Annotated in this window: 54 protein-coding genes and 1 pseudogene (1 of these 55 cut by a window edge); 32 read left to right on the forward strand and 23 right to left on the reverse strand. The window is 67.9% G+C overall.

What is annotated here, in order from left to right; all coding sequences use genetic code 11:
• Positions 1-51: 51 nt before the first annotated feature.
• From MA875_RS16785 to MA875_RS16810, 6 genes are all read right to left on the reverse strand, one after another.
• The gene (locus tag MA875_RS16785; RefSeq protein ID WP_248243400.1) at positions 52-699 is read right to left on the reverse strand and encodes a multicopper oxidase domain-containing protein; all 648 of its coding nucleotides are present in this window, start codon (positions 697-699) and stop codon (positions 52-54) included.
• A complete protein-coding gene (locus MA875_RS16790) occupies positions 692-3,313 on the reverse strand; it encodes a heavy metal translocating P-type ATPase (protein WP_248243401.1) in 2,622 nt (873 codons plus the stop codon). Before MA875_RS16790 ends, MA875_RS16785 begins: the two co-directional genes overlap by 8 nt.
• Positions 3,310-5,763 (reverse strand): phosphoketolase family protein, encoded by a 2,454-nt coding sequence (locus MA875_RS16795; protein ID WP_248243402.1) that lies wholly within the window; start codon positions 5,761-5,763, stop codon positions 3,310-3,312. Before MA875_RS16795 ends, MA875_RS16790 begins: the two co-directional genes overlap by 4 nt.
• A 58-nt stretch (positions 5,764-5,821) precedes the next feature.
• Positions 5,822-6,682, reverse strand: a complete 861-nt coding sequence (locus MA875_RS16800; protein ID WP_045247080.1) for a F510_1955 family glycosylhydrolase — start codon at positions 6,680-6,682, stop codon at positions 5,822-5,824.
• A gap of 117 nt (positions 6,683-6,799) precedes the next feature.
• The gene (locus MA875_RS16805) at positions 6,800-7,414 is read right to left on the reverse strand and encodes a DUF305 domain-containing protein (protein WP_045247081.1); all 615 of its coding nucleotides are present in this window, start codon (positions 7,412-7,414) and stop codon (positions 6,800-6,802) included.
• Between the two features lie 99 nt (positions 7,415-7,513).
• A complete protein-coding gene (locus MA875_RS16810) occupies positions 7,514-7,984 on the reverse strand; it encodes a DUF6153 family protein (protein WP_248243403.1) in 471 nt (156 codons plus the stop codon).
• A 151-nt stretch (positions 7,985-8,135) separates the two neighbouring features.
• Between MA875_RS16810 and MA875_RS16815 the strand changes: the two genes are divergently transcribed.
• From MA875_RS16815 to MA875_RS17645, 9 genes and pseudogenes are all read left to right on the forward strand, one after another.
• Complete coding sequence (locus MA875_RS16815; RefSeq protein ID WP_248243404.1) at positions 8,136-8,600, forward strand: DUF6153 family protein; 465 nt, start codon at positions 8,136-8,138, stop codon at positions 8,598-8,600.
• A gap of 415 nt (positions 8,601-9,015) precedes the next feature.
• The gene (locus tag MA875_RS16820; protein ID WP_248243405.1) at positions 9,016-9,687 is read left to right on the forward strand and encodes a M23 family metallopeptidase; all 672 of its coding nucleotides are present in this window, start codon (positions 9,016-9,018) and stop codon (positions 9,685-9,687) included.
• Positions 9,687-10,571, forward strand: coding sequence for a prolipoprotein diacylglyceryl transferase (lgt, locus tag MA875_RS16825; RefSeq protein WP_248243406.1), 885 nt, complete (start codon positions 9,687-9,689; stop codon positions 10,569-10,571). Before MA875_RS16820 ends, lgt begins: the two co-directional genes overlap by 1 nt.
• Positions 10,549-12,195, forward strand: a complete 1,647-nt coding sequence (resB, locus tag MA875_RS16830; RefSeq protein WP_248243407.1) for a cytochrome c biogenesis protein ResB — start codon at positions 10,549-10,551, stop codon at positions 12,193-12,195. The genes lgt and resB overlap by 23 nt, the downstream gene beginning before the upstream one ends.
• Positions 12,179-13,177, forward strand: a pseudogene (gene ccsB, locus MA875_RS16840) (c-type cytochrome biogenesis protein CcsB). The gene resB and the pseudogene ccsB overlap by 17 nt, the downstream one beginning before the upstream one ends.
• Before the next feature lie 27 nt (positions 13,178-13,204).
• Complete coding sequence (locus MA875_RS16845; protein ID WP_005049588.1) at positions 13,205-13,480, forward strand: hypothetical protein; 276 nt, start codon at positions 13,205-13,207, stop codon at positions 13,478-13,480.
• Between the two features lie 19 nt (positions 13,481-13,499).
• Complete coding sequence (locus MA875_RS16850; RefSeq protein ID WP_248243408.1) at positions 13,500-14,129, forward strand: TlpA family protein disulfide reductase; 630 nt, start codon at positions 13,500-13,502, stop codon at positions 14,127-14,129.
• A complete protein-coding gene (locus MA875_RS16855; protein ID WP_248243409.1) occupies positions 14,129-14,857 on the forward strand; it encodes a cytochrome c biogenesis CcdA family protein in 729 nt (242 codons plus the stop codon). The genes MA875_RS16850 and MA875_RS16855 overlap by 1 nt, the downstream gene beginning before the upstream one ends.
• Positions 14,858-14,976: 119 nt before the next feature.
• The gene (locus MA875_RS17645; RefSeq protein ID WP_282449254.1) at positions 14,977-16,470 is read left to right on the forward strand and encodes a hypothetical protein; all 1,494 of its coding nucleotides are present in this window, start codon (positions 14,977-14,979) and stop codon (positions 16,468-16,470) included.
• Between the two features lie 182 nt (positions 16,471-16,652).
• On the opposite strand, the gene MA875_RS16865 is transcribed toward MA875_RS17645, so the two are convergent.
• Positions 16,653-18,569: a multicopper oxidase domain-containing protein gene (locus tag MA875_RS16865; RefSeq protein ID WP_248243410.1), complete on the reverse strand. Its 1,917-nt coding sequence runs from the start codon at positions 18,567-18,569 to the stop codon at positions 16,653-16,655.
• A 33-nt stretch (positions 18,570-18,602) separates the two neighbouring features.
• Between MA875_RS16865 and MA875_RS16870 the strand changes: the two genes are divergently transcribed.
• The 4 genes from MA875_RS16870 to lnt all read left to right on the forward strand — a co-directional run bounded on the left by MA875_RS16870 (position 18,603) and on the right by lnt (position 22,268).
• Positions 18,603-18,776 carry a hypothetical protein gene (locus MA875_RS16870; protein ID WP_248243411.1) on the forward strand — a complete coding sequence of 58 codons (174 nt, stop codon included), beginning with the start codon at positions 18,603-18,605 and terminating at the stop codon, positions 18,774-18,776.
• Between the two features lie 153 nt (positions 18,777-18,929).
• Positions 18,930-19,376 (forward strand): hypothetical protein, encoded by a 447-nt coding sequence (locus tag MA875_RS16875; protein ID WP_248243412.1) that lies wholly within the window; start codon positions 18,930-18,932, stop codon positions 19,374-19,376.
• Between the two features lie 268 nt (positions 19,377-19,644).
• On the forward strand, positions 19,645-20,664 hold the full coding sequence (locus tag MA875_RS16880; protein WP_045245675.1) for a flavin-containing monooxygenase: 1,020 nt from the start codon (positions 19,645-19,647) through the stop codon (positions 20,662-20,664).
• Positions 20,661-22,268 (forward strand): apolipoprotein N-acyltransferase, encoded by a 1,608-nt coding sequence (gene lnt / locus MA875_RS16885; protein ID WP_248243413.1) that lies wholly within the window; start codon positions 20,661-20,663, stop codon positions 22,266-22,268. The genes MA875_RS16880 and lnt overlap by 4 nt, the downstream gene beginning before the upstream one ends.
• A 28-nt stretch (positions 22,269-22,296) precedes the next feature.
• Here lnt and MA875_RS16890 read toward each other — a convergent pair whose 3' ends face one another.
• From MA875_RS16890 to MA875_RS16915, 6 genes are all read right to left on the reverse strand, one after another.
• Positions 22,297-22,785: an alpha/beta hydrolase gene (locus MA875_RS16890; protein WP_248243414.1), complete on the reverse strand. Its 489-nt coding sequence runs from the start codon at positions 22,783-22,785 to the stop codon at positions 22,297-22,299.
• 405 nt (positions 22,786-23,190) lie between these two features.
• On the reverse strand, positions 23,191-23,808 hold the full coding sequence (locus MA875_RS16895) for a hypothetical protein (RefSeq protein WP_036286071.1): 618 nt from the start codon (positions 23,806-23,808) through the stop codon (positions 23,191-23,193).
• Between the two features lie 30 nt (positions 23,809-23,838).
• Positions 23,839-24,117 (reverse strand): YHS domain-containing protein, encoded by a 279-nt coding sequence (locus MA875_RS16900; RefSeq protein ID WP_005049577.1) that lies wholly within the window; start codon positions 24,115-24,117, stop codon positions 23,839-23,841.
• A 25-nt stretch (positions 24,118-24,142) separates the two neighbouring features.
• On the reverse strand, positions 24,143-26,434 hold the full coding sequence (locus MA875_RS16905; protein ID WP_056518818.1) for a heavy metal translocating P-type ATPase: 2,292 nt from the start codon (positions 26,432-26,434) through the stop codon (positions 24,143-24,145).
• On the reverse strand, positions 26,431-26,784 hold the full coding sequence (locus MA875_RS16910) for a heavy-metal-associated domain-containing protein (RefSeq protein WP_248243415.1): 354 nt from the start codon (positions 26,782-26,784) through the stop codon (positions 26,431-26,433). The genes MA875_RS16905 and MA875_RS16910 overlap by 4 nt, the downstream gene beginning before the upstream one ends.
• 49 nt (positions 26,785-26,833) lie before the next feature.
• Positions 26,834-27,118 (reverse strand): metal-sensitive transcriptional regulator, encoded by a 285-nt coding sequence (locus tag MA875_RS16915; protein WP_045246014.1) that lies wholly within the window; start codon positions 27,116-27,118, stop codon positions 26,834-26,836.
• A 60-nt stretch (positions 27,119-27,178) separates the two neighbouring features.
• On the opposite strand from MA875_RS16915, the gene MA875_RS16920 reads away from it, so the two are divergent.
• The 6 genes from MA875_RS16920 to MA875_RS16945 all read left to right on the forward strand — a co-directional run bounded on the left by MA875_RS16920 (position 27,179) and on the right by MA875_RS16945 (position 31,304).
• Positions 27,179-27,766, forward strand: coding sequence for an AAA family ATPase (locus MA875_RS16920; RefSeq protein WP_248243416.1), 588 nt, complete (start codon positions 27,179-27,181; stop codon positions 27,764-27,766).
• Complete coding sequence (locus tag MA875_RS16925) at positions 27,766-29,421, forward strand: ABC1 kinase family protein (protein WP_056207406.1); 1,656 nt, start codon at positions 27,766-27,768, stop codon at positions 29,419-29,421. The genes MA875_RS16920 and MA875_RS16925 overlap by 1 nt, the downstream gene beginning before the upstream one ends.
• An 80-nt stretch (positions 29,422-29,501) precedes the next feature.
• A complete protein-coding gene (locus MA875_RS16930; RefSeq protein ID WP_248243417.1) occupies positions 29,502-29,648 on the forward strand; it encodes a hypothetical protein in 147 nt (48 codons plus the stop codon).
• Between the two features lie 5 nt (positions 29,649-29,653).
• Positions 29,654-30,145 carry a hypothetical protein gene (locus tag MA875_RS16935; protein WP_248243418.1) on the forward strand — a complete coding sequence of 164 codons (492 nt, stop codon included), beginning with the start codon at positions 29,654-29,656 and terminating at the stop codon, positions 30,143-30,145.
• On the forward strand, positions 30,142-30,399 hold the full coding sequence (locus MA875_RS16940) for a DUF2933 domain-containing protein (protein WP_056518825.1): 258 nt from the start codon (positions 30,142-30,144) through the stop codon (positions 30,397-30,399). Before MA875_RS16935 ends, MA875_RS16940 begins: the two co-directional genes overlap by 4 nt.
• On the forward strand, positions 30,396-31,304 hold the full coding sequence (locus MA875_RS16945) for a DMT family transporter (protein ID WP_248243419.1): 909 nt from the start codon (positions 30,396-30,398) through the stop codon (positions 31,302-31,304). The genes MA875_RS16940 and MA875_RS16945 overlap by 4 nt, the downstream gene beginning before the upstream one ends.
• Before the next feature lie 411 nt (positions 31,305-31,715).
• On the opposite strand, the gene MA875_RS16950 is transcribed toward MA875_RS16945, so the two are convergent.
• Positions 31,716-32,522 carry a hypothetical protein gene (locus tag MA875_RS16950; protein WP_248243420.1) on the reverse strand — a complete coding sequence of 269 codons (807 nt, stop codon included), beginning with the start codon at positions 32,520-32,522 and terminating at the stop codon, positions 31,716-31,718.
• 217 nt (positions 32,523-32,739) lie between these two features.
• Positions 32,740-33,549, reverse strand: coding sequence for a hypothetical protein (locus MA875_RS16955; RefSeq protein ID WP_248243421.1), 810 nt, complete (start codon positions 33,547-33,549; stop codon positions 32,740-32,742).
• Positions 33,550-33,678: 129 nt separating this feature from the next.
• Here MA875_RS16955 and MA875_RS16960 point away from each other — a divergent pair, with 129 nt between their 5' ends.
• From MA875_RS16960 to MA875_RS17885, 3 genes are all read left to right on the forward strand, one after another.
• Positions 33,679-34,107: a hypothetical protein gene (locus MA875_RS16960; RefSeq protein ID WP_248243422.1), complete on the forward strand. Its 429-nt coding sequence runs from the start codon at positions 33,679-33,681 to the stop codon at positions 34,105-34,107.
• The gene (locus MA875_RS16965; RefSeq protein WP_248243423.1) at positions 34,107-35,309 is read left to right on the forward strand and encodes a hypothetical protein; all 1,203 of its coding nucleotides are present in this window, start codon (positions 34,107-34,109) and stop codon (positions 35,307-35,309) included. Before MA875_RS16960 ends, MA875_RS16965 begins: the two co-directional genes overlap by 1 nt.
• Before the next feature lie 79 nt (positions 35,310-35,388).
• Positions 35,389-35,673: a helix-turn-helix domain-containing protein gene (locus MA875_RS17885; protein WP_248243424.1), complete on the forward strand. Its 285-nt coding sequence runs from the start codon at positions 35,389-35,391 to the stop codon at positions 35,671-35,673.
• Here the strand turns inward: MA875_RS17885 and MA875_RS16975 are convergent.
• From MA875_RS16975 to MA875_RS16990, 4 genes are read right to left on the reverse strand one after another with little or no spacing between them, the layout of a single operon-like run.
• A complete protein-coding gene (locus MA875_RS16975) occupies positions 35,627-38,020 on the reverse strand; it encodes a TniQ family protein (protein WP_308221548.1) in 2,394 nt (797 codons plus the stop codon). The genes MA875_RS17885 and MA875_RS16975 overlap by 47 nt on opposite strands.
• Before the next feature lie 40 nt (positions 38,021-38,060).
• A complete protein-coding gene (locus MA875_RS16980) occupies positions 38,061-39,182 on the reverse strand; it encodes an AAA family ATPase (protein ID WP_248243426.1) in 1,122 nt (373 codons plus the stop codon).
• Positions 39,179-41,296, reverse strand: coding sequence for a TnsB C-terminal domain-containing protein (locus MA875_RS16985; protein WP_248243427.1), 2,118 nt, complete (start codon positions 41,294-41,296; stop codon positions 39,179-39,181). Before MA875_RS16985 ends, MA875_RS16980 begins: the two co-directional genes overlap by 4 nt.
• The gene (locus tag MA875_RS16990) at positions 41,293-42,015 is read right to left on the reverse strand and encodes a TnsA-like heteromeric transposase endonuclease subunit (protein ID WP_248243428.1); all 723 of its coding nucleotides are present in this window, start codon (positions 42,013-42,015) and stop codon (positions 41,293-41,295) included. Before MA875_RS16990 ends, MA875_RS16985 begins: the two co-directional genes overlap by 4 nt.
• Positions 42,016-42,264: 249 nt before the next feature.
• Here MA875_RS16990 and MA875_RS16995 point away from each other — a divergent pair, with 249 nt between their 5' ends.
• The 10 genes from MA875_RS16995 to MA875_RS17040 all read left to right on the forward strand — a co-directional run bounded on the left by MA875_RS16995 (position 42,265) and on the right by MA875_RS17040 (position 55,184).
• Positions 42,265-42,618 (forward strand): MarR family transcriptional regulator, encoded by a 354-nt coding sequence (locus MA875_RS16995; RefSeq protein ID WP_248243429.1) that lies wholly within the window; start codon positions 42,265-42,267, stop codon positions 42,616-42,618.
• A 56-nt stretch (positions 42,619-42,674) separates the two neighbouring features.
• On the forward strand, positions 42,675-43,070 hold the full coding sequence (locus MA875_RS17000) for a hypothetical protein (protein ID WP_248243430.1): 396 nt from the start codon (positions 42,675-42,677) through the stop codon (positions 43,068-43,070).
• 28 nt (positions 43,071-43,098) lie between these two features.
• Positions 43,099-43,503 (forward strand): hypothetical protein, encoded by a 405-nt coding sequence (locus MA875_RS17005; RefSeq protein WP_248243431.1) that lies wholly within the window; start codon positions 43,099-43,101, stop codon positions 43,501-43,503.
• A 109-nt stretch (positions 43,504-43,612) separates the two neighbouring features.
• Complete coding sequence (locus tag MA875_RS17010) at positions 43,613-44,317, forward strand: hypothetical protein (RefSeq protein WP_248243432.1); 705 nt, start codon at positions 43,613-43,615, stop codon at positions 44,315-44,317.
• 48 nt (positions 44,318-44,365) lie between these two features.
• Positions 44,366-44,548 (forward strand): helix-turn-helix domain-containing protein, encoded by a 183-nt coding sequence (locus tag MA875_RS17015; protein ID WP_248243433.1) that lies wholly within the window; start codon positions 44,366-44,368, stop codon positions 44,546-44,548.
• Between the two features lie 74 nt (positions 44,549-44,622).
• Positions 44,623-48,111 (forward strand): helicase-related protein, encoded by a 3,489-nt coding sequence (locus MA875_RS17020; RefSeq protein WP_248243434.1) that lies wholly within the window; start codon positions 44,623-44,625, stop codon positions 48,109-48,111.
• The gene (locus MA875_RS17025) at positions 48,108-48,773 is read left to right on the forward strand and encodes a DUF1156 domain-containing protein (protein WP_248243435.1); all 666 of its coding nucleotides are present in this window, start codon (positions 48,108-48,110) and stop codon (positions 48,771-48,773) included. Before MA875_RS17020 ends, MA875_RS17025 begins: the two co-directional genes overlap by 4 nt.
• A gap of 273 nt (positions 48,774-49,046) precedes the next feature.
• Positions 49,047-50,792, forward strand: coding sequence for a DUF1156 domain-containing protein (locus MA875_RS17030; RefSeq protein WP_248243436.1), 1,746 nt, complete (start codon positions 49,047-49,049; stop codon positions 50,790-50,792).
• A gap of 2 nt (positions 50,793-50,794) precedes the next feature.
• Positions 50,795-54,175 (forward strand): DUF499 family protein, encoded by a 3,381-nt coding sequence (locus tag MA875_RS17035; RefSeq protein WP_282449258.1) that lies wholly within the window; start codon positions 50,795-50,797, stop codon positions 54,173-54,175.
• A gap of 1 nt (position 54,176) precedes the next feature.
• A complete protein-coding gene (locus MA875_RS17040; protein ID WP_248243438.1) occupies positions 54,177-55,184 on the forward strand; it encodes a hypothetical protein in 1,008 nt (335 codons plus the stop codon).
• Positions 55,185-55,431: 247 nt separating this feature from the next.
• Here MA875_RS17040 and MA875_RS17045 read toward each other — a convergent pair whose 3' ends face one another.
• The 4 genes in view from MA875_RS17045 to MA875_RS17060 are tightly spaced (at most 2 nt apart) and all read right to left on the reverse strand, a layout consistent with a single transcriptional unit that may run on beyond the window.
• The gene (locus MA875_RS17045; RefSeq protein ID WP_082802998.1) at positions 55,432-55,812 is read right to left on the reverse strand and encodes a VOC family protein; all 381 of its coding nucleotides are present in this window, start codon (positions 55,810-55,812) and stop codon (positions 55,432-55,434) included.
• 2 nt (positions 55,813-55,814) lie between these two features.
• Positions 55,815-56,219, reverse strand: coding sequence for a DUF1801 domain-containing protein (locus tag MA875_RS17050; protein WP_062637438.1), 405 nt, complete (start codon positions 56,217-56,219; stop codon positions 55,815-55,817).
• Positions 56,219-56,674 (reverse strand): SRPBCC family protein, encoded by a 456-nt coding sequence (locus MA875_RS17055; protein ID WP_054687628.1) that lies wholly within the window; start codon positions 56,672-56,674, stop codon positions 56,219-56,221. The genes MA875_RS17050 and MA875_RS17055 overlap by 1 nt, the downstream gene beginning before the upstream one ends.
• A protein-coding gene (locus tag MA875_RS17060; RefSeq protein WP_228164526.1) for an AraC family transcriptional regulator crosses the window boundary here: on the reverse strand, positions 56,671-57,220 show its 3' portion. 68 nt of this gene lie beyond the right edge of the window; the window shows 550 of its 618 coding nt (coding positions 69-618); the start codon falls outside the window, past its right edge; its stop codon occupies positions 56,671-56,673. Before MA875_RS17060 ends, MA875_RS17055 begins: the two co-directional genes overlap by 4 nt.

The raw sequence follows: 57,220 nt of genomic DNA on the forward strand, positions 1-57,220 counted from the left end.
CAACCACGTCCGACCACACGAAGCGATCGCTTGGAACCGGCCCGCCGACGTCTACGCCGGCACCGCCGACCCCACCACCCCCAACTTCGAAATCGAAGAAACCCTGCCAACTACTTGACGCGGGACACATTCGTCGTCCCACGTCACCTTCTCGTCCGGGTCATCGATGATGAGCGCACCGTAGAGGCCGTGGTCCAGTTGCGGGCCGACGTGGGGGTGGAACCAGTAGGTGCCCGGATGCGGGGTGACGAACTCGTATGCGAACTGTCCGCCCGGGGCGATGGGGGCTTGGGTTACCGGAGGGACCCCATCCATGTCGTTGCGGAGGGCGAGTCCGTGCCAGTGTACGGAGGTGTCCGCGTCGAGCTGGTTGCGGACGGTCGCTTTCAGCGTGTCGCCTGCGGTGAGCCGGATTACCGGGGCGGGGATACCTCCGAACGCCCAGGTGGCGGCGGAGGTACCGGCCAGGTCGAGCGTGGTGGGGGCGGCGGTGAGGTCGACGGTGGTGACTCGGCCGGTGCCGCCGCGGTTCTTCTCCGTGCCGGACACCGCTGCGCCGGTGGGTGTCACCCATTGCGGCGCGGGGGTGCAGGAGGCGAGCACGGCTGCCGCGACGGCGCCCAGTCCGAGTCCGAGCACACCTCGTCGGGTCAGCAGCATCGGGGAGGACGGTGTGGGAGAGAGCGGACGGTCAGGCATGTTCGGGCTTCTTCTGCATGGTCGTCGCAGCGGGCGCCTGGGCGGGCAGGCGGAGCCGCTTGAGGAGGAGGGCGTTGACGGCGACGATCACGGAGGAACCGGACATCGACAGGGCGGCGATCTCCGGGGACAGCATGATCCCGAACGCCGGGTAGAACACGCCAGCGGCGATGGGGAGGGCGGCGGCGTTGTATCCGATGGCCCAGCCCAGGTTCTGCCGCATCTTTCGCAGTGTGCCCTTGCCGATCTTGAGTGCGATCGCAACATCGAGCGGGTCCGAGCGCATCAGGACCACGTCGGCGGTCTCGATGGCGACGTCGGTGCCGGCGCCGATCGCGATGCCGAGGTCGGCCTGGGCGAGGGCGGGGGCGTCGTTGACGCCGTCGCCGACCATCGCGACCTTCTTGCCCGTCTTCTGCAGCTCGGCGACCTTCGCGGACTTGTCCTCGGGGAGCACATCCGCGATCACGGTGTCGATGCCGAGGAGAGCGGCGATCCGGTCGGCGGTGGGCTTGTTGTCCCCGGTGAGCATTGCGACCTCGACGCCCTGCTCGTGGAGAGCGTCGATCGCGGTCTTTGCGGTGTCCCGGGGTGCGTCGGCGAGACCGATGATCCCGGCGACTTGCCCGTCCACGGCGAACAGGATCGCGGTGCGGCCGGACCCAGCCAGGTCCTGCTGAGCGGCCTGCACCCCGCTGATGTCGATCCCCTCCCCGGTGAGAAGGCGCGGGTTGCCGAGGACGACCTGTCGACCGTCGACGGTGGCGATCGCGCCCTGCCCGGTGACGTTTCGGAACGCGGTCGCGGTGCGACGGGGGATGTCGCGGGCGTCGGCGTAATTCACGATCGCTTTCGCCAGAGGATGCTCGGATTCCCGCTCCAACGCGACCGCGAGGGAGAGAGTCTCGAGGTCGTCGCCGCCGACGGGGATGTAGTCGGTGACCTCCGGCTCCCCCTTGGTGAGGGTGCCGGTCTTGTCGAACACGACCGTGTCGATGTGGGCGGCGGTTTCGATCCCGGAGGCGTTCTTGAACAACACGCCCCGTTTCGCGCCGAGCCCGGTGCCGACCATGATCGCCGTCGGGGTGGCGAGGCCGAGCGCGTCGGGGCAGGTGATGACGACGACGGTGATAGCGAACAGGATCGCCATCGGCAGTTCGGCCCCGGCAAGAAACCACACCAGGAAGGTGAGGGTGCCGCCGATCAGGGCGACCAGGACGAGCCAGAACGCTGCCCGGTCGGCGAGGCGCTGCCCGGGGGCTTTCGAGTTCTGCGCCTCCTGCACGAGCTTCACGATCTGCGCCAACGCCGTGTCCGAGCCGACTTTGGTGGCTGTGACGCGGAGGGTGCCGACGGTGTTCACGGTCGCTCCGATCACCTCCGACCCGGGCGCTTTGTCCACCGGCATGGACTCGCCGGTAACCATCGACTCGTCCACCTCGGACTCTCCGGATTCCACGACACCGTCGGTGGGGATCTTCGCCCCCGGCCGCACCAGCATCAGATCCCCCGGGACGACCTCGCTGGTGGGGATCTCGACCTCCTGCCCGTCACGGATCACGACCGCCTGCGAGGGTGCGAGCTCCAGGAGGGTGCGGATGGCGTCGTTCGCGCCGCCGCGGGCGCGCATCTCCACCCAATGCCCCAGCAGCACGAAGGTGGCAAGCACCGTGGCGGCTTCGTAGAACACTTCACCGCCGCCGGTGAGGGTGACCGCGAGGGAGTACAGCCAGCCGGCGCCGACACCGACCGCGACGAGCACCATCATGTCGAGGGTCTTCGCGCGCAGCGCCCGGTAGGCGCCGTCGAAGAAGATCCACGCCGAGTAGAAGATCACCGGCAGCGACAGGATCAGCATGAACACGTCATCGCGCAGCCCGAACGGTGCCGGCACCTCGAATCCGATCACCTCCCGCCCGATCGGAGACCACAGGGTGATCGGGATCGACAGGATCAGCGCGACCAGGAACCGGTTGCGCATGTCGCGGATCATCGCGTCCATCGACATCCCGCCGTGATGCCCACCGTGGCCCATCATCTCCTGCGCACTGTGACCCGACGCTGCACCATGATCGTGCCCACCCGCGGCCGCGGTGTGACCGGCGTGCTCGACGTGGTGACCGGCATGCTCACCGTCATCCGCCGTCGCCGACGGGGCGTGCGTGTGGTCGTGGCCAGCGGCGTGATCGTGGACGGGGTCGTCGTGATAGCCCGCAGGACCCTTATGGCCCGCGTGGCTGGCGTGACCCGTGGCATCCGTGTGGCCCTCGTGCGCGTCGTGACTCGCGTGCGGTTCTTGTGCGCCCTCAGCTGCGGGGCCGTGGTGGGCGCTGTGGTCGTGCGCACCCTCGTCGTGCGGGTCGTGCGCGGGGTCGCAGATATGGTCGGGGACGGACTGGCCGGCGCAGTGATACCCGCAGTCGATGACCCACTGCTGCAGGTGCGCGACCGAGGTGGTCTCGGGGTCGTAGGTGACGGTCGCGGTCTGCGAGACCGGGTTCGCGTCCACGGCGATCACCCCGGGTTGGCGGCTCAGGTGGGCTTCGGTGACGTTCTTGGAGGTCGCGCGGATCATGCCGCTGACCTGCAGGGTCACGGTTCTGGTGTCACTCATTTCGGTTCCTTCCCGATGGTGGGGTCGGTGGTGTCGGGGTGGGGCCAGTGCCAGTCGGCGACGGCGGGGATGTCGGTGCCGTGCTCACGGGTGTGGGCGCGGGCATGCAGGCGGGCGTCCTGCAGCTCCTGCCGCAGCTCCGCGTGGCGGGCGGCGAGGCCCGGGACGTGGTCGAGGACGTCGATCGCCAGCCGGTACCGGTCGAGGTCGTTGAGCATGACCATGTCGAACGGGGTCGTGGTGGTGCCGCGCTCCTGGAAGCCGTGCACGTGCAGGTTCTGGTGCCCGGCGCGCTTGTAGGTGAGTCGGTGGATCAGCCACGGGTAGCCGTGGTAGGCGAAGATCACCGGCTTGTCGGGAGTGAAGATCGCATCGAACTCCCGGTCCGGGAGACCGTGCGGGTGCTGGTCCTCGGATTGCAGCCGGGTCAGGTCGACCACGTTCACCACCCGCACTCTCAGGTCGGGGATGTGCTCGCGCAGCAGCGCCGCCGCGGCGAGGGTCTCGAGGGTGGGGACGTCGCCGGCGGCGGCGAGCACCACATCCGGCTCGGTGCCTGCGGTTTCGGTGCCCGCCCACGGCAGGATCCCGAGCCCGCGGGTGCAGTGCTCGATCGCCTCGTCCATCGTCAGCCACTGCGGGGCGGGCTGCTTCCCGGCGACGACGACGTTGATGTACCCGGCCGAGCGCAGGCAGTGGTCGTAGGTGGACAGCAGCGTGTTCGCGTCGAACGGCAGGTAGACGCGGACGATGTCGGGGCTCTTGTTCAGGGCGAGGTCGATGAACCCGGGGTCCTGGTGAGAGAACCCGTTGTGGTCCTGCCGCCAGACGTGGCTGGAGAGCAGGTAGTTGAAGCTCGGGATCGGGTCCCGCCACGACACCTCCCGGGCCGCTTCGAGCCATTTGGCGTGCTGGTTGAACATCGAGTCGACGATGTGGGTGAACGCCTCGTAGCAGTTGAACAGCCCATGCCGGCCGGTAAGGACGTAGCCCTCGAGCCAGCCCTGGCACTGGTGCTCGCTGAGCACCTCCATCACCCGCCCAGTCGGGGCCAGGTGCTCGTCGACGGGCTCCACGGCCGCGTTCCACTGCTTGCCGGTGGCCTGGTAGACGGGTGGGGCGAGTCGGTTGGAGGCGGTCTCGTCCGGGCCGAAGATGCGGAAGTTGTCCGGGTTGTCCCGGATCACCCCCGCCAGCCACTCGCCCAGCACGCGGGTCGCTTCGCCGGTCGACGCCCCGCGCGCGGCGGGGTCGACCGGGTGGGCGTGCTTGTGGAAGTCCGGGAGCCGCAGCGGGACGGTGAGTTGTCCGCCGTTGCCGGCCGGGTTCGCGCTCATCCGCCGATCCCCGTCCGGGGCGATCGCGACCGTGGCCGGGCGGGGGGCGCCGGTCACGTCGAACAGCTCGTGCGGGCGGTAGGACGCCAGCCAGTCCTCGAGGATCCGCAGGTGCTCGGGATTGTCGCGGACCTCGGCGAGCGGCACCTGGTGTGCCCGCCAGGTGCCCTCCACCGGCAGACCGTCGATGATCTTCGGGCAGGTCCACCCCTTCGGGCTGCGCAGCACGATCGCCGGCCACGCCGGCCGCCCCTCCAGCGTCCCGGCCGCCGCGGCGGCCTTGATGTCCGCGATCTCATCCAGCACCGCATCCAGCACCGCCGCGAACGTCGCGTGGGACTCACGCGGGGTTTCGCCATCGAAGCCGACAGTGACGACGTGGGGGTGATGACCGTAGCCGCGCAGCAGCGCGACAAGCTCCTCCTCGGGGATGCGCGACAGCACGGTCGGGTTGGCGATCTTGTACCCGTTCAGATGCAGGATCGGCAGCACCACCCCGTCATGGGCGGGGTTGAGGAACTTGTTGCCGTGCCACGCGGTCGCCAGCGGCCCGGTCTCTGCCTCCCCGTCACCGATCACGCAGGCGACCAGCAGGTCGGGGTTGTCGAACGCGGCCCCGTAGGCGTGCACCAGGGAGTAGCCCAGCTCCCCGCCCTCGTTGATCGACCCCGGCGTCTCGGGGGACGCGTGCGAGGGGATCCCGCCCGGGAAGGAGAACTGCCGGAACAACGCCCGCAGCCCCTCTTCGGTGCGGTCGATGCCCGGGTAGCGTTCAGTGTAGGTGCCGTCCAGGTAGGCGTTGGCGACCATGCCGGGTCCGCCGTGCCCGGGCCCGGTCACGTACAGGGTGTTCAGGTCGCGGTCGCGGATGGCGCGGTTCAGGTGGGCGTAGAGGAAGTTCAGGCCCGGGGTGGTGCCCCAATGCCCCAGCAGCCGCGGCTTGATGTCGTCCCGGATCAGGCGGTGGCGCAGCAGCGGGTTACCCTGCAGGTAGATCTGCCCGATGCTCAGATAGTTCGCCGCCCGCCACCACGCATCCACCGCCGCCAACTGCTCGGCGGTGGCATCAGTGGTGCGGTGCGCCCACGCGGGGGGTGCCGGTGTGGGGGTCATGGTCGGTCTCCCTCCGATCCGCGGCCGCTCGGGTCGCGCCAGGTGCGAATGACGGTGGTCATGGTGTTGCCGCCGGGATGAGAACGGTGGCGGTGGTGTCGCGGATCCAGACCACGCCGCGGTCATCGACCAGGACGATCGCACCGTCCCCGGTGACCCCGAGGGCTTGGACGGTTCCCGTGGTGGTGCCGACGTCCTCCCAACCGGTGCCGACCAGACGTCGCAACATCCCGTCGGTGTCCACTCCGACCACCCCACCGGTTGGGTCGGTCTCCACCAGGTACAGCACTGGCGCGTCCGGCGCCGGGGTGAAGGTGGCGCCACCGTCAGTGCTGTGCTGCAGCCCGTCCTGGGTGGCGGCGTACAGGGTGCCGTCGGTCGCGGCGGCCAGGTCGACGGCGGGCAGCTCGGCACCGTCCGCCCAACTCTGCCCGCCGTCGCTGCTGGTGCGCAGCAGCGGGCGGGAGGATCCGATCCCGTACAGGGTGCCGTCGCCGGTGACGGTGAGGACGTGGAAGTCCTCTTCCCCGGTGAACGCGACCGGTTCCCACGAGGCGCCAGCGTCGAGGCTGCGGATGATGCCGAGGTTGGGGGCGCCAAGTTCCGCCGGGGTGGACGGGCCGGGGTGCCCGGACGCGTAGAGGGTGTCACCGGTAGCGGTCAGTCCCATCGCGTCCAGGTCGATGCCACCGACCGGGCCGGTGACGGTGCCGTCCTCGCCCAGCGTGTACAGGCCGGTGTGGGTGCCCAGCAGCACGGTGCCGTCACCGTCGTCGACGATGCCGTGCACATGCCCGAACCCGGCCGCGGTGCTCGCGGGTGCATCGGGCTCCGCAGGGGTGGTGCTGCAGCCCGTGAGCAGCAGCGCGACGGTGACGGTGGCCGTGATCGCCAGTCTGCGGGTGGTGGGAGAGATCATGAACGGAGGGCCTTTCCGTGCGGGTACGCCGGATACCGGTGACCGCACAGGGGTCGAGGGTGGGGCCTCGGACGGGACCGGCATCGGGAGCGCGGGTCCCGTCCGAGGGGTACCGGGTCAGAGGCTGGCGAGGATGTCCTGCATCGTGGTGATCTCGGCGGTCTGCCCGTCGATGATCTGCTGCGCGAGGGCGGCCACGTCCGTGTTCTGTCCGTCGGTGAGCACCGACTGCGCCATCGTCACGGCGCCCTGGTGGTGAGCGATCATGCCGTTCAGGAACAGGCGGGTCGCCTCGACCCCGGTCGCGGCATCCAGAGCGGCCATGTCGTCCTCCGACATCATCCCGCCGCCCATGTCCATGCCGTCCATCCCGGACATGGAGTCGTCGTACGGGACGCCCCACTCCTGAAGCCAGCCCTTCATGGTCTGGATCTCCGGGTCCTGTGCGGCCTTGATTTGCTCGGCGAGGGAGACGACCCGCTCGTCGATGCCGTCTTTCGCGAGGATCTGATCGGCCATCTCGATGGCCTGCTGGTGGTGCGGGATCATCATGGTCACGAACATCTCGTCCGCGGCGTTGAACGCGGCGGCGGACTGGGAGGGGGCGGTGCTGGTCATCCCCCCGGGTCCGTGGTCCATGCCGGGCATGGTGCCGTCGGTGGGGGCGCAACCGGCGAGCACAAGCACGGTGGCCAGGGCGCCGGCGGTCAGCGTGAGAGTACGAAAACGCATCAGGAGTGTCCTTATCTAGTCAGTCGGTGAGGGTCTGATCAGTGCCCGGGAGGGCTGAGCGCAGCATCCCCGGCAAGGGTCGCCGGGGTTCAGGCGGAATCAGGTGCGACTGATGGACAGGACAAGCAGTGAAGGCGGGCGGGGATGCGGCAATCCGGCCAGCAGAGTCCGGGTATGGGAGCGCGAGCGGTCTACGGCGTATGTGAGAAGGGCACGGAACGTCGGGGCGAGCAGGACGATCACCGCGGCCAGCAGCGCCAGCACACACACCATCATCAGCAACGGATGATCCGGCATCCCCGCAGGGCTGCCGCACCCGTCCTGGCAATGCCCCCCAGCGCCCTCCGCCGCAGCTGCGGTCATCGGCGTATCGTCGGCGGCGGCTGGTGCGGAGCCGACCTGGCTGTGCGTGCTCATCGCGCTGGTCTCTGATGCCAGGGCGGGCTGGTGGGAACCGGTCAGGACGTGCATGGACAGCAGCCCGGTGATGATCGCCAGGGCGATCGGAGCGGCCAGCAGGAACCGGCGCACCCCGGGGGTCAGACGCGCGTGCGAGCGAATCACGTTCACGACCGACCTCCTTCCCGTCCAGGGTAGCGGTGCCCTGCCCCCGCGACACGGTCAGAACACCACGCACGGGAACGGGCCCTACCACTCAGCATATACCCATCCGGGGTATCCAGGATGGGTATCGCTTCGGGGATGGCTACCCGCCCGGGGTATGCTGGGCGTGATCGAGGAAGGGGCGTCGACGGTGAACCAGGTGGTGGCGCGACGGCGGGCACTCGGGTCCCGGCGTGCCCTGTGGTTCTACCTGTCCGCGGTGGCCGCGATCATCGCAGGGCTGCTCGCGATGCACTCGCTGAGTCTGGAAGAGGACCAGGCGGGCACTGTCGTGTCCGCCTCCGCAGTCGTTGCGGCCCCCGATGCCGCCGCTGATGTCCTGGTCAGCGGGGTGGTGACGCCCTCGTGCGATGAGACGGTCTGCGGGACGTCTCATGCTGTCGCTGCCGTGACGTGTCTGCTCGCGTTGCTGACCCTGCTCATCCTGGTGCTCCCGGCCCGGGACGGGTGGATGTCGCTGCTGGCATGGCTGCGATCCCTCCCCGGCAGGTCGGCCACGTTCACGTCCAGGTCGACCCTTCTGCGGCCCTCCCTGATCGTTTTGTCGATCAGCCGCACCTGATCAACACGCCGCACGCGCCCGCCCTCTGAGCCACCGCTGGCGTGACCGTGTGATGTCGCCCGACGGCCACGATGTGCGCCCCGTAGGTAAGCGCGCCGCGCCTGCGGCAGCACCGCGTGTGACCCGAGCCAGGATTCTCGCCGCGGAAGCGGCACACTCCCGGCCGCGATTCCCGGTTGGACCGTGTGACGGCGGTGGCGACCGTGCGCACCTTCATCGTCCCCCTCCTTCAGGAAAGACTTGTATGCCCGAACCCGCCCTCCCTTCCCCGACGACCGGTATCGGAACGCGCCGCGCGGCGAGAGCCGCCCTCTCTTCCCCGCCCGTCCCGACGCGACGCGATCGACGCCGGCGGCCCACCCGTGCCGCCCGGACACCTCGACACACGCCTCGCAGCACGCTCACCCACCGTCGGATGCTCGCCGGCACCGTGATGCTCACGGTCGCTTCCCTCGGCGCACTGCCATTGCTGATCCCGTTGGCGCCAGAGCCGGCATTCGCCGCCGAACCGCCCCGCACCCCGGTACGCGCCCAGTCGTTCACCACCCCCGACACCGTCACCGGGACGGTGATCGCTCGAGGGGAATACACGGTGGCGGTGACCGCCCCTGCCGGGACCGAGTCGTACGCGCACACCGCGGACACGTTCACCAATGACCCGGCGTCGGCGGTGCAGTGGCCGTTCACGGTGGGGGTGCCGATCAGCAGCACGTTCGGGTACCGCACCCGGCCGTGCCCGTCGTGTTCCAGCGATCATGCCGGCCTGGATATGACCCCGGGCATCGGCACCCCGATCCAGGCGATGGCCGACGGGGTGGTCACCACTGCGACGGAGCAGGGCGGCGCGTACGGGGTGTATGTGGTGATCCGGCACGAGATCGACGGGCAAGTCGTGGAGAGTGTCTACGCGCACATGCGGGAAGGGTCCCTCGCCCTCGCCCCGGGGCAGACCGTGCGGGTGGGGCAACTGGTCGGCCGGGTCGGGAACACTGGACGCAGCACCGGCGCGCACCTGCATTTCGAGGTGCGCGTCGGCGGGGAGCCGGTCGATCCGCTGGTGTGGATCCCCGCGAACAGGAGACCCTGATGCGCGCCATCGTGGTTCCGGCGCTGATCCCGAGCCCGGGGATCAGCTTCGTGCAGGTCGGGCCGTTCCAGATCCGGTTCTACGCGCTGGCGATCCTGGCCGGGATCGTGCTGGCGGTGCTGATCACCGGCCGTCGACTGCGGGCGGTCGGGCATCCGGCCGGGGTCGTGGTGGATGTGGCGATGTGGGCGGTGCCGTTCGGGATCCTCGGCGCCCGCATCTACCATGTGCTCACCCATCCGGGCGACTACTTCTTTCCCGGCGCGGACCTGTGGCGGGTGCTCTACATCTGGGAGGGCGGGATCGCGATCTTCGGTGCGATCCTGGGCGGGCTGGTCGGGATCGTGATCGGCACCCGTCGCGCCGGGATCCCGGTGCTGCTGTTCCTGGACGCGCTCGCCCCGGGGATGCTGGTCGCCCAGGCAGTGGGGCGGCTGGGGAACTACTTCAACCAGGAACTGTTCGGCCCACCCACCACCTTGCCGTGGGGGTTGCAGATCGACCCCTCAGCCCCCGCGATCCCGCCGGGGACCCCGGCGGGGACCCTGTTTCATCCGCTGTTCCTGTACGAGCTGCTGTGGAACCTGGCCGGTGCCGCCGTGATCGTGCTGCTCGAGCATCACCGTCGCCGGCACGGCCGGATCACGTTGGGCGCCGGGCGGAGTCTGGGCGTGTACCTGCTGTGGTACGGGGCGGGGCGGGCGGTGCTGGAGTCCATCCGGCTGGATCCCACCGAGCTGCTCGCCGGCGGGCTGAAAGCGAACGTGCTCACCGCCCTGGTGGCCGCCGTACTGGGGGTCGGGCTGCTCGCCCACGCCTCCTGGCGCGCCCGCCGCCGCGCACCCGTCCGGGGGAGGGGGGATGCGCGTGTCGATCCGCAGTGAGCAGGCCTCGCAGCTGCCCACCGATCACGTCGACCGGCCGGTGGACGAGCCCACGAATCCGCGCCTGAGCGTGTCGGGGTGGGCGCGGTGGGCGTGGCGGCAGCTGACCAGCATGCGCACCGCCCTGGTGTTGTTGCTGCTGCTCGCGGTGGCCGCGATCCCCGGGTCGTTGATCCCGCAACGCTCCTCCGACCCGAACGGGGTGATCCAGTTCGACAAGACCAACCCGGGCTGGATGTGGGCGGTGGACCTGCTGCAGCTGCACGACGTGTTCGGGTCGGTGTGGTTCTCCGCGATCTACCTGCTGCTGTTCGCCTCGCTGATCGGCTGCGTCATCCCCCGCATCCGCCACCACCTGACCGCGCTGCTCGCCCCACCCCCAGCCACCCCCCGCAACCTGTCCCGCCTGCCCGCCCACACCCGCCGCCTCCTCCCCGACACACCCCCCGGTGCGGTCCTGGACGCGGCCGAGAAGGCCCTGCGCCGGCAGCAGTACCGCACCCGCCGGGTCCGCGGCGACGACGGACGGGACTCGGTCGCAGCCGAACGCGGCTACCTCCGGGAGACCGGGAACCTGCTGTTCCACGTGGCGCTGCTGGCGGTGCTGGTCGTGGTCGGCGTCGGCGGCGGGTTCCGGTTCACCGGGCAGCGGGTGCTGGTCGAGGGGCAGACCTTCGCGTCCACCCGGATCGCGTACGACTCGTTCACCGCCGGCCGGTTCATCACCGACACGCAGATCCCGACGTTCTCCCTCACCCTCGACCGGTTCCGCGTCGACTACGTCCTGGACAACGTCAACGCGCTCGGCATGCCGAAGACCTTCGACGCACAGGTCACCACCACCACAGGCGACACCCGGCAGGCCTCCAGCATCCGGGTCAACGAGCCACTGCCGGTGGCCGGCACCGACATCTACCTGCTCGGCAACGGGTACGCCCCCACCATCACCGTCCGAAACCCGGCCGGGAAGACCGTGTTCCGTGACACGGTCCCGTTCCTGCCGCAGGACGCGAATTTGACCAGCCTGGGCATCGTGAAAGTCCCCGACGGGCTGACAGAGCAGGTCGGCCTGGTCGGGATGCTGTACCCCACCCGCGCCACCACCGCCTCTGGGGCGTTCGCGTCCAGCTACCCGGACCTGCTGGACCCAGTCGTCACCTTCAACGTGTACGTCGGCGACCTGGGCCTGAACACCGGGGTCCCGGTGTCGGTGTACGCACTGGACACCAGCACCCTCACCCAGATCGCCGGGCGCGGCACCCCCACCCCCGCCCTGCAGCTGGTCCCCGGCACCCCGGTTCCGCTGCCGGACGGGCTGGGCACGATCGAGCTCGGCCCGATCCCCCGGTTCGCGTCGCTGGAGATCGCCGCCGACCCCACCCAAACCCCCACTCTGATCGCCGCGGTCGCCGCGATGGCCGGGCTGGCCCTGTCCCTGTTCGTGCCCCGCCGCCGCCTTTGGGTCCGCGCAACCACCGGCCGGGACGGCGGCACGGTGCTGGAGGTCGCCGGGCTAGCCCGCGGCGACGACCCCCGCCTGCAACCCACCGTCGACACCCTCGCCACCCGCCTCACCCCTTCCCTCGCACCCCTTCGAGGAGGCTCTGATGACCCCGTTCCTTGACGCCCTGTCCCTGCTGCTGGTGTACTCCGCGATCGCGATCTACGCCGCCGCATTCGTCGCCTACACCCTTCACCTCGCCCGCCGCGCCAGCACCCCTGCCGTCCCGGTCACCGCCCGGGTGCCAGTCACCGCCGGCGCCACCAGCACCACCGACCCGGACCTGGCAGGCACACCCAACGGCCCCGCCCCCGACACCGCACCCGGTGCCGCCGCTGCCCCGGGGGGCGGACGGGTGGCGGGGAAGGCGGCGCGGGTCGGGTTCGCGTTGACCGTGCTGGGCTGGGTGTTCCATCTTGCCGGGGTGGTGCTGCGCGGGGTCGCCGCGGACCGGGTGCCGTGGGCGAACATGTTCGAGTTCTCCCTCACCGGCACCGCCCTGATCATCGCCACCTTCCTGGCCGTGTCGCTGCGGGTGCGGCTGGCGTACCTGGGCAGCGCCGTGCTCGGGCTGACCGTGCTGCTGCTCGGCGTCGCGACGGTCAGCTTCTACGTCCCCGTCGTCCCCCTGATGCCCGCCCTGCAATCCGGGTGGCTGGTCATCCACGTGCTGGTCGCACTGCTGGCGACCGCGTTCTTCGGGCTCGCGTTCCTCGTCTCCCTCACCTACCTGCTCACCACCCGCCGCCGCGGCCGCCCCTCCCGGCTCACCCGGCTGCGTGACAGTCTGCCCGGGCCGGAGGATCTGGACCGGCTCGCATACCGGCTGACGATCGTCGGGTTCATCCTGTGAACCTTCACCCTGATCGCCGGGGCGATCTGGGCCGGCCGCGCCTGGGGCAGGTTCTGGGTGTGGGACGTGAAAGAGGTGTGGACGTTCATCATCTGGGTGCTCTACGCCGGATACCTGCACGCCACCGCCACCCGCGGCTGGGCCGGCACCCGCGCCGCCTGGCTGTGCATCGTCGGCTTCGCCGCCGTGCTGTTCAACTTCGGCGTCGTCAACGTCTTCTTCACCGGGCTGCACTCCTACTCCGGACTGTGACCCGCCCCCTGCGAAAGGACCCCGCTCATGACCCGCACCACCCCCCGACCCGCCCCAGCTGAGGACCCACAACGCGCCTGGCGGCGACACCGACTGCTCGTCCGGGTCGGCCAGGCCCTGATGGCCGCCGGCGCGATCGTCGCGATCATCCACTGGCTCGCGCACCTGGAAGTGTTCGGCCCCGGCCAGCCCTCCGGCTGGCTCGACCTGGTCGCCGGGTACCCGACCGGGGCGCTGCTGCTGATCACCGGCGCCATCCTCGCCGGCCGCCGCCGCCCCACCAGCAAGAGCACGAACACCTGACCGACCGGAGTGATCCCGCATGCGCACCCCCACCGCCCTGACACGCCCACCCCGCCGCACGGTCACCGCCGCCGCGGTCGCCGTGTTCGGCGTGCTCGTCCTGCTCCTGGCCGGGTGCACCGCCCAGACGCCCGGCCTGTTGTCCTCCTCCCCGTCCCCGGGGTATCTGTCCGCGGACGAGACCGTGCGGGAGATCCCCGCCGACCGGCGCGACGACCCGGTCGCCTTCACCGGCACCACCGACACCGGGAAGCAGGCGGATTCCACCGCGTGGGCGGGCTCAGTCGTTGTGGTGAACTTCTGGTACGCCGCCTGCCCGCCCTGCCGTGCCGAAGCGCCCGACCTGGAAGCCCTCGCCCAGACCTACCAGCCCGACGGTGTCGTGTTCATCGGCGTCAACGTGCGCGACAGCGCCGACACCGCCGCCGCGTTCGAGAACCAGTTCGGCATCACCTACCCGTCGATCCTGGACGCCACCACCGGCACCGTGCAAGCCGCGTTCGCCGGGAAAGCCGCCCCCGGCGCCGTGCCCACCACCATCGTCCTGGACCGCACCGGTCGGATGGCCGCCCGCATCATCGGGCAGCTCCCTACCCGCACCACCCTCGCCTCCCTCATCGACACCGTCCTCGCCGAGACGAGCCCCTGATGGGGGAGATCATCACCGCCGGCAGCATCTGGGCCGCCCTCCCCCTCGCCCTCCTCGCCGGGCTGGTGTCCTTCGCCTCCCCCTGCGTGCTCCCCCTCGTGCCCGGCTACCTCGGCTACCTCACCGGCACCACCACCACCGCGGGGGTCTCCCGGTGGCGGGCGCTGGCCGGGACCGGGCTGTTCACCCTCGGCTTCTCCGTCCTGTTCATCGGCTACGGGGCCGCGTTCGGCGCCCTGGGGGCCTGGCTCATCCGCTGGCAAGATCTCCTCACCCGCATCCTCGGGATCGTGGTCCTGCTGATGGGGCTCGTGTTCCTCGGCGTGTTCCGGCTCTTCCAACACACCGCGAAACCCGCCATCCACCCACCCAGCGGGCTGGCCGGAGCTCCCCTGCTCGGCATCGCGTTCGGGCTCGGCTGGACCCCGTGCCTGGGCCCCACCCTCGCCGCGATCTCCGCCCTCAGCCTCACCACCGGCAACCCCGCCCGCGGCGCCCTCCTCGCCGTCACCTACTGCCTGGGCCTGGGGCTGCCCTTCATCGCCGCCGCCGCCGGCCTGAACTGGGCCACCGGAAGCATCACATTCCTGCGCCGCCACATCCGCACCATCAACATCACCGGCGCGGTCCTCATGATCGCCACCGGCATCGCGATGATCAGCGGAGCCTGGACACTCCTCACCTCCAGCATCCAGAACCTCATCGGAGCCACCGTGCTCCCCCTCTAACACACCTCTAACACCCCGCTGCCGCCGGGAGCGGGGCCATGGCGTTAGCCGCCTGGCAGGGCCGGACCGGCTCCCTGCCGCATCACAGAAAGGACAGACCATGCGACCACACGGCAGCCGTGACCGCGCCCCCCATCCCGTCCGAGCCGGACCCGGCCCGCGGTTCCCCGGCGCTGGGGGCCGGGGGCGTCTGGGTCGCCGCCGCCGCCGCGGCCGCCGGGGTCGGGTCGGCGTATTGGGACGACTCCTGGCACACCACCCTCGGCCGGGACAGCACCTTCATCCCTCCCCACCTGCTGCTGTATGCGTCGATCCTCACCGTCGGGGTCGTGATCGCCGGCTGGGGGTGGCGGCGGCTGGCCGCGACACGATCCATGGCCGCCGTGTTCCGCACTCCCGGGTTCGCCCTCGCGGTCGCTGCGGCGGTCGCGACCGCGGCGGCCGCGCCCGCCGACGCGTTCTGGCACACCGCGTTCGGGCGTGACGCGGTGCTCTGGTCGCCCCCGCACCTGCTGTCGGTGATCGGCACCCTGTGCGTGCTGATCGGCCTGCTCACCGGCACCGACCGGCACGTGCCCGCCCCGCCGCGGATCGCCCTGGCCGCAGGCGTGCTGGGGGCGGCGCTGATCATCGTGATGGAATACGACACCGACGTGCCCCAGTTCACCGAGACCCTGTACCTGCCGCTGCTGCTGGCGACCACGCTCGGCGCGGCATGGGTGATCACCACCCTGGTCCCCGGCCGCACCCGCCTTGTCCTCGTCGTCGCCGTGTACCTGGTGTTCCGGGTGGTGCTGTGGGTGCTGCTCACCACCTCTGGGTGGCTCGCCCCCGACCTGCCGGTCGCGGTGGCCGGGCTCTTCCTGCTGGCCCTGCCCGTCCCCCGGTGGCGGTGGCCGGTGGCCGCCCTCGCCGTGACCACCCTGCAATTGCTGGCCTCCGGGACCGGGATCAGCAGCGTCCCACCCACCCCCGTCGCCTGGTCCGCCGTCGGCACCACCACGGTGATCATCGTCAGCATGATCGCCCTCACCGTGCGGCCGGGGACTCGCCTCCGATCCGGGGCCGCGGCCGCGGCCCTCACCCTTCTGCTGGTCGCCCTCGCCCCGCCCCCACCCGCGCAGGCGCACGACCCCGGCCAGGGCACCGCCTACGGCACCGCACAGAGGACCGTCACCGGCGACGGCACCGGGCAGCTGACCGTCACCATCACCGGCATCCGCCTCACCGACGACACCGGCCTCACCCCGTCCCGTCTGGTCGCCCGCCGCGCCGGAGAGGACCTCACCGCGCCGCTGCGCGCACAACCCGGCACCCCGCCTCCCGGTACCTTCACCGGGGAACTGGCACTGCCGTCACCGGGGCTGTGGTTCGTGTACGCCCAGTTCGCCACCGGCGAACGCACCCTCGAGGTGTGGGTGCCCGTCGATCAGCAGCTCACCGGCCCGCAGAGCCAGCAGCGCAACCTCTACCAGCCCGTCACCGCCCTCACCCCGTCACCGGGGCAGATCCTCCTCGGCGCCGTGCTCCTCGCCGTCTCGACGGCACTCACGGTCGCCGCGGCCGTCACCGTCGCCCGCCGCCGACGCGTCCTCCTTCCCGCCACCACCTGACCACGGCGAGGTCACCGCGTCTCGTCGCGGGCCGGCGGGCGACCTCGGCCCCGGCAACCGAAACGGTCGGGCACGATGAGCTGAGCACCTCTTGCATCCGCCTGCTGTGCTGCCGGAGGGCGCGGACGTGACTCGACGCGGCAACGGCGACCACAACGGCGGCGGTTCTTCGGTTCGTGGGGCTATTCGGTGACGTTGATGATCATGGTCAGGCCGCCGGCGCCGTCGGTTTCGACGTTGTTGTTGGTGGTGTGGTGGTTGATGTGGCAGTGGATGAGCCACTGGCCGGGCTCGAGCGCGTTCCAGAGCACGTCGTAGCGTTGTCCCGGCCCGACGTTGATCGTGTCGGCCTGGAACTGCTGCGCCGCGGTGAGGGCCGCCCCGTCGCGGGCGACGACGGTGAACGGGCCGCCGTGGATGTGCATCGGATGGATGTCGATGGTGTTCGAGCCGATGAACCGCACCCGGAGGGTCTCCCCCACCTTCATGTCGATGGTCTCGGTGGCCGGGTACGCCTTCCCGTTGATGGTGAAGTAGTTCGGCATGCCCCCTTCCATCGGCATCGCCGGATAGGTCAGCCCCTCCCGAGACAGCCACTCCTGCAGCTGAATCGTGTACTCGCGATCGGCAGGCGGCTGCAGGCCAGGGTCGGCGGGGTCGATGATCAGCGCCCCGTACAGGCCGAGGGCCTGCTGCCGGTCGGCGTGGTCGTGGGAGTGGTAGAAGAACGTGCCCCACTGCTTCACCGTGTACTCGTACCGGTAGGTGTCGCCGGGTTGGATGGGATCCTGGGTGATCCCGGCGGGCCCGTCCATCTCGTTGGGCACGTCCAGGCCGTGCCAGTGCACGGTCGTGGACTCGTCGAGCTCGTTGGTCACGTCGATGCGGATCCGGTCGCCCTGGGTGACCTGCAGCCGAGGCCCCGGGATCTGCCCGTTGTACGCGTACGCGTCGACGGTGACGCCGGGGAGGATCTCCCAGCGGATCTGCGACACGGTCAGCTCGAACACCCTCACCCCGTCCTCGACGCGGGCAGGTTCCAGCACCTCATCACCGCGGGTGTCCACGTCGTACGCGGCGGTCGCGGCCCGCGGGTCGACGGCGGCCATGTCCCGCATCGCCTCGGCGGGGGTGTCACGGGTCATGATCATCCCGGGCGGCATGATCAGCCCACCGACGTCGTGCGCGCTGAGAGTCATGTTGACGGCGTTCGCGGGGGCGACCATCCCGACCACGAGCGCGATCGCGGAGAACGCGCCGACCACGGTCAGCTGCGGCACGGTCACCGCTCCGGCGCCAGAAGGCTGGTGCGCCTCATGCCCCGACCCCGGCGACGACGCACCGCCCGCCGCCTGGTCGTGGCCAGCGTGCGCCTCCGGCGGCCGCGGGCTGTGCTGCGCGTGCGCGTCATGCTCCTGGGGGTGGGTGGCGGGCTGGGGGCGGACGGTCATCAGACCGTGCTTGAGGCCCTTCTTCACCATCCACACGTTCACGGGGTAAGCGAGCACGAACCCGACCGCGATCCCGAAACTCATCACCGCCCAGAACAGCAACTCGGTGGGCAGCATGGCCCGCATGTCGCGGCCCATCATCAGCAGCGACATCACCGGCGCCATGCCCGCCATCATCAGGTTCATGCTGATGAACTCGGGCAGGAACGAGCGGCGCACGTTCTGCCAGTAGCTGCCGCCCATCATGTTCTTCATGAACAGGGCCTGGAACACGAACAACCCGAACGCGAACCCGGCGGCGTACTCGATGAACAGATCCAGCCACATCGGCAGGCCCAGCGACGCGACGACGACGGCGGCGACGATGATGCCGGTGGCATCGCCCGCGACGCAGTGAATGGTCGACCCGATGCCCTGCTTCCACAGCGGCCGGGTGAACTCCTCATGCTCTCCCGGCCGCGGCTCCTTGTCCGCGAGCACATACAGCAGCGCCCCGATCGGCCCCAGGTAGAGGGTGACCAGGATGAAGCCCCACTTCATCACCGCCGGCTCCGGGTTGTGACGGAACTGGTCCACCCCGACCCAGATCGTGCTGATCGCGACCAGCACGAACCAGGCGACCAGGAAATAGTCGATCGGTTGAATCAACCTCGCCCGCCTCTCCCTCGCACACGGGTGCACGTGCCCGGTGGGGCGAACCTGACGCAGCCGAGACGATCGCGGCGGAGTTCAGCGACCCGTGCCGTCCTCAACGGCGCCGCCGAAGAAGTCCGCACCGGCAGACTCGACCCCGACGGCATCACGGCGATCCTGCTGCCCGCCTTCACCGACACCACCGCACCCCGAGGGCACTGATCCTTCCGCTCAGGAGACGGACGTCGTTCGGCGATAATCGAGAACGACGTGCCGGTGGACGCGATGTGGCTGCTCTGTCGGCGAAGGCGTGGAGGGCCTGCGGCCGGGCGGGATCCGGGAGACGCAAAGGTCGGATTGGTACAGTGAGGGACTATGCCCCGCGACCCCCGATCCCGGCCCGACCGGGTCATCGCGGCGGGGTGGTGGTCGGGGCGGCTGCTGACCATCCTGGGCCTGGCACTTGTGCTCATCATCGGCGGCTGGACCACCTCCCACACCACGGCTGACGCGCACGCCGACACCAGTGCGGGCTCCCCCATCGCGACCGGCTCTACCCCAGACTCGGGGGCACCGGTGGAGGGCCGGACGGCGTCGTCCTCTGCGGGGGTGTCCGTCGATGCGTCCGGGGCGTGGGGGTGCCTGATCGGGGTGGTGTGCACGCTGCTGGTACTGGCGGCCGTGACGGGGTTGCGGTTACAGAGCCGGCTGCGGATACTGCGGGTATCCCGTCCGGTGCGCGCGCCGCTGCTGGTGCCGGTGCCCGTGTCGCGGCGTCCGGCCGCGCCCTCACCGCTGCTGTTGTCGATTTCCCGAACCTGAGATCCGGCATGCCGCCCACCCATGGGCGGCGTCTTCCCGCCCGCCCGTGTGCGGGCGCTGTGTGATGCCGATTTCTAGGTTTGGAGAATGTCTTGACGACCCGTATCACGGCGGCCCCCGTCGCCGGTCCAGTGCCGACGGCTGCGGCCGGTCACCGCCGCCCACCCGGCCCCGCTCGGCCCCGTCCGGCCCCGTCCCGCCGCGGCGCCGGCGCGATCATCCTCCGTCCGTTCCCGCCCCGGCCCTCTTGTGCGGGGAGGGGGTGGTGATGCGGTCGGGGTTGACGCATCGGCGGGCGATCATCGTCGGGGCCGGGCAGGCCGGGCTCGCGGTGGCCGCCGCGCTGATCGGGTTGGGGTTCCGGCCGCAGCAGGAGTTCGTGGTCGTCGACGCCGCCACGGACCGGCAACGCAGTTGGGCGTCCCGGTGGCATTCGATGCGGCTGCTGTCCGACGCCCGCCACAGCACGCTTCCGCTCCGGCCGCTGCCGCTGGACCCGCACGAGCATCCCCGGGCCGATGAGATCGCGAACTACCTGGACCAGGTGCAGCACACCCTGGGGGTGGACCCGTTCTGGGGGTTGCGTGTGGTCGGGGTGGAACGCCGCGGTCACGGGTCGGTGCTGCAGCTGCAGACCGCGGAGGGCGACGTGCAGACCCGCAACGTGGTGTGCGCGACCGGCGCCGCCACCCACCCCCGCATCCCTGCGTGGGCGCAGCAGCTGCGGGTGCCCGGGGTGGTGCTGCACAGTGCCCACTACCAGTTCCCCCGGCAGGTGCCCACCGGGCGGGTGCTGATCGTCGGCGGAGGGAACAGCGGGGTGCAGCTGGCGCGAGAGCTGTCCGCCTCCCACGAGGTCACCCTCGCGGTCCGCACCCGACGGCCGCACCGACCCGCCCGTACCTTCCCCGTCCACGCCCGGGCAGGCTCGTCCTGGCTGGGTCGCCCACCCGCCGTGCAGCCGGTGTTCGGCGACAGCTACCATGCGCTGCGTCACGCGGGTGTGGCGGTCGCCCCGGCGGTGACCGGCGCGGACGGCGGGCAGGTCACGTTCGCCGATGGCAGCACCCTCGCCCCGGACTCGGTAATCCTCGCCACCGGGTACGACCCCGGCGACGACTGGCTCCCCGCCGAGGCGACCGCAGCCCGGTCCCGCCCGGCGATGACCGGGCTGCCGGGCTTGTTCGTCGCCGGGATCCCCGCCCACAGCCGCCCCGGAGCGGACACCCTCGCCGGGGTGTCCCGGGACGCCGCCGTAATCGCCCGCACCATCGCGGACCGGCCATGACCGCCACCCCGACGACCCTCCAGGACCCGCACGGACGCCCCCAACCCACCCCGCCGAACCGCCGCGCCCGGGCGGTGATGCCGTTGGCGATGGCGTTGCCGGTCGCGGCAGCCGCGGCGGTGCTGATGGATCTCGCCTACCCGGAGGTGGGATTCTGGCCGGCCGCGTTCGCCGCGACCGGGCTGCTGCTTCTCGCCCTGATCGGCCGGAGCGTGTGGGGGGCGGTGGCGGTCGGGGCGGTGTTCGGGTTGCTGTTCTTCGGGCTGCTGGTGTCCTGGACGACCCGGTATCTCGGGCCGGTGCCGTGGGCGGCACTGACCGTGGTGGAAGGGACCCTGACCGCGGTCGGGATCATCCCGCTGGCACTCGCCTACCGGTGGGTGCCGCGCGCCGCCCCCGGCCCGGTCGGACGCCTGCTCCTGCTGCCGGGCCTGGTGGCCGCGTTGTGGACGGGCCGGGAGGTGCTGCTGGGCGCCTGGCCGTACGGGGGGCTGCCGTGGGCGCGGCTCGGGATCACCCAAGCCGACAGCCCCCTCGTTCAGACGGTGTCCTGGGTCGGGGTGAGCGGGCTCACCTTCCTGATGGTCTTCACCGTCGCCGCCGCGATCGAAACCATCCGGACCGGCCGGTGGCGTCGCCCGTTCCCCGCCGCCGTACCCGCCGTCACCACCCTGATGCTGGTCCTGGTCCCGGCGTTTCCCACCACACCGGCCGGGACGATGCGGGTCGGGGCGGTGCAAGGCAACGGCCCGTCCGGGTACTTCGACCAGCGCACCGTGGGGGCGATCGCCCGGGCGCAGGGGGACGCGACCGGCCCGGTGCTCGACGCGGATGTGGATCTGGTGGTGTGGCCGGAAGGGCTGGATGCTGACCCGTTCCAGACCCCGTGGCTGGCCGAGTATCTCACCGGCATCAGCACCCGGGCAGGTGCCCCGCTGCTGGCGAACGCGGCCACCACGGCGGGCGGCAACATCTACAACACGTCGTTCCTGTGGGACCCGGCCACCACCGGTGCCACGCCGCAGCGGGAGCAGGTGCAGACGCACGCGAAACGCCACCCGGTGCCGTTCGGCGAGTACGTGCCCGACCGGGCGTTCTACACCCTGCTCGCTCCCGACCTGGTCGGGCTGCTGCAACGCGACTACGCGCACGGCACCGACCTGCCCATGGTCACCGTCGGCGACGTGCCGGTGGGGTTGGCGATCTGCTTCGACGTGATCTACGACGAAGTCATCGCCGAGAGCGTCACCGCCGGCGCGGAGCTGCTGGTGTTCCAGACCAACAATGCCGACTTCCGCGGCACGGACGAGAACCTGCAGCAGCTCGCGGTCGCCAGAATCCGCGCGGTGGAGACCGGCCGCACCGTGGTGAACGTCTCCACCGTCGGCGCCAGCCAGATCATCCGCCCCGACGGCAGCACCCTCACCGGTCTGCCCGCCGGACAGGCCGGGGCGATGATCGCCGACACCGACCTGCGCGCCGGGCTCACCCCCGCCGTCCTCATCGGGCAAGGCGTTTCCACTGTCACCCTATGGGGTGGGCTGGGTGGTCTCGCCCTCACCGGTGCGATCGCCCGGCGGCGACGCCCCCCTGCCGTGGCCTGACCAGGCATGCCCGCCAGACAACCCGGGGCTATCCGACGGGCGGGAGGACGAGGCGGCGGATCTCCGCAGCGATCAGGTCCGATTCTGTGGTGGGGATGTAGTGGCCGGAGCGGGCAGCGACCACGTGCCGGCCCTGCCGGGACTGTGCGGCCCGATACCGCCCGGCGGCGGTCGCGGCATCCCGGACCCGTCGCGGCATCCCGTCCGCGAGACTGCCGGAGATGACGGTGACCGGGACATCGGGCAGCACCGGCGGGTCGCCGCGCCAGGCGTGCAGCTCGGTGAGGAACGTGCACGCCTGCCGACCCTGGGTGACCACCACCGCGGGCCGGAACGCCTCCCGGTGAAGATCCGCCCGCACATCCTCGGGCATCCCCTCCCCGAGGAACCGGAAGAACCGCTCCAGCAACCCCACCCGTGCCAGCACCCACTCCACGGCGATCACGATCTTCTCCCCGACCCGGAACGGCACACCGAACCGCTGGGTCGCTGCCTCGTCGGTCGGATCCACCAGCACCAGACCGGCCTCCCGGTCCGGGCGGCCGGTCTGCTGCCTGCCGCACGATCGGGCCGCCCGTGGAATGCCCCACCTGCACGAACCCGCTGCTCGGCTCGAGGCCGTCCAGCAAATCGTTCAGGTCGTCGGCCATCCGGTCCAGGGTGCGCCCTGCACTATCCGGGGCGGACCGGCCCAGCCCTGCCCGGTCATACACCACGGCCCGCGTGAACGCGGCGACCCGGGTCTGCAGCAACGCCCAGGTGGAGCGGGTCGCCGCCCATCCCGCCTCGAACACCACCGTCGGCGCCCCGGGGGTCCCGGCCGGGGCGGGCAGCACCATCGTATACAGGGCGCGCTCGTCACGGGTGCGCACCCACACCGGCTCCCCCTGCGTGTGCACACGCTCCCCCGCCATGACCCGCCCTACCGGTCCGTGCCCTGGCGGGAGGCGCCGGTCGCGGCGCGGTGGGCCTTCTCCCGCAAGGCCAGCAGGGCGAGGGTGTCGTCCTTGATCTGGGTGCGGCCGAGGATGCCCCAGTGCGCGCTCAGGTGGTCTTCGAGGTAGCGCAGCACCCGGGCGAACGGGACGGTGTGCCACGGCGCCCCCGCCCCGGGCGGGGAGGTGGGGTTGCCGAACACGACCGTGCGGATCGTGTGCCCTTCCGGCGCCACCGTCCGTCCCGTTTCCAGCAGTTCGGCGACCAGCCGGGCGGCATCGGTCGGGGCGCAGCACCCGAACCGGGTGAACGCGGCTTCCAGCACGGCCGGGTCCCGCATCGCCGGGTTGGGGTGCGGGCGGCCTTCCTTGACCTCGCCGAGGATCATGTCCGCTCCGCCCCCGGCGCCCAGGGCCGGGTCCAGCGGTGCGTCGACGGTCCCGGACGCTCCCGGTGCGCGGTGCAGCCGTACGGCGAGGATGTCTAGGTCGGTGATGGTGCGGGGACCGCCGGGACCGGTGGCGTCCAGCACGGGGTATTCGGCGACGGTGAAGTAGCCGTTGACCCGCAGGTACGCCTGCACCAGCCCGACCGCCGTGTCCACCCTCTATCTCCGACCGGGTTATCTGGCCGGTCAGGCGGCGTGCGCGTAGCGGGCCGGGTCGGCGTCGAACAGCGGCCCGCACTCGGCGCAGCAGAACCAGTACCGGCTGCCCTGGTAGTCGCGGAACAGGCCGCGCTGCTCGGCCCAGGCCGGGTCGACCTGGTTGCCGGGCATCACCGGACAGGTCACCAGGTTCGTCGCCCCCGCCGGCGGCTCGTGATGGTGATGCTCGTGCGCACCATGCTCGTGTCCTCCATGGTCGTGCCCGTGCGTGTGGTCGTGCCCGGAGTGGTCGTGGTCGTGGGACATGGTGTGTCTCCTTCTCGAGCGATGGTTAGGCCTGGACGGGCGCGGGCTCTCGGGTGGCGGGGGCGCCGGCACGGGTCGGGGTGGGCAGGGGGCGGAAGCGGCGCAGGCGGAGGCTGTTGGTGACGACGAACACGCTGCTGAACGCCATTGCCGCGGCGGCGAGGATGGGGTTGAGCAGGGCGAGCATCGCGACCGGGATCGCGGCGACGTTGTACGCGAACGCCCAGAAAAGGTTCCCCTTGATCGTGCCCAGGGTGCGGCGGGCCAGCCGGATCGCGTCCGGGACCAGCATCAGGTCGCCGGAGACGATGGTCAGGTCCGCGGCGGTGATGGCCGCGTCGGTGCCGGTGCCCATCGCGATCCCGAGGTCGGCGGCGGCGAGGGCTGCGGCGTCGTTGACGCCGTCGCCGACCATCGCGACCACCCGGCCCGCGGCCTGCAGGTCGCGGATGGTGTCGAGCTTGCCCTGTGGGGTGACCCCGGCGCGGACGTCCTCGATCCCGGCCTGGTTGGCGATCGCGCGGGCGGCGCCGGGGTTGTCGCCGGTGAGCAGGATCGGGGTCAACCCGAGCTCTCGGAGCCGGGTGACCGCCTCACGGCTGGTGGGTTTGATGGTGTCGGCGACGCTGATCGCCCCGCGCACCTGCCCGTCCCACGCCACCACCGTGACCGTCGCTCCCGCCGCCTCGTCCGCCGCGATGGTGTCGGCGAGCTCGGCGGGGATGGGGAGCGCCCATTGGGTGGTGATCCAGGAGGCGCGGCCGGCGGCGACCAGGCGGCCGTCGACGATGCCCTGCACGCCCTGCCCGGCCACCGCGGCGAACGATTCCACTGCCGCGAGCGGGCCGCTGGCCGCGTTGGTGATGGCGCGGCCGATGGGGTGTTCGGAGCCGTGCTCGAGCGCCCCGGCGACCTGCACCAGCTCCGTCTCGTCGGTCCCTGCGGCGGGGTGGGTGGCGGTCACGGTCATGGTGCCGGCGGTGATGGTGCCGGTCTTGTCCAGCACCACGGTGTCGATGCGGCGGGTCTGCTCCAGCACCTGCGGTCCGCGGATGAGGATGCCCAGCTGCGCGCCTCGCCCGGTGCCGACCAGCAGCGCGGTCGGGGTCGCGAGCCCGAGCGCGCAGGGGCACGCGATGATCAGCGTCGTCACCGCGGCGGTGAACGCGACCTCCGGGGAGGCGCCGACCAGCAGCCACACCGTGAACGCGACGATGGCGAGGGCGATGACGATGGGGACGAAGATCGCGGAGACCCGGTCGGCGAGGCGCTGCACCTGCGCCTTCCCGGTCTGCGCCTCCTCCACCAGCCTGGCCATCCGGGCCAGCTCCGTGTCCGCGCCGACCCGGGTGAGCTCTACCAGCAGTCGGCCGCCGGTGTTCACGGTCGCTCCGACCACCTTCGAGCCGGGGGCGACTTCGACGGGGACGGACTCGCCGGTCAGCATCGACTCGTCCACCGCGGAGACACCCTCGGTGACGACACCGTCGGCGGGGATCTTCTCCCCGGGCCGCACCACCACGATGTCGCCGGGCACCAGCTGGGCGACGGGGACGCGCTGTTCGCTACCTGTGCGGAGGACGACGGCGTCTTTCGCACCCAGCTCCAGCAGGGCGCGCAGAGCCTCCCCGGATTGCCGCTTCGCGCGGGTCTCCAGGTAGCGGCCGAGGAGGATGAACACCGTCACCAGGGCGGCGACCTCCAGATACACCTCGTGGCCGCCGGACTGCGGGGTGCCGACGAAGGTCACGCTCATCCGCATCCCGGGCATCCCGGCACCGCCGAAGAACAGGGCGTAGAGGGACCAGCCGAACGCGGCCAGCACGCCGAGGCTGATCAGGGTGTCCATCGTCGCCGCACCGTGGCGGGCGTTGATCGCCGCGGCACGGTGGAACGGCCACGCCCCCCACACCACCACCGGCGCCGCAAGGGTCAGGGTCAGCCACTGCCAGTAGGTGAACTGCAGCACCGGGATCATCGACAACACCGCCACCGGCACCGCCAGGACCGTCGAGACGATCAGCCGCTGCCGCAACGACACCAACTCCGCATCCCGCGGCACCGTGGCCTGTTCATCGGGGGCTTCGGTGGCCGGTGGGGCGGGGACGGAGGCCCCGTACCCGGCCTGCTCGACCGCCGAGATCAGCTCCTCCAGCGGCACCGGGGACTCGGCGTGCACGCGGGCTTTCTCGGTGGCGAAATTGACCGTCGCCGCCACCCCCGGCAGTTTATTCAGCTTCCGCTCCACCCGGGTCGCGCACGACGCGCAGGTCATCCCGGTGATGTCGAGATCAACATCCGTCGTCGTCGTGGTCATGACACTGAGGCGAGGCTGTAGCCGGCCTCCTCGACCGCCTCCCTCACGCGGGCAGCGTCCACCGGGGCGGTGCTGGACACGGTCACCGTCGAGACGCCGCCCGCGTGCAGATCGACCTCGACGCCGGAGACGCCGTCGATGGCGGAGACCTCCTCGGTCACACTGCGCACGCAATGCGAGCAGGTCATCCCTTCCACCAGGAACTGCGCCGACACGCCACCCACCCCAGGCTGAGCCGGCGGTGCAGCCTCGGCCTTCGCCGCGGTGCCGTGCGTGGTCGGGCTGCAACACGCGCAACCGCCGCCGCTAGTCGCCTGCAGTCCGAGGTCCTGGAATCCGTGTCCGGTCATGATGTGCTCCTTTCGCGAGCATTGAATGAATGTTTGTGGGGACGAATGTTTAGGAGCGGACCAGCCGCGCGATCGCGGCGTTCGCCTCACGCAGCTTCTCCTCCGCGACGGGGCCACCCTCGGCGGTCGCCTGGGCGACGCAGTGCCCGAGGTGATCCTCGAGCAGGGTCAGCGCGACCGACTCCAGCGCCTTCGTCACCGCGGAGACCTGGGTGAGGATGTCGATGCAGTACACGTCCTCATCGACCATCCGCGCGATCCCGCGCACCTGACCCTCCGCACGACGCAACCGCGCCAGCAGCGCCTGCTTGTCATCCACGTATCCGTGTGCCATCTCGTACCTCCACCTACAATCTACCATACCCTGTAGGGGTACAGGGTGTAGGGTGAGGTCATGACCGGCATCCAGGAGCCGCGGCCCGCACAGCCCACCCGTTGGCACGTCGTGACGGGCGGTCCCAGCTCGGGCAAGACCACCACGGTCAACCTGCTGCGCGACCGCGGATACACGACCACGATCGAGCACGCCCGGCACTACATCGACCTGCAACGGATCACCGGGCGCAGCACTGCGGAGGTGCGGGCACGGCAGAGCGAGTTCCAGCGCGCGGTCGTAGACATGCAGATCGAGCAGGAGCACTCCCTCGACCCGCAACAGACGGTGTTCCTGGACCGTGCCCTGCCGGACTCGCTCGCCTATTACCGCTTCCTCAACCTCGAGCCCGACACCGCCCTGCTGGGCGCGCTGGCCGCCACCCGGTACGCGACGGTGTTCCTGCTGGACCTGCTCCCGCTGGCGCCCGACTACGCGCGCACCGAGGACCCCGCCGCGCAGCGGCGCATCCACGACCTGCTCGGGCAGGTGTATGAGGAGCTGGGTTTCCCCGTCGTCACCGTCCCCGCGCTCGCCCCGGACGTGCGCGTCGAACTCATCCTGGAACGAGCATCGGCCGACGGGCCAGCTGAGAGGGGCGTGAGCTGATGGGCGCGGGGGGTAGCCGGTACCGGCAGATCGGGGCCGTGCTGCGCCGGCACGGACTCGGCGTCCTGGCCGGCGTGCTGGGCCTGGGCGGCTTGGTGCCGTTCCACCGCGGCGCCCTCGGACACGCCCGGCAGGAGGACCCCTACACGAACCCGGAGCATGTGCGGGTCGCGTTGGAGGAGCTCGGGCCGACGTTCGTGAAACTGGGCCAGATCCTCTCCACCCGGCACGATCTGCTCCCCGCGGCATGGGTCGCCGAGTTCGCCAAACTGCAGGACGACGTCGCCGCGGCACCGTGGGAGGGCATTCGGGACGTGCTCCGTGAAGAGCTCGGCGCCGACCCAGAGCACGTGTTCGCCCAGTTCGACCCGGTGCCGCTGGCGGCGGCGTCCATCGGGCAGGCGTACGCGGCAACTCTTCACGACGGCACCGAGGTCGTCGTGAAGGTGCGCCGGCCCGGCGTGGTCGCGCAGGTGCATGAAGACCTGGACATTCTCCGCAACCTCGCCGACCGCGCCGACCGGCGCTGGGATGCCATCCGGCAGTACGACCTGCCCGGGCTGGTGGAGGAGTTCTCCCGCACGCTGCGTGCCGAGCTGGACTACCTGCAGGAGGCCCGCAACGCCGAACGGTTCGCGCAGGAGTTCGCCCACGCGGCGCGGGTGCGGATTCCCCGCGTGCACGGGGAGACCACGACCTCGCGCGTGCTGACCCTGGAGCGGATGAGCGGGGTGCGGATCGACGACCTGGAGGGCCTGGACGCCGCCGGCATCGACCGGGTCGCACTCGCGCGGCTGGGTGCCGACATCGTGCTCACGATGGTGTTCGACAACCGGTTCTTCCATGCCGACCCCCATCCCGGGAACATGTTCGTGCAGCCCGACGGCGCGCTCGCGCTGATCGACTTCGGGATGGTCGGGGAGCTCACCGAACAGACCACGGACGGCCTCGCCGGCATCGTGCTCGCCTTCACCCGCGACGACCCGGACGCCCTCACCACCGCCCTGATAGAACTCTCCCGGACCGCCGACGTCGTCGACCGGGCAGGGCTGCGGCAGGCGATCACCGCGTTCACGGCCCGCTACCGGGGCCGTTCGCTGTCGGAGATCAGCCTCGCAATCATGCTCCAGCAGCTGCTCGGCATCCTGCAGCAGCACCAGCTGCACCTTCCGCAGGAGACGGCGCTGCTGTTCAAAGTGCTGATGATGGCCGAAGGGACCGCGGCGCGGCTGGATCCGGACTTCCAGATGCTCGACGCCCTGCAGCCCTACGCTGAGCAGCTCACCCGCGCCCAGCTGTCCCTGCCGGCTCTGGCCCGGCGATGGGCGCGCGCGGGAGCCGACACCGGGGCACTGCTCACCGAGCTGCCCGCCACCCTGAGCCGGCTCCGGCATCTCCTCGAAGACGGCGGGTTCGAGGTGCACCTGCGCGCGACGGAGCTGGAACCTCTCGTCGGGCGCGCCGAACGCGTCGGCAACCGTGTCGTCGCGGGAATGATCGCCGCCGCGCTGATCGGCGGGATCGGCACCCTCGTCGGCGGGAACACGAAATGGCGCTCCCGGGAAGGCGTCCTGATCGGCGCCGGGACCGGCACGATCGGCGCGCTCGGCGGCTACCTGCTGTGGACTCTGCGGCGCCGCCGGCCCCGCCACTAACCCGTGCGCGGCCTCGAGAACACCATGAAAAGGGGAAAGGGAGATGGGACAGGATCAAAGTCGGCGTCAACGGATACGGCGTGATCGGCAAGAGGGTCGCCGACGCCGTCCACGCCCAACCCGACATGCAGTTGACTGGCGTCGCGGACATCATCACCGACTGGCGCATCAGATCCGCCGCCCGCCTCACCCCGACCCGTGGGAATCGCACCTCGGCGGCATCATGAACACGATGGTTCCCGAACCGGTCATTCCCTCCCACCAGGGTCCGGACGCGCGCACCGTGATTCCCGGCCTGGACGTGGTCACGATCGCCGCGAAGGGCGCGCACACGCATACCCACAACCACTACTGGACCCTGCAGCTGACCCGCCGCGCCTCACGCGACCCGATCCTCGACGCGTTGCGCGCCGCCCCCCGCATCGCGTTCATCCGCATGTCCGACGGGCTCGTCGCCCTCAACTCCACGGTCGAGCTGATGCGCGACTTCGGCCGACCCCGCGGGGACATGTGGGAAGTCGCGGTCTGGGAAAAGCTCGTCACCGTCGACGGCGACGAGGCATACCTCACCTACCAGGTGTGCAACGAGGCGATCGTCGTCCCCGAGACCATCGACGCGATCCGTGCCCTCACCGGCACCGTCACCGACCCCGCCGCCTCCATCCGTCTCACCGACAACACCCTCGGCATGAGACACGACTTCCTCGCCGCGGAGCGGTCATGACCACCCCGCACGCCGGACCGCCCCGCCCTGGACGCGTGTGGATCTGGGGGATCATCGCGCTTGCCGTCGCCGGGATCGTCATCTACCTGGTCATCGACCACTGGACCCACCTCGCCGCGGCCGCCCCCTACGCCGGCATCATCGTGATCGCCCTACTGCACCTGTTCAGCCACCGCGGACACGGAGGCCACGGACGACACCGTGAACAGACCCGTCACGACCACACGAACCCGCCCCCCGACGACGACGCATGAGCACCCCCACCGCGGCCGGCACCGGACGGCGGGCGCCGAGCCCGTGGCGGATGCTGGGGATCACCTTCGCGTGGGGGTCCTGCTTCGTCGCGATCAGCGTCGGGCTGCAAGATGCGCCGCTGCTGTGGCTCGCAGCACTGCGCGCCCTCGTCGCCGGTGCCGCTCTGCTGATCCTCACTGTCATCCGCCGCGCGCCCGTCCCCCGCGAGGTACGCAGTTGGACGCTGATCGGCGTGCTCGGCGTCGTGAACGTCGCCATCGCCTACGCCGCCATGTTCGGCGGCACCATCGGCCTGACAACGGGCGTCGCGTCCGTGCTGGCCAACGTCCAGCCCGTCCTCATCCTGCTGCCCGCCTGGTGGCTCTACCGCGAACGTCCCTCCCTGCGATCGGTGGCCGCGATGCTCACCGGGCTCGCCGGACTCCTGCTCATCGTGCTGCCCGCCGGCGCCGGGACCGGGGCATGGCTGTCCCTCACCGCCGCCGCCGCCGTCACCGCCGGCACCCTCATCAGCCGCGCCGTGCGCGCCGACCCGTTCCTCGTCGCCACCGTGCAGCTGCTGCTCGGCGGCGGGATCCTCCTCGTCGCCGCCGCGATCGTCGAAGGTCCGCCGGTCATTGAATGGACGCCGGGATTCGTGCTCTCCCTGCTGTGGATGTCCCTGGCCGGCACCGCCGCGACCACCGTCGCCTGGTACGCCGAGACGCAGCGGTCCCGGCTCGACATCCTCACAACATGGACGATCCTCGTGCCCGTCTTCGGGATCGTCCTGTCCGTCGGGCTCTTGCAGGAGACCCAGAGCGTGCTCGGCTGGACCGGCACCGCCATCGTGATCGGCTCCGTCGCCCTCCTCACCATCCCCGGCAGACACGCTGACCGCGCGTCCCGTCGGCTTGAAGGTTGAGCGCCCGCCTGGTGGCGCCCCGCCACCACCCATCAAACCGACGTCCCAGCCCTGGCCGGGTGATGTAGTCGTCAAGCTGGTCGGACATGCCGGCGACGTGGCCGCAACGAACAGCCCGAGATGCCGGTACACACGACCCATCGGACAAAACGAATAGCCCGTCCGCCCGCCGCCGGTGGAAATTGCAGCTCCTATCGAGAACCTTCACCCTGGCGGTCCGTCGCGCAGAAGGACGGCGCCCGAGAGTTGTGTAGGAACCGCTCAGAGATGTCCGAGTTGTTCGCGATAGTCCGCGGGTGGCCGGGGCGAAATGTCCGCGATCCGAGCGCGCAATCGTGCCACGACTTGTCCGCGGAGGCGGCTATGCGGTCCGGCGCTCTCGACCAACGAGAACACGTAGCACTCCGCTGGTTACCTCGCGAAGCAGACCGTGTCGCCAGCAAGCCCATCGACGCGCAACTCGTACCGGACGTCGTCGAGGTCGGCGACGTTCCACTCGTCCGTGAAGGTGAGCGATTCGCCGGGCGCGACGTCCTCAGCACCGTAGCCGGTTGGCCATTCGCCGTAATTGATCACCGAAGTGTCCATGTCGGTCGCCGGAACTGCCAGGGCAAACAAAGTCGGATCCCAGGTTCGATCCTCAGACAGGTTTGCGATCGTTACCGTGAACGCCGCGTTCGCCTGGGGATTGCTTCCCTCCGGAAGCACAGTCGGTGCTTCCACTGTGATGGTGACCGGGATGTTTCCCTGCGTATAACGGAGCTCGATCGGAGCTGCGTTGGCGAATCCACCGCCATCCTCGCACCAATACGGCAGATCGACCGTCGCGGTCTCGGGGTCTTCCTGATCCGAGGCTTCGGGTGAAGGCTCCGCTTCGTCGGGGAAGGAATGGTAGTTGACCACGATCTTGACATCGCGCTGAAAGACCTCGCCCTTCTCGAACGATGCCACGCCGCCGATCTCGACCTCGTCGACCTCCTCGGGCTTGTTCAGCCAGCCAGTGATGAGGTCACCAAGCGCGTTGGTTTCGATACTCGTAAACCCAGCCGCCTCGAGTGTTTCGACCACATCCGTGTACAGCTCACCCTCGAGGTCCGCGGACGACGCTGGCATCCGCGCCTCGTCGGACGGTAATGCCTCGGATTCCGACCCGCTACACGCCGCGAGCGACAGCGTCATCGCGATAAGAAGGCTGGCTGCGAGAGCACGCATGGTCATCCCCGTCGTTCCCCAAATTCTCGAGCATCCGACGTTCGGACCCGATCACTGATGACCACCCTAGATGGGCCTATCCCATACCCGATCACTTGCGACAGCAACATCCCGAGGGTGATGCCGATGCTCTTGCCGCGTTACGGTCCACGGCTGTCTGGCAGAGTCGGCACGCTCCTGACCTCAGTCAGCCCCACTGGGGTTTGTATCGGATACCACTTCTTCAGCCCGAAACTCGGCCAGATGCTCCGGATCCATCGAATTGATCAACTCCGCGAGATGAAGTTGATCGACGAACGGCTCGTGCTCGGCACCGACCCAGTACGTAAATGTCGGGCGCATCCCACGAAACGGAAAGGTGGGTGGAGTCCCCATGGGCGACCGCGGAAAGTGACGAGTAGAGAGCACCAACGGCCGGAATCTCGCTGAAGACGCGCTGCGAATATTGATAGTTCGTCTTGGCGTGGGAGCGGCCGACCGTGACGACAGCGATGTCGTCTTGGGTCTTCCCCCGCTTCTCGCGGCGCTGGACACGCACGTGCTGATCCGCAAGCTCGACAATCAGCATCTCGCGGATTCGAGTCGCGCGCTCAGCGACCTGCGCCCCGGATGTGGCGATGAGATTCTCTAGCCCTCGAAAGAGCGAGGCGTAGCCGCGCGCGGCGCGTTCGTCGGCGTTGACGTCGGCGAGCATCCAGCTGCAAGCAGCTGCGACTTCGGCGATTCCGCGAGCTATGAGCGTGGCCGGGAGCGTGTAGAGCGTGTCGGCATCCATCACGATCTCGAGGCCGCGCAGATGTGATCTGAGGGCGTTGCTGGTCGTCTCCACGTACTCAACTCGCTCGTCGAAGGCCCGATGGTGAAGCTTGTTCGATGCCGCGTCCAAGTCCTGGGCATATGCCGTTGCTGACTCGGCCGCAAGCATTTGGTTCGCGAGGCCCTTGAGTGTGCGCTCGACGTGCGATCTCGATCGAACCAGTACCTCGCGCGCTGCAGCCGCCACTACCTGAAGCCGTTCCTCATCTCCATCCACACTCTGATGATGGCTGAGATCGCAGGGGTGCAGCGGCTAGCTCTCACCCGCGTGGCTGCATGTCAGGCTGATAGCCTCCATGAACTGGATGCGGGCATGGCGTCCTTCCTCGAGGAGTACTGATTTGGCATGACCCACCTGCGCCTCAGCAATCCGCCTGGCTCGCGATTCACGACCTGCAACGGTCGCAACTACTTCAGCCATCCCCACCATCGAGACCGCGGGATGTCGAACACGAAGTCGATCTGGGCGATCGCAGATGAGGTCGAGTGCCACGTCTTTTGCGACACCGAGGCCAGGGAGTCGGCGAAGGTCGCCGCGCCATCGCAGGTGTGGGCGGTAGCCGCTGACCTTACACAGCCGTTCGGCACGAGGGGCGAGGTTCTCGCCAGATTCTTGCCGCCGCAAGCAGGATCTGCCGATTGGCACGGTCACCCAGTTGGAAAGGGGAGCCCCGGAACGACCAAGACCGCGCCGGCCGATGTCATTGCGGACTGGGAGGCCAGCGGTTTGGTGTCACATGCGCTCGCGAAGAAGTTGCGCAAGCAGGTGATGTGATGGACATCCGTCGCCTCACTTTGCGGATTCCCGGGCTATGGGAGGACGCCTGGCTATATAGAGAAAATCTTCTCGTTTGGGACCGCCATGGGCAGCTCTTCTACGTCCCGATCCACACCCTTTGGAGGCGAGTCGAGCAAGCGCGGGATCATCACCACGCTGTCTTGGCCGACCACCTTGTGTTCCGAAGCGAACGGAAGTCCTCTCACGAGTTTCAGGATCTACTCGCCATCCCATCAGTGAAGCGCGAGTTCGTTGCGCCGCTCACAACGACCGCCGAGGTCATAGTCGAGATCGACGCCTCCGACTTCCGGCAGGCTTCGATCGAGGCGACGCCGGGCAACCTCACCGACACCGTTGCGTACGGCAACAGGCTCTTCACGACGAGTGATGCCGGCGTGTTCGAGACGCAGTTCGACGCTCGCTACGACGAGGGCTCCCCGCTTCTTCAAGTGCACTCGGCTCCAGCGACCGCGATCGTCGCCGGAAACGGCCAGTTCGCGGTCTCACTTGGCGAGGTCGGCTTGCTGTCCCGCGAGGTGGGATTCGGAGATGGCTACGGGTGGATCGACTCGGCACAAGAGGCGATCCTCGAAACGCTGGCACCGTACTCACGCCACGTGACGCGATCCTCCGTTCACCTGGTCAACTATGGTGAGTCACCCATCCCGGACTTCATCCGCGCCACCACGCACGTGGAACGCCGTCCGAATGGGTTCACGGAAAACATCATCACCGAGTTCAGTGAACCGGCCTCACTCGACGAGTCGCTCCGCCAAGTGGTCGGACAAGACATCCCGTCAGACGAATTCCGGCCAGGTGAGGCGTTTGATGTTCTAGGCAACGCGAACTACCGGCTTCTTATCCAGATTGGCGACGAGGTCAGCGTGCTGAACATGCTTGCAACGCGCGACCGGCCCCTTCGAGTGAACCCATACCGCCGGATCGACGTCGGCGACGAGCTACCGAGGACCCTCAATCAAGCTCTCTCAACGCAGGCGTTGCGCTCGGGGTTCCTCGTCGAACACGTGGGAGGCGTCCACGTTCTTGGCGACTCCGGCGTCATCGAGCTCGCGAACGAACTAGTCGTGCAAGCTCGCACGTTCCCTGCCTCCCGCCGCTACGTCGACACGGTTGTCCTGGTGCGAGAGGGCAGCTTGGATCTTGTTGGCTTCATCGACGTTGATGGGACAGGCGCCTAAACCAAGTATCGACACCCTCCAGCAGGAATGCCATACAGATTAGGCCATACCGACACAGGTTCGCGGGAACGCTGGATCGGTGGCGAAGCGGACCAGACCCGAGGATGCGGCCTGGAGCGACTACGCCGGCCAGCTCGCCACGAACCTTCAACGGCTCCGCCACGAGCGCGGACTCAGCCAAGAAGACGTTGCGTACCGGTCCGGCCTGACCCGCTACACGTACCAGAAGTATGAGAAGGGCGAGTCGAAGCCAGGCACACCGGCAAACCCGACGATCCGCACTCTGCTCGCGATGTCGCAGGCGCTTGGTGTTGAGCTCACTGAGGTCCTTCCGCAAGACGTGCCGGATCTTCGGCTTCGCTGACTTCGAAGGCCCGCTTCAGCTCGCGGGACACTTCGGCGCCAAGCTTGGTGAGGGCAAGTGGCTGACCTCGGAACGCGCGCTCGATCAGCGGGCCACCGGCATCCACCCCGATCCGCCGTATCTGGTTCGCGAGGATGCTGAGTGTCACTCCGAGCTCGGTCGCGGCGGCGGTCATCGTGGCGTGACGAGTAACGATAAGGAATCGTTCGGCGCGCTGTGTGGCGTCCTGACCGAGAAGGATCCGGCGCAGTAGCGGCGAGTCGCCGGCGCGTGGGTCGACCCGGATCGCGCTCGCTCTACTCGCGCTGCCGCGGGCTCGGCGCAGGATTCCGGCGGCCTCGAGGTGGCGGTTGATCGTGGTCATCGTCACGCCGACTTCGGCGGCGATCTCGGGGATGGTGTGGCGCTCGTCGACGTAGCGCCGCCGAAGCCAATCCACATCGATGTCAGCCCTCGGTCGACCACGGTGGGCCTCGACGCCGGCGTCCTCGAGTACGCGGCTGACTGTCTGACGTGCGACGCCGTGTTCAACGGCAATCTCGCGGACAGAGCGTCCCGCGGAGTACGCCGCAACGGCGCGGGTCGACTTCACCGCGGCACGTGCAGGGCGAGCTTGCGGCCATTCGCCCCCGCCTGACGTGGCGACATCCACGATCACACCGGCGAGCTCGAGGTTCGGCATCCACGACACTGGCTCATCGATGCGCCGCGCCTCCAGGAATGCGGCCGCCGTGTCGTTGAGCGCACGGGACACGGTCTCCGGGAGTCCTTCGCGAAACGAGCAAACTTCAGCGAACGAGGGGAAGCCCACCTCCCGAGAGAAGGGCGCCCGCGCCACGCGATTGCCGCTGAGCAGGGCGTAGACGTGCGCGCGAGCAGCCTGCCACCGCCGATCTCCGCCCGGCAGCACGTTGGCCGTCCGGCAGATCTCGTGCCACCCGCCGCGGGGCAGGATGCCGGAGTAGTCGACGACCCGCCGGCGTGCGAAGTCGATCGGCGTCGATGTCTCATCGAGGAGCGCAGCGAGCCGAGCGATCGCGCGGATGGTCTCGGCCTCCGGTGCGTTGCGGCCGAGAGAGCGCATGACGTGACTGACCTGGCGGCTCTGAGCGACCGGGTCGAGGAGCTTGATGGCCGCGCCGTGAGTGAGGCGCGTGCCGACGAAGACCACTGCAGCTGCCAGCGCTCCGCCGGCGATCTCAGCGTCCAGCCGTCGCGGTGCGAGTCGGGCAGTCCATTCGGGCCAGAGCACGGCGGGAAGTTTCGCAGCGCGAGCTTCCGGGTTCGTTGCTGACACCTTCATCGCCTGGAGGGTGGCGGTGGGCCGTCGAGTCCGGCCGAGCGCGCGACTGACATGGTCGCGCAGCGGTGGCGAGTAGTGGTCGAGCGCCGTGTGGACGCTGACGCGTCCGCGCAGCAGGTCGGTGATCCGTTCGCCTTCCTGTAGCGCTTCGAACGCGATGGTGTTGCCGAGCGCGACCTCCCTGGCTGTGCTGGGCCGCAGACCGACTCGGCCGTTGCGCCGGTGCGACGTGATCTGGCCGGCATCGGTCAGGCTTGCCGGCATCCATTCGAATCGCTCGCCATCGACGAGCGCCTGCCGTCCGGTGCGAGACAGCAGCAGCATGTCGGAGAGAACCTGGATGGTGCTCGGTCGGGCGTCTGCGTAGATTCCGAACTCGCCGATGCCAGTGGCCACGACCCTCAAGATCCTGCGCTGCGCTTCGCGCGTCTCGGACTCCGCAGCTGCGAACTCCGAGCTCGAGGTGAGGGCCGCACCACAACGCGCACGGATATCGGGTGCCCCAGTTGCGGGCCGGTTGTGGCAATGCCCCGGCTCAGGTACGAGCGTGAGCGGGTGCCCGATGAGCCGCGGAGGCTGACCGCACTGCGGGCACACGTCGACGAGGAGCCGCCTGTGGCGCAGGCACGCGAAGCCGAACGGGAACTGCCACGACAAGCGCCATCGTCCCCCTGAGTCGGCGAGACACTCGGGGCAGTACCGCGCAGCCACGCCGGTGCTCGGGCAGGACGCGCTGATCCGACCCTGCGGGGTGAGGCGAATGGCGTTCGCTGCGAATGTGGTGCGGGTCATCGCGAGGAACTCGTCGCCCGGCCGGCCGGTCGTGCGTTCCAGGTTGAGGAGCTGCTGCGGCTCAAGTGCGGTCGACCACGCCCGGGCAGACTGGGGGCCTGCGCGGGGCACTCCGTCCGCGTCGATCAACCCCAGTGCACGCGCCATCTCTCCGACGGTTGCTCCGTAGCTGTGTGCCATGAACTCGACCCAAGAGTCGAGAGGTTCATCCGGGAGCGGCATCGCGATATGCGGCAAGCGACGCAGGCTCATGCGCTGGCCTCACCGCGACGCCATGAGGCACCCGGCTGCGTCATGCGACGGCCTGCGACTTGCTCCGCTTGGCGGCACCGCGCTTCTTCTCCTCGAGCTCCTTCGCGACGATCTCGCGAGCGTCTTCGGCTGCGACGTCGATCTCGATCTCGTCGAGAACCTCTCTGGTCAGCTCTTCGGTACCGTCTCGCATCGCATGCACGGCTCCGAGGGTGATCAGCTTGAAGAGCGACCCGATCATGCCGGTCGACCGTTCGTAGAGGTAGTCCGCCTGCTCCCGAAGCATCCGAGGTCGCGCGTTGGCCAGCACGAGGTGCGTCTCGATCGTGCCGAGGAGCGAGAGCCAGGTCTTCCGGTGCTCTCCGATCGGATGCGCAAACGCTGGGAGTTCCAGCCGCGTCCAGCGTCGAGCAATCTGCGACATGGCAAGTTGCTTTGTCGTCTTGCTCTCGCTGAGCAGTCCCGTGGCGGTCATGTTGACGCCGGTGAACAGAAAGGTGGCGGGGTACTCGTTGGCGAGCCACTTCAGCTCGTTGGCCAGCGCGACGCCCTCGTCCGTGTGGATCTTCAGGAAGTGGACGTCGTCGACGATGATCAGGCGGGTTCCGTGCCGGCGGACCGATTCCGCAGCGAGGGTGGCGAGGTTGCGGTTTCGCAGGTCCCGGGTCCGCGCCGCGTCGGCGGAGGGATGGTTGTAGAAGTTCAGGATGGCCTCGTTCAGTGCCCGCGTCGTCGTGCGTCCCTTGAACGCCACGTGGCACACGGGGATGTGAAGCGTCTGCCCGTCATCGAACTCGCTCCCGTGCCTCATGATCTGACGGCGGTGAAACGCCCGCCCGAATGCGTCGACCGCCGTGGTCTTGCCCAGCCCCGGAGGGGAATCGATGACCGCGGCACCCTTGACGCGCGACGGGCCCTGCTGGTTTGCGTCGAGGAGGTCCCACAAGCGCACATTGAGCCGCTTGACCTGCGGCGTCGTCACGAGGAAGTTCGCGTGGTACCGCTCGCGGTGGTAGTCGTAGGCGACGCGCTCATCCTCTCCGAGTCTCTGGATCTGCTTCGCGGACAGGTGCTCGGGCTTCTCAAGTGCCGGCCCTTCTGCGAAGTGCCGCCACCCCTCCCACCGCGAGAGGAGTTCGTCACGCTCGAGTGGAAGGATCACAGGTCCTCCAGCAGGTCGAAGTCGTCGAGGTCCTCGTCCATGAGCTCCGTGGCACTGAGTGCCAGCGGGTCATCCTCAGGGTCGCCGCCAGTAGACGCGAGCGGCACCAGCCCGAGCTCATCGCTCAGATCCGGTCCGGCCACCTGTTCCGCAATCTGCCGAGCGATGTGCGGGAAGAAGGGAGCGTCCGGCCCCTCCGCAGTCTCGGCGAGTTGAGCGGCAAGCCGCGCACTGATTCGCTTCTCCGCGGGCGTGCTCGCGCGTCCGGCACCCCACCGCTCGAGCAGCTGGCCGAGCGCTTCGGACACATTGACCCCGTTGCGGCGGTCGAGGGCGATGCCCTTGGCGTACTCGAGGGCGTCGAGGCTGAATGGCACCGGCACTTTCGGCGCGTGCTCCCAGCGCAGCACGTGCCAGGAGTTGTCGTCGGGGTCGTTGAAGTAGATCTGTGAGAAGTCGTCGGGGTTGACGGAGAATTGCCACTTCCGCTTGTCCTTCGCCATCGCGCGCGACCGGTCGTAGTACTTGCCCACGATGTCGCCGTTGTAGCGGAGCGTGCTGATCTCGACGCCGTAGTGGTTGAACTTGCGCTTCACAACGGGGAGCATCTCGAGGAGCAGGTTGGGGTTCGACGGGACGCGAATGCGACCAGCCACCGCGATCCCCTGCTCGAACTTCTGCGCGGGGCTCATCTTGGCTGCAGGCAGTTGCGAGTCGACGAGTCCGCCGTGCGGGCGAAGGTGGTAGACCGTGGCGATCCATTCACGGATAATCTGCTCAAGCTGCGGGATCGTGTAGACCGCCTCGCTCTCGGGCGCCTCGCCGCGGGATGCGATGTCTTTGCCCTTGTAGCCGGGCAGCTCCTGCAGCATCTCGTCGATCGTGCGAAACCAACGCTCGACCCAGGCCTTGTCGGTGCCGGTGTAGACGTGTGCGGGCTGGATGGAGATCCCGAGCCGCTGGCACACGCTGGCGACATGGATCGACATGAACGGCTTGCCGTGATCGATGATGATCGTGTCGGGAAGGATGCCGGGTCGACGGAATCGCAGCGCCTTCAGGTTCTCGACGTCGATGACGATGTTCTCCGGCACGCCGTGGAACGGCCAGGTGGCGCGGTCACCCCATTCGGCTGGCATCTCGCGCGGCGAAAGCGCCTCCATCAGCACGCCCGCAACATCCACCGCCTTCGTGGAGACAGGGGCAAGCCGGAGCCCGAGGATGGACCTGTCGTAGAGGTCGAGGGCGACGGTCAGCTCGGCGCGCATCCACTTGCCGGTGACGGACGCGACGCCGAAGACGTTGAGCGGTGTGGTGTCGAGCACGACGTACTCACCGGGTCTCGTCGCGACCAGTCGGCCATAGGGCACGGGCGGCCGCGTGTTGATCGATCGCTGCGCCCGCATGCTGGCGCCGAAGGTGCCCTTGCCGCGTGTGAGCTCGGCGACCGCATCGCGAGCCGTGGAGTCGGACGGGATCCGCACGTCCTCGTCCGGGTACTCCCGCTTGACCCTGGCCAAGACGATCGCGAGCGTGGTCGTGACGCTGCGCTTGGCGCCTCGAACGTTCTCCTCGACGACGCGTCGGCATATGTCGACCCAGCGGGGGTCGAGTCCGGAAAGCGCCGGGGTCCACACGGTCTTGCGGAAGTCGAGCAGCGCGAGATCTTCGCCTTCGTCGAAGCGAGCGTCCCAGCGCTTCAGCGTCTTCGGGCTGACTCCAAGCTCTACGGCCTTGGTACGTCGGCGCTCGTGGATAGTGGTGAGCTTCGGGTTGTACTCCGGTCGAGGCTCGTGCGACTGAGCGAGTGTCGGCATCCCGGACACGAAACCGGTGCGCATCTCTCGTACGTGCTCCGCCTTTCGACGTGCCTCGTCACGCTGCGCATCGGTCGCGTCCGCCCAGACGAGAGCGAGGGGTGTGAGCGCGGCCTCCTCGGCAGGCAATCCGAACGCATCGATCGCATCGCGAAGCAGTTCGACGAGTCGCACTCGTCGGGTCTTCTTCGCGCCGTCGACCAGCACGACGGCGTCACCTGCGAGTTCGATCACGGTGCAGAGACAGCCGTCGAATGAGACAGTGCTGCCGACGCGGATGTCGAAGGTGTGGCTCATGGTGCCTCCAGTGCAGTGTCGTTGGCCAGGGCGGACGTGAGGTCGCAGAGGATCGCGCGGCGCCAGATCAGGTGAAGCACGACCGCTCGCGCATAGGGCATGTCGCCCAACGCGGCGCCCGCGCTCCGCATGGCCGCGCCCAGGGTGGGCGCCGCGCCGATCGAGGTCTCCGCGGTTTCGACGTCACGCTGTGGGAACTGCCAAAGCCGTCGGTACCCGGCCAGGAAACGGACGTTGGAGAGGTAAGCCGGGTCCGGTTCGCTGACGATCCGGTATCCCCATCCGCGCGATTGGATGATGTCGCCTGCCCACTGGAGCGCAGCCGCGATCTCAGGGTCCTTCAGTCGGCGCTTCGGCTTGACCTCGATCACCGTGAAGCGTTGGTCGCCGTGCTCGACCATGTAGTCGGGCACGTAACTCCGCTCGGCCCCGTCTCGGTCCGCGATCAGCTCAAACGGCTGCGAAGCGATGCGAACCACGCGATCGTCGAAGTCCTCCAGCAGCAGGGCCGCGAGTTCGAGGCGACTCTCGTACCCGACGAAACCGCCGGTCGTGGCAGACCAGTATCGCCCTGGGTAGTGCCGCTGACCTCGGTGCCAACGAAATGTTCGCCGCGGGTCAGCGTCGAAGACGTGACGCGCGTCGAGATCCGCGAGCTCACCTCGCTCGAGTTCACTCCCCCCGAATCGGAGCGTGTACTTCGGGGCTGGCTTGGACACGCGACCTCCTACGAATTGCGAGTGCAGAGTCATAATTCTTGACTCGTTAACGTACGAAGGCCTCCCGCGTTTCCTCGCTTCGACACGCGGTCCGAACGCTTCGTGTTGAGATTTCTCGTACGCCGAATGGTGCGGGTAGTGAATGTGACATTTACGCTGGGTGCGTCAGATACACAACACGCGCCACGCCGTCGGACCACGCCCCGCGATGCTCCTGCTGCGCTGAGTGCCTCGTGCGAAAATGAGGCGGTGGACACCGTGCCGAGCGAACAGAGCGAGGAGCTTTCGAAGCTTGCCTTCGGGAGCAACCACATGCTCGCGCTCATGGCCGAGATTGCCCGGTCTTCTGACGGGAAGTTCTCCACGCCCTCGGTCGCGGCCGCGACGGGATTGTCGACCAGCACGATCCACGCCCTGCTGAAGCGCCTCAAGCAGTTGGGTCTCGTCCGGCGAACGGATGAGGTCACGCCCGAGCGGGTCAGGATCTACCAACGCGCGGTGCACCCGACATGGGATTACGCGCTACGGCTCGAGGCCGAAGCAGATGCTCGCGCAGCGGGGACCTTCACGATCCAGTGGGAGCCGACGCCAGCCGGGCGATAGTCCGCACGGCCTACCCATGCCCCGCGGATGCCTAATCGGTGTGGCATCCTTCCTCTATGAGCGTTGGCGAGGACCACTATGAGTCGTTCGCGACCGCCGTGGAGGATCCTTACTTCGGCGCGCTCCTGGGAACGATCGAAGAACCGGGAGGCGCAGCGACCGCGAACCACGCCGGCCTGCTGACCTTGGCCTGGTGGGATGAACATGGCACGGGACCGACTTGCGCAGAGCTGATGAGCGCCGTCTTCGAGATCGACGATTGGGATGCCGCGATCGCTGATCCGGGACGCGCGCTCCTCGAACGCCACGAACAACTCGACCTCCTGCAGCGCTGGCTGATCAGCTACTGGACCAGGCTCGGAACGATCTCGTTCATCCCCGGATACGACGACATCGTCAGGCCCGGACGCATCGACGCGACGGCCGAGGCGGATCAGACCGAAGCCGAGTAGATTGGTCGGTTCGGATCAAGGAGGACACGTGCGAGAGACCGTGATCGGTGACCGCTGCATCACGGTCACCCATGACCAAACCGAGACCACCGAGTACGGCGTCATCCAGCGATTCCTTGTCGGAGTGTCCGGCTCGAATGCCGTCACTCATCTGTCGATCCTGCGACCGTCCGCGGTCGTCGACGCGCGCGTGGTGGCGTCTGCTATCGACACCGAACTGCTACTCGAGTACGAGGGGAGCGCGGATTCTGGTCTGCTGCGGGATCCGGACATCCGACTCTGGCGCGACCAGCATCGTCGACTTGTCGAAGAGACGCTGGACCGGCTCCGCGACGAAGCGAGAGACCTCCCCCCTGAGCCGATGAGCGACATGGAACGGCTGCTGCTCCGCGCGTTCGACACGAGCGGCGACGATGAGGTTCGCGGTGCGTGACTATCCGACGTTCGGCTTCGACCAGGTCGACTTCGTCACCTCCGACACCCACTTCAGCCACGCCCGCATCAGTTAGCTCGCCAACCGTCCGTTCAGCACGGTCGAGGAGATGGATGCCGAGCTGATCCGCCACTGGAACGAAGCCGTCGACCCCAACGACGTCGTGCTGCATCTCGGCGACCTCGCGCTCGGGCCGATCGCCGAGTCACTGCCCCTGACCGCGGGACTGCACGGTCGCCGATTCCTCGTGCCCGGCAACCACGATCGCGTCTCACCCGCAACCCAGTCGAAGCGGGCGATCGAGAGATACACGCCCATGTACGAGGCGGCGGGGTGGGAGATCCTCCCAGAGGTGATCGAAGGGACGCGCCACGGGTACAGGATCATTGCCTCGCACTACCCGTACGGCGGTGACAGCCAGGAACAGGATCGACACACCTCGCATCGCCCGCGCTGGGACGACGGCATCCCGCTGCTCCACGGCCACACGCATGCGCGCGACCACGGCCCGAACGGTCACCAGTTTCATGTCGGCGTCGACGCCCACGGCTTCGCCCCGATCCCGTTCAGCGTGATCGACGCCTGGATTCAGAGCCTGCCGGGAATCGAGACCCGGCTCCAGACCGCGATCCGCGAGGCGCGCGACCTCATCGCCGACCTCGACGACACGCCGGGACCAGCCATGGACCAGATGTTCTACATGCAGGCCTACGACGTGCTCCACATTCAGCTCGAGGAGCTGCTCGACGCGATCGACGGCGAGGGCACGACACGGGCGAATGGCAACGACTCAGAATCTGGCCGCTCTGGATAGGATCGGTCATACCCGGAAACATCCGGCTCAATCCGCAGGGGGGCGTGAATGTCCGAGCCGTGGCTCTCTGCCGACGACATCGCTGAGCACTTGGGCGTGACCAAAGACACGATCTACGCCTGGATCTCCGACAAGGGGATGCCCGCGCACAAGGTCGGCCGACTTTGGAAGTTCCAGACGAGCGAGGTCGACGCCTGGGTGCGTCGCGGGGATGCCGGCGCCACAGACTAGCCCCTGATCGGCCACGATGTCGGCGGCCCGAAATATCCTGATCAACTTGCCAACCGAGGGAGTGAACGAGAGTCGTGACGACGTCATCGCTGTTTGATCTCGTCCGTGTGGGCGCCACGGTGACCGGCCTCGCTGGGCCCGACCCGGTGAAGATCGTTGCCGTCGAGCGCCTCACTGACGACTCGGCGAACGTGGCGTATCGAACCGATGCCGGACTTGGCGAGAAGATCGTCTTCGCCAACGCCATCTCCCACGTGCGCGAGGTCGTGGCTGGCCAGGTGTTCAGCTTCGATGCGGACCCCAACTCGTTCCTCCTCGCCGCTGAAGCTCGACGGATGCGGCTGGCCTACCTGTTCGACCCGCAGGCTGCCCTCGGCACCAGCGACGTCCAGCCGCTGCCACACCAGCTCCGCGCGGTCTACGAGATCATGCTTCACAAGCAGCCGCTGCGGTACGTCCTTGCCGACGACCCAGGCGCGGGCAAGACGGTCATGGCGGGCCTGCTCATCAAGGAGCTGCTTCTGCGCGGCGATGCGGCGAACGTCATGGTCGTGTCTCCGGGCGTGCTCGTGGACCAGTGGGACGAGGAGATGCGCGAGAAGTTCGACCTGGAGTTCGAGATTCTCACGCGCGACAAGATTCTCCACGAGGGCAACCCGTTCGCGCGAGGCGGACTCTGGCTGGCCAGGCTCGACGTGCTCGCCCGCAACAGCGAGGGCATTCTCGACAAGGCCGGCGAAGTCGACTGGGACCTCATCATCTTCGACGAGGCCCACAAGATGTCCGCGACCGTTTGGGGCAACGAGGTCAAGAAGACCAAGCGGTATCAGATGGCCGAGGAGCTGGGGAAACACGCGCGCAATCTGCTGATGATGACCGCGACACCGCACTCTGGCAAGGAGGAGCAGTTCCAGCTCTTCATGGCGCTGCTCGACTCCGACCGCTTCGAAGGTGTCGCCCGCGAGGGCAGCCGCAAGGTCGACGTCTCCGACCTCATGCGCAGACTGGTCAAGGAGGAGCTGCGTACCTTCGAGGGCACCAGACTCTTTCCTGAACGATTCGCGTTCACGGTCAAGTACGAGTTGTCCCAGCCGGAGAAGGACCTCTACGTCGCCGTTACCGACTACGTCCGCGAGGAGATGAACCGCGCAGACGCGATCGAGGGCGACAACCGTCGTCGGACAGCGGTCGGCTTCGCGCTCACGACGCTCCAGCGTCGCCTTGCCTCGTCGCCGGCGGCAATCCACCGCTCACTTGAACGCCGCAAGGCACGGCTGGAGTCCGAGCTGCGCGAAGCACGGATGTACTCCGCAGTGAAGTCGGATGCGCCCGACGTGCCCGAGGACTGGGACGACCTTGAGGACCTCACCGACGAGGAACGTGAGGCTCTCGAAGATCAGGCGATCGCCGGCGCAACGAATGCGCGAACGCCTGAGGAACTCGAGGCCGAGATTCGAGTCGTTGATCGACTCCTGCTGAAGTCTTCTGCAGTGAAGTCATCGCCGACCTACGCCAAATGGGATGCCCTACGCGACACCTTGGACGACGCCGACGAGATGCGCGACGACACAGGCGCCCGCCGCAAGGTGATCATCTTCACCGAGCATAAGGACACTCTCGACGACCTTGTCATGCGGCTGACGCAGCACCTCGGCCGAGACGACACCGTGATCACGATTCACGGTGGAACCAAGCGGGAAGACCGTAAGAAGGCTAAGGAGACCTTCGAGCAGAACGAGCGATGCGTGTTCCTCATCGCCACCGACGCTGCGGGCGAAGGTGTCAACCTTCACAAGAACGCCCACCTGCTGATCAACTACGACCTGCCATGGAACCCCAACCGCATCGAACAGCGCTTCGGGCGGGTGCACCGCATCGGCCAGCCCAACACGTGCTTCATGTGGTCGCTCGTTGCCGACGATACCCGCGAGGGCGATGTGTACACGCGCCTGCTGGAGAAGCTAGAGGAGCAGCGCGCCACGCTCGGCGGGCGCGTCTACGACGTCCTCGGTCAGCTCTTCCAGGGCAACGCCCTGCGCGACCTGATGATCGCCGCCATCCGCGAGTCAAACAGGCCCGAGCGCCAGCGCTACCTCACCGAGGTCGTCGACCCGAAGATCGCCGACGGCATCCCCGAGCTGCTGAAAGCAAACCAGCTCGTGCCCGGCGCGATGAGCGACACCGAGATCGACGATATGAGACGTGAGATGGAGCGCGCCGAGGCAGCCCGGCTCCAACCCCACCACGTCGAGGCGTTCTTCCACCGTGCGTTCGCAGACGTGGGCGGGCAGCTCCGCATGCGCGAGAGCCACCGCTTCGAAATCAAGCGAGTGCCTGGCGAGATCAAGGAGCGCGACCGAGTAACCGGTTACGGTCAGCCCGTGGTCGACGAGTACTACCGCGTCACCTTCGACCCGAAGTACGTCCGGGTGGACGGCAACAACCACCTCGCGACGCTCCTGCACCCCGGCCACCCGCTGATGTCTGCCACGATGAGCGTCGTCTCCGACCGCTACCTCGATGCGCTCCGTCGCGGAGCGGTACTCGTCGATCGCTCTGACCTGACGACTCAGCCTTACGTTGTCAGCCTCCTTGAACACGACGTCACCGATGGACGAATCGCGCAGGATGGGCAGCCTCGTGTCGTGTCGCGCCGTGCCCAGTACGTCCGAGTCGACGAAGACGGAACCATCACGCCTCTCACCGGCTCGCCAATTCCGAACTTCGAGGTCCCCACTGCCGAGGAAGTGGCGGCAAGTCGACCGCTGCTCGGCGAGCCTTGGGCACAGGCATCCGATCTCGACCGTCGCGTCATTCGCGAGGCATCGGTCACGATCGCTCGGCAGCACGCCGACGAAGTAGGCGGGCGCACCATCGAGCGCGTTGACAAGACCGAGCGCCTCGTTCGCGAGCGCCTTACTCGCGAGATCAACTATTGGGACCGCCGCGCCTTCGAGCTGAGCGAGCAGGAGCGAGCGGGCAGGAAGACGCGCCTTCCGGCATCTCAGATGCGCGAACGGGCCGAGGCCCTGGCGCGTCGACTCGACCGACGGCTAAGAGAACTTGAGCAAGAACGTGACATCTCGGTTCGCCCGCCCCGAGTGACCGGCGCTTGTCTAGTCGTCACGCAGGGATGGCTGGATGCTCAGACTGATCCTGAAGGCGCAGCTGACCGTGCCAGGGAGACGACGCGGGTGGAGCGCCTGGCCGTCGATGCCGTTCTTCGAGTCGAGCATGCGCTCGGGCACGATCCGACAGAGATGCACCACAATAACCCCGGCTACGACATCGAGTCCGACACTGGGCGGAGTCTCGACTTCATCGAGGTGAAGGGCCGCGTCGTCGGTGGCCGGACGTTCGTGCTCACCCGGCAGGAAGCGGTCACTGCGCTGAACAAAGCCGGCCACTCGGTTCTCGCGCTCGTCCAGGTCGAGGAGGACGACACGACGACAGTGCGCTACCTGCGACACCCTGTGGATCAGCCCATCGATCCTCGCGCGGCGCGCGTCGAGTACGACTGGGAGCCCTTCTGGAACGACGCAACGGAGATGAGTCAGCAGTGACCGAGACAGCCCGTAAGAAGAAGCTGATCGAGGTCGCGCTGCCGCTCGATGAGATCAACGCCGCATGTAAGGCCTACAAGGACCGGAAGGTAGGCACGATTCGAAACCTGCATAAGTGGTTCGCGGCGATGCCTATGCCAGCGTGGCGTGCCCTTCTCTTTGCAGCACTGATTGATGATCCTGAAGACGACAACGCCCGCGTCTACCTGCTTGACCTGATCAAGCGCCTCGTAGCGAACGGCGCCGACTTGCCGGATGAGTCGGACCTTCGCGAGGCCCAGTCAGTGTTGACGGCTCAGTTCCCCGAGGGTTTACCGACCGTGATGGATCCCTTCTGCGGCGGTGGGTCAACGCTGATCGAGGGGCAGCGTCTGGGGCTCCCGACTATTGGCACGGACCTGAATCCTGTTCCGGTGCTTATCACACGGACTCTGACTGAGTTGCTTCCTCACATAGTAGGAGGCCAGCCGGTGCATCCTCCCGGCGAGGACGGCGGCCTGTTCGGGGCCAGCCCCGACCACGGAAGGTTCACTGGACTCGTCGAGGACGTTCGGTACTACGCCGGGCTCGCGGAAGCGTCAGTGGCGCAGGCGGTGGCCGACCTGTATCCGAAGATGAAAGGGGAGGAGCTCGTCGCCTGGCGGTGGGCTCGAGCTGCGTGATGCCCAAACCCTGCATGTGGCGTTGAAACCTTCCTGCTTCAGTCGATGTGGATCTCGAAGAGGAAGGGCGATCTGGCCTGGTTCGAACCCATTTCCGTCGGCGGTGAACTCACGCTAGACGTTGCTAGCGGCCGCCGCGAAGGTGAAGCTCCCCCAGCGGCCAAGGTGGGACGTGGTGCGAATTTCGAGTGCCTATCTTGTGGCGGGGCGGTTCCCGAGGATTGGTTGATCGCAGAAGGGAAGGCGGGCCGCATCTCCGATCGACTCGTCTGCGTGATCACCGAAAGGGAGGGACGCAGGATCTATCGCGCCCCAAGTGAGGGTGAAGCAAATGCCGCCCGAGTTGGCTACCCCGATGTCTTCCCGGAGGTGCCGCTACCCGACATCCCGAGGTGGTTTTCGGGGCCGCGATTTGGATTCACGTCACAGCGAGACCTCTACACCCCGCGACAGTTGACGGTCCTTTGCGCATTCGCGGATTCGATCTCCTCGGTGTACGACCGAGTGCAAGCTGATGGTGGGAGCCGAGAGTGGGCGGCCGCGATCACTACGCTCCTTGGGCTCGGGCTCGGGAAGCTCGCGCAGGCGAACTCCCGCCAAGTGCGCTGGAACACAGCCGTGGCGGGTTCCCCGAAAGCGGAACCGGCGTTCGGTCAGAACGATGTGCCGATGCTGTGGGACTACGTGGAGACAAATCCTTTCGGTTCGTCCGTGGGCTCGTTCCAGGGAATCATCACCGATCAAGCGCGCGCGCTGAGGTACGTCGTCCGGGGCGAGGGTCGAGCCTTTAGGCGCGACGCACGAGAGGCGGCCTCGGAGCGGGCGACGCTTATCGCCACCGACCCCCCGTACTTCGACGCGATTGGCTATGCGGATCTCTCCGACTACTTCTACGTCTGGCACCGCCAGGCGCTCCGCGATGTTCACCCGGACTTGTATATGACGGTAGCTGCACCGAAGAAGGGGGAGTTGACCGCGGTTCCCGCGCATCACGGAAACAGTCCTTCCGCTGCCAAGTCATACTTCATTACCGGCTTCACAGAGACCTTCAATGCGCTGAAAAGCGCTCAAGATCCCTCGCTGCCGATCCTTGTTGTATACGCGTCGAAGGAGCAGAAGGCCGGGTCTGGGGAAGAGACGCGCTGGGCTTCGATACTGACGGCAATGATCGATGCAGACTTGGAGATCACTGGAACCTGGCCGATCCACGGGGCAACCGTCGCTCGGCTCATCGGGAATCAGGCAAACTCGATCGCTTCCTACATCGTGATGGTCTGCCGGCCACGATCTGAAGCGGCAGGAACAGTCTCTCTCGCAGACTTCAATCGCGTGCTGCGAAGAGAACTCGCGCCCGCCGTCAGGGACCTCCAAGCGGCGTCTATCCTTCCGATCGACCTGGCCCAGGCGGCGATGGGTCCTGGGATGCAGATCTACTCCAGATACCGAGCAGTTCTCGATCAGTCGGGCGGCCGAGTTCCCGTAGAGCAAGCTCTCCGCATGATCGATGCGGCGCGCGCTGAGGTTCTCGATGAACAGGAAGGTGAACTCGACCCTGAATCTCGGTTCGCGGTGCGGTGGTGGGCGACCCACGGGTGGAACGCGGCCTCGTTCGACTCCGCCGACAAGACTGCGCGGCCGATTGGGATTGGCGTCGACGATGTGGTTCGAGCTCAGGTTGCATCGAGTCAGGCCAACAAGGTGAGTCTTCTTGGGCGCCAAGGTCTCGATCCCGAGTGGTCCCCGTCTACTGACGGTCGTCCTACGGCTTGGGAGGCCGTGCATCACCTCGCTCACCGGCTGATTGACGGGGGTGGCGAGATTGAGGCGGCCCGCCTAATGGGAGAGCTTGGACCCCTGCGCGAGCCGACGATGACGCTGACGTATCGGCTACATGATCTTGCGGCGAGGAGCAACCGGATTGCGGATCAGGAGCGGTATAACGCGCTAATCAATTCCTGGTCCGAACTGGTGAAACTCAGCGGTCCGGGGACGGCTACGACCACAGGAAGACTGTTCTGACGATGGCTGCGCTTACGAATAAGGAACGTGTCGGTCGCGTACTCGACCTGGTAGCAGACGGCCTGGGACCGTGGATGATCGGGCTATTGCAGACAAGGTACGGAGATGGCTGGGCAGCGGAGGTGGGACGTACTGCCGGACTTGCTGGTCGCGATGGTTCTCCGAGTCAGACCGACGCGGCGTACCTCTTCTGGGTCTTCGACAAGCAGTGGCACCAGGTCTTCAAGGAGCAACTCACCTTTGAGGACAAGCGTGTGGTGTCGGCGCTTTGGGATGCGCGCAAGGAGTGGGCGCACGGCGAGCGCATCACGTCGGAGCGCACCGAACGCGTCCTTATGGATGGGGAGCACATCCTCCGTTCGATCGGTGCGGTCCATCACGCGGACAAGGCTGACGAGATGCGACGGGAGTTTCGTCGCCTGATGTTCGAGGAGGATCAGAAGCGGCTCCAGCGTGCCCAGGAGAAGGCGCTCTCGGTGCAGGTTGACTCGACCGGGCTGCCGGCCTGGCGCGACGTCGTTGAGCCGCATGATGATGTCGCTCGCGGAACATTTGAGCTGGCGCAGTTCGCGGCCGACCTTCGTCAGGTGCACCAGGGCGTGGCTGGTCCCGAGTACGGCGACCCTGCCGAGTTTTTCGGTCGCACGTATCTCACCCGTGGTCTGCGCTATCTCTTGGAGCAGGCGATCAAGCGACTGAGCGGGGATGGGGGTGAGCCCGTTGTCGACCTGATGACGACCTTCGGTGGGGGCAAGACGCACTCGCTGCTGGCCGTGTACCACGCAGCAGCGGGGCTGCCGGCCGAGCGGCTGCCGGGGATGCGAGAGCTACTCGACGGTATTGGCGTGACGGAGCTTCCCGCCACCGTCAATCGAGCGGTCCTCGTTGGCAACGACCTCTCGATCCTGGGCATGCCGAAGCCCGAGGGCTTCACTGTCAATACGCTGTGGGGCGAGTTGGCGTACCAGCTTGGGGGCGTCGAGGGGTACGAACTCCTGAAGCGGTATGACGAGCAGTCGGTGCCGCCGACGACGACCGCGTTGGCCGACCTTTTCGAGAAGTACGGGCCGTGCATCATCCTCATCGACGAGTGGGTGGCGTATCTGCGCCAGCTCTGGTCACGTGAGAAGGTCGCGCCTGGCGGGACGTTCGACGGCCACATGACCTTCGTGCAGTCGCTGACCGAGGCGGTGAAAGCCGTCCCAACCGCGCTGCTCGTCGTCTCGCTCCCCGCGTCCGACGTCGTACGCGACATGCCAGGCGCCGAGACATCGATCGAGAACGAGCACGAGATTGGCGGCACCGCGGGCCTGGAGGCATTGCGACACCTCCGCTCCGTGATCCATCGTCTGGAGTCCGCCTGGCAGCCGGCGACAGTCGAGGAGTCGTTCGAGATCGTCAGGCGGCGCATCTTCAAGCCGTTCGGGCGGGAACAGGATGCCGCACGCGACCTCGTCGTGCACAAGTTCATGGATCACTACATGCGCTACGGCTCTGACGTGCCGAGCGAAGTCATGCAGCCCGGCTATCGCGCGTCGATGCGCACCGCCTACCCGATTCACCCGGAGTTGTTCGATCGGCTCTACAAGGACTGGTCGACCCTGGAGCGCTTCCAGCGCACTCGCGGCGTGCTACGTCTGATGGCGACGGTCGTTTACGCCCTCTGGACGAGCGGTGACCGATCGCCGATGATCCTCCCCGCTTCGATTCCGCTCGACAACGCGAAGGTGTTCGATGAGCTGGCAAACCACCTCGACGACTCTTGGAAGCCGATCGTGGACGCAGACGTCGCAGGCGAGACCTCGACGGCCAACGTGGTGGACAGCGACATCAAGATCCTTGGCCGGTCCATGGCGACCAAACGTGCCGCGCGGTGTGTGTTCCTCGGCACCGCCCCGATGGCCAACCTCCGGAATCGCGACGGCAGCGCCGCGACCATCCGCGGCATCGAGCAGAAGCGCATTGTTCTCGGTTCGACCTACCCGGGTGACAACCCCGCGCACGTCGCCGACGGTCTGCGGCGGCTCGGCGACCTCGGCAAGTATATGAACCGCGACCAAGACCGGTACTGGCTGTCGCTGCAGCAGACCGTCGCGCAGATCGTGCAGGAGCGCGCCGACTCGTACCACGAGGAGCAAGTCTTCGACGAGCTGGCCCAGGTCGTTCGACAGGAGACCGACAAGGGACTGTTCGAGCGAGTCCACCGATTCCCACACGGGAGCATCGACGTCGAGGACGACCCGGGAATCGGTCTCGTGATCTTCGGACCCGACCGTCCGTTCTCAAAGCGCGGGCGCTCTGTCGCCGAGGACGCGGCGATCGAGTTTCTGACGAAGCGTGGGACCAACGCGCGCATCCACAAGAACTCCCTCGTCTTCCTCGCTTCCGAGGTCGACCGCATCGACATTCTGCTAAATGCCGTGCGCCAGCGCATGGCGTGGGAGTACATCCTCGAGAACCGCGACTCGCTCAACCTCGACCAGCACAACATCAAGGTCGCCGAGTCTCGCGTCGCCCAGCAGAAGCAGACCGTTAAGGATGCCATCCGCGAGGCCTACCGCTGGATTCTGGTTCCGACTCAGGAGCCCGGAGCCGCCGAGATCGAGCTGGAATCGATCCTGATGAACGGCGACGGCACACTCGCCGAGCGCGTGACTAAGAAGGCCGACGCAGGCGAGTTCGTCGTCCGCACGTTCTCGCCATCTCTGCTCCGTATGCAGATCAACCGGCTGAACCTGTGGCGCGAGAAGCCGTACGTGCCGCTCGACGTGTTGGTGGGTTACTTCAGCCAGTACGTCTACATGCCTAAGGTCGTACAGCCGAAGGTCGTCATCGATGCCGTGTGGCACCTCGACGACGCCCTCGTCGTGGAACTCGACGGCTTCGCCTACGCCGACTCCTACGAGGACGGCAGGTTCAGCGGCCTGACCATGAAGGCGCCGTCGGCAGTTCGACAAGGTGGTTTGCTCGTCGACCCGGTGGTCGCGACCCAGCAGATCCAAGCTGACACGAGGGGCGACGAGGACGAATCCGACGGAGACGAGACAGGCGAATCGAGCGCAGGCGGATCGGACACGTCGTCGACCGGAACAGGGTCCGGATCGTCTGGATCAGCGACGAGTTCTGGGGGCGGACGATCCGCGGCACCTGTGCCGACGCGCTTCCATGCGACGAAGGACCTCACCGTCAACCGCGTCGTTCGTGACGCGGGCCAGATCTACGAGGAGATCGTGTCGCACTTCGTCACGGCGGGCGTCCCGGTGCGCGTCACGATTGACATCGAGTCCGAGCAGCTCGCCAAGCTCAGCGACGATCAGCGGTCGGCGATCCGCGAAAACCTCAAGACCCTCGGCTTCGGGGACGACGACTGGTCGATGGACTGATATGACCGGGTCAACCCCGACTGCCTCCACCGCCGACGTCCTTCGACTTATCCAGCACGCTCTGGACGAGTTTGAAACCGTACCCCTGGAGGCTTCCATCCGTCGGGCGATCCGTATCGCCAATCTTCTCGGTGAGACTTACGCCGCTCTTCGGCTATCGTTCGAGATCAAGCCGACAGGAGGCCACCCAGCTGCCAATGCCGACATGACACGTCGGCTGATGGCGGACCCGGGCGACTGGGATGACACGACCGGCGTAGCTCAACGGGCGCTAGACGAGTTCATGAACGAGCGCCGCAGGCCGGACGGGATGATCACCTCCCACCCCGTCAGCCTGATCGAGTTTTGGCAGCGCGAACGGGTTCCGAGCGACGAGCTTGCGCCGTCGCAGTATGAGTCTCAGATGAGCTGGCAACTCGAGATGCTCGAGATCCATTCGAGAGCGCGCCACAAGGTCTTTACCTACCTGTGCAGCTGGGAGCGCCAAGTCACGTTCGCCGTCAATCAAGATGACGCTCTCGCTGCCGTGAGCCAGCGCGTCGACGCGCTTCTATCAGCGCGAGCGCCAGATGCGCTGGATAGATTCAACGTGGCCTTCCGTCGACTGCGGGAAGCGGCCGCGCAGGAATCGGCTGTCGAAGCGGATGAGGAACTGTCCCAGGCTCTTGCCTCCTGTCGACGAATACTCAAGACCGTGGTCGATTACGTGCAGCCGGTGGATCCCGGCCACCGAGTTTCAGACGACGGCCACGAGCTCACTGATGCGCACTATAAGAACCGCCTCGTCGAATTCCTGAAAGAGCGCGTCGCTTCGGAGTCCTTCCGCGGTGCGCTTGGGAGGCACGCAGAGTCACTCTTCCAGCGCTTCACCGCGGTCGATGACCTCGCGAGCAAGGGCGTTCACGCGAGCGTCGCGGTCGTCGAAGCTGACTTCTGCGCGCTGGCGACCTATACGCTGGCCGGCGAAGTCCTCACGGTCATGGAACTTGACACCTCACCCGAGGACTGACGCGCGTTCGATAATCAGCTTTCAGCATGGCCAGCTTGTCCGAAATGTCCAGATGGACACACCGTGGACATTTCATCTGCGAAATGGACAACTTCAAAAAAAACCTACAAGTTGTGTAGGAACCGCTCAGAGTTGTCCGCGGTGCCAGCCACAGAGCCGGGATCTCCCACCGAAGATGTCCACCGGAGTGCGGCCAGATTCTGTGCTGAGTTGTCCACGACGGCTGCGGCCAGCTTCGTCGAAGCCGTCAGTACTTGATTTCCGCTGGATCTCTGAACGCCACTAGACCTACGAGATTTCCTTCGGGGTCGCGAATGAATGCTTGCCATTCTTCTCGCCCTGCTGGTCCGAGCGCATCTGTGGTGTGAGTGAAGATCGGCCGCCCCGGGGATACGATTTCGACCTCGCCGGCTCGGTCGACGGCTAACTCCAGATCATCGACGCGGAGGTAGAGCAGCGCTGACGGTGCCGCGCTCTCGAGTAGCAAACGGACGCCGTCGAGATCGAAGAACACCAAACCGGGCGGATCGAATCGGGCCACAGGGGCGGAGCCGAGCAGTGCGGAATAGAAGGCTGTGGCGCGTTCCAGATCGACCACGCGCTGGGCTACTTGGACGAGAGACGCCATGCTCATTTGCCGTCGCCGTGCACGTCTCGAATGACGGCGAGGGAGCGATCGAGTAGTTCCCGCAGCGCATCTTGGTCCACCCCCGACAATCGGGGGAGGTAGAGGCACGCGCTACTGGTGCGGTGTGGACCGAGCCGCTCGAGCAGGTCGGGCCACCGCTCGGCAAACCCCTCGACCAGGTAAAGCGTGTGCTTGGACCCGGAAGCGAAGGCGATCTCAGGCGCGATACCCTCTCGCCCGCTGTCGTACGCGTAGCCGTATTGGCCGAACCCGACAATCCGTTCCGCCCACACCACCGGCGGGCGCTGTGCAACGTGCTCGAAGAGCTCGAGGAGTTCGGTTACCTCGCCGCGTCGTGGCCCGGTTGCCCGGTCCAGCGCCTCGTCGACGCTGGTGTCGGAAGGCATCACGAGGCGGTCTCCGTTGCTCGCTGCGATTCGATGTATGCCTTGAGTCGGGCCAGATGGTCGCCGTCCTCCTTCTTTGTGATCGCGGCCACCAGGGGCAGCATCATCCGCCGCAGTCCGCCGGCGGCGAGCTCGCACGTCCACTCGATCCGCGTGCCGGTGCCGGCCGGGTGCAGCCGGTAGACGTAGGTCGCGGTGATGCCCTCCGCCTCGCTGGCGACCGCAAAAGCGGTGGGCGGCTCGAGAGCCACGATCTGCAGCTGCCCCGTCGCCTCCTTGCTCTTCACTCGGCGCGTCTCCTCGATGACGGACCCCACAGCGAGCGGGCCATCCGTCACCTTCACGCTCTTCACGACACCGTCGACGTAGTCGACCGCCCTTGTGGGATCTGCCAGCACTGCGAACACTTCCTGTTGCGATCTGTCGATGTGCTCGGTGAACTCGAAAGCGATCATGGGCCTTCTCCTGGGTGATGGTCGGGGTGGTGATCAAGAGGCACATAGGCGTCTGTCCAGCTGACGCGAACGGCGTCGTTCGCGCGCTGGTCGACGTGATGGATCTCGAAGGGCGGTGCGCAGCGCAACCGCCACCCTTCTGAGGGCATCCATTGCACCCCGATAGCCGCGAAGGTCTTCGCGATCTGCTCTGCACCGCCGGTGTGCCGATGCGCGACGCACACCTGCGCCGGCATCTGGCGGTAGGTGAAGGGGTGGGGTGGATCTATCGGTGCGGCAATGGGGATGCCAGCGTCGAAGCGGATCTGCTCGTTGTCCACCACGTAAGGGTCATCTGGGGTGATGCCCACGAGGAGGTCGGAGGAGTGGGCGATGCCGTGCTCTATCGCGAAGGCCCTCAGCTGCTGCCACGGCTCGACCGATGGGTGCCCGATGCCGAGGCCGTTGTACCCGCGATGACGGAGGACGAGCAGGTGCCGCTCGGGGGTGCTCTCAACCCGTACCGGGACGGCATCGAGGTCATAACGGAGTGTCAGCGGCGTCTCT

This window comes from Microbacterium kunmingense (assembly GCF_023155745.1).
Classification (GTDB): Bacteria; Actinomycetota; Actinomycetes; order Actinomycetales; family Microbacteriaceae; genus Microbacterium; species Microbacterium kunmingense.

Excerpts from the sequence above, each read along its gene's own strand:
- MA875_RS16800 (WP_045247080.1), bottom strand. The coding sequence starts at position 6,682 with ATGATCTCTCCCACCACCCGCAGACTGGCGATCACGGCCACCGTCACC.
- MA875_RS16820 (WP_248243405.1), top strand. The coding sequence starts at position 9,016 with ATGCTCGCCGGCACCGTGATGCTCACGGTCGCTTCCCTCGGCGCACTG.
- MA875_RS17000 (WP_248243430.1), top strand. The coding sequence starts at position 42,675 with ATGAGCGTTGGCGAGGACCACTATGAGTCGTTCGCGACCGCCGTGGAG.
- MA875_RS16950 (WP_248243420.1), bottom strand. The coding sequence starts at position 32,522 with ATGACCATGCGTGCTCTCGCAGCCAGCCTTCTTATCGCGATGACGCTG.
- MA875_RS17040 (WP_248243438.1), top strand. The coding sequence starts at position 54,177 with ATGACCGGGTCAACCCCGACTGCCTCCACCGCCGACGTCCTTCGACTT.
- MA875_RS16785 (WP_248243400.1), bottom strand. The coding sequence starts at position 699 with ATGCCTGACCGTCCGCTCTCTCCCACACCGTCCTCCCCGATGCTGCTG.
- MA875_RS16875 (WP_248243412.1), top strand. The coding sequence starts at position 18,930 with ATGCCCCGCGACCCCCGATCCCGGCCCGACCGGGTCATCGCGGCGGGG.
- MA875_RS17035 (WP_282449258.1), top strand. The coding sequence starts at position 50,795 with ATGGCTGCGCTTACGAATAAGGAACGTGTCGGTCGCGTACTCGACCTG.
- MA875_RS16985 (WP_248243427.1), bottom strand. The coding sequence starts at position 41,296 with ATGAGCCACACCTTCGACATCCGCGTCGGCAGCACTGTCTCATTCGAC.
- MA875_RS17050 (WP_062637438.1), bottom strand. The coding sequence starts at position 56,219 with ATGCCTTCCGACACCAGCGTCGACGAGGCGCTGGACCGGGCAACCGGG.
- MA875_RS16815 (WP_248243404.1), top strand. The coding sequence starts at position 8,136 with ATGCTGGGCGTGATCGAGGAAGGGGCGTCGACGGTGAACCAGGTGGTG.
- MA875_RS16855 (WP_248243409.1), top strand. The coding sequence starts at position 14,129 with ATGGGGGAGATCATCACCGCCGGCAGCATCTGGGCCGCCCTCCCCCTC.
- MA875_RS16850 (WP_248243408.1), top strand. The coding sequence starts at position 13,500 with ATGCGCACCCCCACCGCCCTGACACGCCCACCCCGCCGCACGGTCACC.
- lnt (WP_248243413.1), top strand. The coding sequence starts at position 20,661 with ATGACCGCCACCCCGACGACCCTCCAGGACCCGCACGGACGCCCCCAA.
- MA875_RS17010 (WP_248243432.1), top strand. The coding sequence starts at position 43,613 with ATGGATGCCGAGCTGATCCGCCACTGGAACGAAGCCGTCGACCCCAAC.
- MA875_RS16965 (WP_248243423.1), top strand. The coding sequence starts at position 34,107 with ATGGACATCCGTCGCCTCACTTTGCGGATTCCCGGGCTATGGGAGGAC.
- MA875_RS16910 (WP_248243415.1), bottom strand. The coding sequence starts at position 26,784 with ATGACCGGACACGGATTCCAGGACCTCGGACTGCAGGCGACTAGCGGC.
- MA875_RS16975 (WP_308221548.1), bottom strand. The coding sequence starts at position 38,020 with ATGAGCCTGCGTCGCTTGCCGCATATCGCGATGCCGCTCCCGGATGAA.
- MA875_RS17015 (WP_248243433.1), top strand. The coding sequence starts at position 44,366 with ATGTCCGAGCCGTGGCTCTCTGCCGACGACATCGCTGAGCACTTGGGC.
- MA875_RS16925 (WP_056207406.1), top strand. The coding sequence starts at position 27,766 with ATGGGCGCGGGGGGTAGCCGGTACCGGCAGATCGGGGCCGTGCTGCGC.
- MA875_RS16940 (WP_056518825.1), top strand. The coding sequence starts at position 30,142 with ATGACCACCCCGCACGCCGGACCGCCCCGCCCTGGACGCGTGTGGATC.
- MA875_RS17055 (WP_054687628.1), bottom strand. The coding sequence starts at position 56,674 with ATGATCGCTTTCGAGTTCACCGAGCACATCGACAGATCGCAACAGGAA.
- MA875_RS16945 (WP_248243419.1), top strand. The coding sequence starts at position 30,396 with ATGAGCACCCCCACCGCGGCCGGCACCGGACGGCGGGCGCCGAGCCCG.
- MA875_RS16790 (WP_248243401.1), bottom strand. The coding sequence starts at position 3,313 with ATGAGTGACACCAGAACCGTGACCCTGCAGGTCAGCGGCATGATCCGC.
- MA875_RS16845 (WP_005049588.1), top strand. The coding sequence starts at position 13,205 with ATGACCCGCACCACCCCCCGACCCGCCCCAGCTGAGGACCCACAACGC.
- MA875_RS16905 (WP_056518818.1), bottom strand. The coding sequence starts at position 26,434 with ATGACCACGACGACGACGGATGTTGATCTCGACATCACCGGGATGACC.
- resB (WP_248243407.1), top strand. The coding sequence starts at position 10,549 with ATGCGCGTGTCGATCCGCAGTGAGCAGGCCTCGCAGCTGCCCACCGAT.
- MA875_RS17045 (WP_082802998.1), bottom strand. The coding sequence starts at position 55,812 with ATGGCGTCTCTCGTCCAAGTAGCCCAGCGCGTGGTCGATCTGGAACGC.
- lgt (WP_248243406.1), top strand. The coding sequence starts at position 9,687 with ATGCGCGCCATCGTGGTTCCGGCGCTGATCCCGAGCCCGGGGATCAGC.
- MA875_RS16920 (WP_248243416.1), top strand. The coding sequence starts at position 27,179 with ATGACCGGCATCCAGGAGCCGCGGCCCGCACAGCCCACCCGTTGGCAC.
- MA875_RS16960 (WP_248243422.1), top strand. The coding sequence starts at position 33,679 with ATGACCCACCTGCGCCTCAGCAATCCGCCTGGCTCGCGATTCACGACC.
- MA875_RS16805 (WP_045247081.1), bottom strand. The coding sequence starts at position 7,414 with ATGCGTTTTCGTACTCTCACGCTGACCGCCGGCGCCCTGGCCACCGTG.
- MA875_RS16915 (WP_045246014.1), bottom strand. The coding sequence starts at position 27,118 with ATGGCACACGGATACGTGGATGACAAGCAGGCGCTGCTGGCGCGGTTG.
- MA875_RS16795 (WP_248243402.1), bottom strand. The coding sequence starts at position 5,763 with ATGACCCCCACACCGGCACCCCCCGCGTGGGCGCACCGCACCACTGAT.
- MA875_RS16900 (WP_005049577.1), bottom strand. The coding sequence starts at position 24,117 with ATGTCCCACGACCACGACCACTCCGGGCACGACCACACGCACGGGCAC.
- MA875_RS16880 (WP_045245675.1), top strand. The coding sequence starts at position 19,645 with ATGCGGTCGGGGTTGACGCATCGGCGGGCGATCATCGTCGGGGCCGGG.
- MA875_RS16935 (WP_248243418.1), top strand. The coding sequence starts at position 29,654 with ATGGTTCCCGAACCGGTCATTCCCTCCCACCAGGGTCCGGACGCGCGC.